This window comes from Nocardioides sp. Z43_10 (genome assembly GCF_059766615.1).
Window position 1 is genome coordinate 338,194 of the sequence record NZ_JCBAJY010000004.1, and the last position, 55,417, is coordinate 393,610.

The window sequence follows — 55,417 nt, forward strand, 5'->3', positions numbered from 1 at the left end:
TGGCGGCGCTCACGGCGCTGTGCGTGGTGATCGCCTTGGGTGCGCCTCGGGCGCTGCGGCACCCGGCCAGCGGCGCCGGCTGCTGCCTGGTGCTCTGCGCGGCGGTGCTCGTCCCTGCGCCCACCCCGGGTTGGCCCCCGCCGGGCTGGGTGCTGGCCGCCTGCGACGTCGGGCAGGGCGACGCGCTCGTGCTGCGCGCCGGACCGGGCTCGGGTGTCCTGGTGGACGCCGGACCCGATCCGGGTGCCGTCGACGCCTGCCTGCGCCGCCTCGAGGTCGAGCGGCTCCCGCTGGTCGTGCTCACCCACTTCCACGCCGACCACGTGGACGGACTCGCCGGCGCGCTCGAGGGCCGTGAGGTGGGCGTGGTGGAGGTGACCGCGCGCGCCGACCCGCCCGAGGGTGCGCGCCAGGTGGCCGCCGAGGTCGGGCAGGTGGCGGCCACCACCCGGACCGCGACGTACGGCGCGACGACGGTGGTCGGCGACGTCACCGTGCAGGTGCTCTGGCCGCCCGCTGGCCTGGACCCGGCCGGGGCCGGCGACGGATCCAGCGCCAACGACGCCAGCGTCGTGCTGCTCGCCGAGGTCGGTGGGGTGCGGATCCTGCTCACCGGCGACCTCGAGCCGCCCGGCCAGGCGCAGCTCGCCCGGGTGCTGGAGGGTCTCGAGGTCGACGTGCTCAAGGTCCCCCACCACGGCAGCAGGCACCAGGACCTCGACCTGCTGCTCGGGGTGCGCCCCCGGGTGGCGCTGGTCAGCGTCGGCGCGGACAACGACTACGGTCACCCCTCCGCGCAGACGATGGCGCCGCTGGCCGGCGAGGGCACCCGCGTGCTGCGCACCGACGTGGACGGGGACATCCTGGTGCTCGCCGACGGCGACCAGGTGCGCACCAGCACCCGCGAGTGAGGCGCACGACCCGTCCGCGGTCGGAGGATCGGGTCGCGGACGGCGCTGTCGGCGGCCTGTGGCAGGCTGGCGCCACCATGGCAGGTCCACGCGCAGCAGACGTCCTCGGTCGGGTCACCCTCGTCACCGGCAAGGAGGAGTTCCTCAACGAGCGCACGGTCGCCCAGGTGCGCGCCGCGGTGCGGGCCTACGACCCGGAGGCCGAGCTGGCCGAGTCGGCCGCCGGCGACCTGACGCTGGCCACGCTGGGTGAGATGTCGGCGCCCTCGCTGTTCTCCAGCACCCGCTGCGTGGTCGTGCGCAACCTGGAGAACCTGCCCGAGGAGTCGGTCGCGGGACTGCTGTCCTATGCGGCCTCGCCGGTGGAGGACGTGGCGCTGGTGCTGGTGCACGGCGGGGGCCAGAAGGGCTCCGGCGTGCTCGCCAAGCTGCGCAAGCTCAAGAGCGTCACGGAGTCCAAGTCCGTGGAGCTCAAGACCTCGGAGTTCCCCCGCTTCGTCACCAGCGAGATGCGCGGGCACGGCTCGAGCATCGACGAGGAGGGCGCGGGCTTCCTGGTCCAGGCGGTCGGGCAGGACCTGCGCTCGCTCTCCGCGGCCGCGCACCAGCTCGCCAACGACTTCCCCGGCGAGCCGATCAACATGGAGAAGGTCAAGCGCTACTTCGGCGGACGCGCGGAGGCCAAGTCCTTCGCCGTCGCCGACGCCGCCTTCGCCGGGCGCCGGGGCGCCGCGCTGGAGGAGCTGCGCTGGGCGATGGACGGCGGCACCGCCTCGGTGCTGGTGACCTCCGCCTTCGCCACCGGTGCCCGCGGGTTGGCCCGTTTCATCTCCGCCCCGCGCGGCATGCGCGAGGCCGACCTGGCCCGCGAGGTGGGCGTGCCGCCGTGGAAGCTGCGCACGCTGCGCGAGCAGTCACGCGGCTGGGCCCCGGACGGCGTCGCTCAGGCGATCCGCGCGGTGGCCCGCGCCGACGCCGAGGTGAAGGGCGCCGCGGGGGACCCGGCGTACACCCTCGAGCGGCTGGTGCTCACCATCGCCGACCTGCGCGAGGCGCGCTGAGCGCTCCGGGGCGCGGGTGTCCAGCCGTGTGGCGGTGGCGAACGTCGTGAGCGCCACCGGGTAGGTCACCTCAGGCAGCCAGGCCGGGTCCAGGTACCCCTCGAGGGCCGAGCGGACTGCCGGCCACACCAGGTTGCCGCCCGCCAGGCACGACTGGAACAGCCCGCCCGAGGCGCGGGTGTTGACCTCGAGCAGGAACGGCCGACCGTGCGCGTCCAGGCGGAACTGCGCGTTCGACAGGTACGACAGCGCGTGCTCCTCGACCAGCAGTCGGGTGTAGCGCTCCAGCTCCGGGTGCGCGTCGAGCAGCACGCGGCGCGTGGTGGGGCTCTTGAAGCGGGGGATCGTGCGCCCCACCTTGCCGTCGTGCGAGAGCGTGTCGACGGAGTACTCCCCGCCGGGGAGCACCGGCATCACCATCAGCGGGGGGAACGTGTCGCACTGCTGGACGAGACCGCGCATCTGCGCCAGCGGCATCCGGCGCCGCGGCGCGGCGTACAGGTCCGCCAGCGACGGCGCCTCGGTGGAGATGATCCAGAACCCGGCCGCCCCCACCCCGGTGACCGGCTTGACGCAGATCTCCGCGTGCCCGTTGCCGACCAGGGTGGCGTAGGCGGTCTCGAACTGCGCCGCGGTGGTGGCGACGTGGTGCTCGGGCACGGGTACGCCGAGCCGCGCGGCCGCCGCGTAGGCGGCGGCCTTGTCCGCGAAGAGGCCGATCGCCTCCGGCGGGGAGGTCAGCACCCGCACCCCGAGTGCCTCGAAGTCACCGCGCCGGGCGGCGACCGCCTCGGCCTGCCAGGTGGGCCAGAGCACGTCGATCGCGTGCCGCGCGCAGAAGGCCAGGGCGGCCTCGACGTAGTCGTCCCCGAGGCCCTCCGGCTCCGGATGGGCCTCGGCGGCCGCCGCCAGCACCGGCGAGTCGGGGTCGCGGTGCGTGGCCACGACGTGCACGGGGCGGCGGTCGGGGTTCTCCTCGAGCATCCGGATCTGGTGGTGGTAGGTGGCGTAGGTGCGGTTGATCCAGATGCGCAGCGGGGGCACGGGTGACACGGCTTTCACGGGGGTGGGTGTGGGACGGGTGAGGAGCAGGAAGCGAAACGCACGAAAGGCGCCGACCCCTCACGGGGTGGCGCCTCAGCGTGTGGACCTACGTCAGAGCGACGCGGCCTTCTTGGAGATCGCCGACTTGCGGTTGGCGGCCTGGTTCTTGTGGATGACGCCCTTGGAGGCGGCCTTGTCGAGCTTGCGCGTCGCGGCGCGGGCTGCCTCGAGGGCGGCGTCCTTGTCGCCCGCCTCGGAGAGCTCGCGGAACTTGCGGATCGCGGACTTCAGGCCGGTCTTCACCGACTTGTTGCGCTCGTGCGCCGCCTCGTTCTGCTTGTTGCGCTTGATCTGGGACTTGATGTTCGCCACTACGCTGCGCCTCTATTGGTCGAAGGGATTCGGTCGTGCAAGTTCGATTGCGCTCGGCGCGACTGCCTGCGGGCAGGCTCCAGACACGCGACGTGAAACTCTAGCAGCGGCCGCGCGGGCCCCCAAATCACAGCCAGCCCCGGCGTTCGCCCAGCCAGCCCCACGCCACCTCCGCGCACCAGCTCTGGTGCGTGCGCAGCCACGGCGAGGACGGCGGTGCGGGGGCGTCGCGCTGGCGCAGGAAGTAGCCGGCGAGCAGCGCGAGCACCACGTCGACGTGCTCGCGGGGGAGGTCGCGGGTCAGCCGGCGCTCGCGCAGCACCGCCTCCACGTCGATCCCGTCCCCGCGCGCGCCCAGCAGCAGGAAGACGGTGTCCAGCCACGGCGCGCCCAGGACCGGCCAGTTCCAGTCGCAGACCCAGACCTCGCCGGCCGCCCCCAGCAGGAGGTTGTCGTCGCGGATGTCGGTGTGCACCAGGGTGTCGCCGGCGCAGACCTCTGCGTAGCGCCCGGCCAGCGCCGCGGCCTCCTCGAGGTGCGGCAGCTCGGGCAGCGCGCGCCGGACGTGGTCCCAGGCGGCGAGGAAGTCGGCGAACGCGGCGGCGAAGGTGTCCCGCCGGGGACCCGGCGGTGCGGGAGTCAGCGTGGTGGCCAGCGCCTCGAGGGTGTCCAAGCAGCGGTCCAGGTCGGCCACCCGCCAGGGCCGCTGCGGTGAGGCGGCCTCGACGTGCTCGATGCCCAGCACCACCCAGGCGTCGTCCTCATGGGTCCACAGCAGCCGGGGCGCGGGGACGTCCGCGGGGAGGGCGCCGAGCTGGCGCGCCTCGTCGCGGTACGACGCGGCGACCGCGCGCTGGGCCTTGCACGAGGCCGCCTTGACGAAGATCCGGGACCCGTCGCGCCCGGTGAGGACCGAGGCGAAGCCGGGTGTGAACCCGCCGCCCTGGCTCGCCGCGTGCGCGACGGGGGAGCCGAGCCGGTCCTCGACCAGCGCGCGCACGTGCGGTGGCAGGAAGGGCCACTCGAGCCGGCGCGCGGTGCGGCCGTGGGGGATGGCGGCGATGGACATGGGCGCATCCTCGCAGAGCCGGCCGGGGCCGCCCGGGTCCGCCGGCGGCCCGGGCATTCGGGCCAGCCGCCGCTGCGTGGGAAGATGTGAGTCCCGACCCACCCGATCCGACGAGAGCAGTTCGTGGCTACTTCTTCGACCGCGCCCAAGCCGGGCAAGACCGATCCCGCGATCATCCGCAACTTCTGCATCATCGCGCACATCGACCACGGCAAGTCGACGCTCGCCGACCGGATGCTGCAGTACACCGGCGTCGTGGACGAGCGGGCCTCGCGGGCTCAGTACCTCGACCGGATGGACATCGAGCGCGAGCGCGGCATCACCATCAAGAGCCAGGCCGTGCGGATGCCGTGGACGGTGCCCGTCGACAACGAGCAGGGCGCCGAGCCGGGGGACTACGTCCTCAACATGATCGACACCCCGGGCCACGTCGACTTCACCTACGAGGTCTCCCGCTCGCTCGAGGCGTGCGAGACGGCGGTCCTGCTGGTCGACGCGGCGCAGGGGATCGAGGCGCAGACGCTGGCCAACCTGTACCTGGCGATGAACGCGGACCTGCACATCATCCCGGTGCTCAACAAGATCGACCTGCCCAGCGCCAACCCGGAGAAGTACGCCGCGGAGCTGGCCGGCCTGATCGGCTGCGACCCCTCCGACGTGCTGCAGACCTCGGCCAAGACCGGGCTGGGCGTGCGCGAGCTGCTCAACGAGATCGTGAAGCAGACCCCGGCCCCCGTCGGCGACGCCGACGCCGCGCCGCGGGCGCTGATCTTCGACTCCGTCTACGACACCTACCGCGGCGTGGTCACCTACGTCCGGGTGGTCGACGGCAAGCTGACCCACCGCGACCGGATCAAGATGATGTCGACCGGCGCCGTGCACGAGATGCTCGAGGTGGGCGTGATCAGCCCGGAGCCGGTCAAGACCGGGGAGATCGGGGTCGGCGAGGTCGGCTACCTGATCACCGGGGTCAAGGACGTGCGCCAGTCCCGCGTCGGCGACACCGTGACCAGCCAGCACCACGGCGCCACCGAGGCGCTGGGCGGCTACAAGCACCCGAACCCGATGGTCTACTCCGGGCTCTACCCGATCGACGGCGACGACTACCCGACGCTGCGCGACGCGCTCGAGCGGCTCCAGCTCAACGACGCCGCGCTGACCTTCGAGCCGGAGACCTCCGGGGCCCTGGGCTTCGGCTTCCGCTGCGGCTTCCTCGGCCTGCTGCACATGGAGATCACCCGCGACCGCCTCGAGCGCGAGTTCGACCTCGACCTGATCTCGACCGCCCCCAACGTGGTCTACCAGGTGGTGATGGAGGACGGCTCCGAGCACACCGTCACCAACCCCAGCGAGTACCCCGAGGGCAAGATCGCCGAGGTCCGCGAGCCGGTCGTGCGGGCCACGATCCTCAGCCCCAGCGACTACATCGGCACGATCATGGAGCTGTGCCAGACCAAGCGGGGCAACCTGCAGGGGATGGACTACCTCTCCGAGGATCGCGTGGAGATGCGCTACACGCTGCCGATGGGCGAGATCGTCTTCGACTTCTTCGACCAGCTCAAGTCCCGGACCAAGGGCTACGCCTCGCTCGACTACGAACGCTCCGGCGAGCAGGCAGCCGACCTGGTGAAGGTCGACATCCTGCTCCAGGGCGAGCCGGTCGACGCGTTCTCCGCGATCGTGCACCGCGACGCGGCGTACGCCTACGGCGTGATGCTGGCCGGCAAGCTCAAGGACCTGATCCCGCGCCAGCAGTTCGAGGTGCCGATCCAGGCCGCCATCGGCGCTCGGGTGATCGCCCGCGAGACCATCCGCGCGATCCGCAAGGACGTGCTCGCCAAGTGCTACGGCGGCGACATCAGCCGCAAGCGCAAGCTGCTGGAGAAGCAGAAGGAGGGCAAGAAGCGGATGAAGATGGTCGGCCGGGTCGAGGTGCCCCAGGAGGCCTTCATCGCCGCGCTGTCCAACGCCCCGGCCGCGGACAAGAACAAGAAGTAGCCGCGCCCGGCTGCCCGGCTTCGCGCCGGGCGGTCGGATGCGAGGATCCGGGGGTGCCCTCACCCGCCGCGCCGCTCGAGCTGATCGAGGAGTGGGGCCTGCGCGCCGAGGGGGCGATCGAGCCGGATCCCCGCCCGGGCGGGCACCGAGGACGCCTGCTGCGGGTGCGCACCCGCGGCGGGGCGCCGGCGGTGCTGAAGATCGCGGAGCCGGTTCCCGAGACCGAGCACGAGTCGCTGGCGTTGCAGCACTGGCACGGACGCGGAGCCGTCCGCCTGCTGCGTGCCGACCCGCGCCGCCGCGCGCTGCTGCTGGAGCGGGTGCGCGAGGAGGACCTCGCCGAGCACTGGGACGTGGAGGCGTGCGAGATCGTGGCGGGGCTCTACCGGTCCCTGCACGTGCCGGCCGTGCCGCAGCTGAGGTCGCTGGCCGAGCTGGCCGGCGGCTGGGCGGGCGAGCTGGCGGCGCTGCCCCGAACGGCGCCGCTGCCGCGGCGCCTCGTCGAGCAGGCCGCCTCGCTCGCGGCGTCGTTCGCCCGCGACCCCGGCACCGCCGGCACCACCGTGCACGGCGACCTGCACTACGCGAAGGTGCTCGCGGCAGACCGGGAGCCGTGGCTGGCGATCGCGCCGCGGCCGCTGAGCGGTGATCCGCACTTCGAGCCCGCCCCGATGCTCTGGCACCGGTGGGAGGAGATGCTCGCCAGCGGCGACGTCCGCGACGCCGTGCGCCGCCGGTTCCACACGCTCATCGACGCCGCCGGTCTCGACGAGGGCCGGGCCCGCGACTGGGTGGTGGTGCGGGCGGTGCGGCGCGCGGTGCGCGACCCCGGGGCCGACCTCACTCGCTGGGTGACGCTGGCGAAGGCGGTGCAGGACTGAGGGCCTCGGCCTCGGCGAGGAGCTCGCGCAGCGCCGTGGCGTGCCGACGGTAGGCGGCGAGGCCGGCCCGGGTGGCGCGGTACGTCGTGGTGGCACCGCGCCCGCGCCCGCTCTTGCTGATCCGCACGTAGCCGGCCTTCTCCAGCGCCGCCATCTGCTTGGACAGGTCGGAGTCGCTGACGCCCAGCTGCTCGCGCAGGAACGTGAAGCTCACCGTGGACGCGCTGGCCAGCATCGCCATCGCCGCGAGTCGCTTCGGGGCGTGGATGATCGGATCGAGGTCGCCGATCATCCCAGTCGCTCGCGGGTCCGGCGGGCGGCCTCGGCGTAGAGCCGCTCGTAGAGGGCGAGCCCGGCGGTGACCAGGACCCAGGTGGCGGCCACGGCCGCCCAACCGCCCGCCAGCGCCCAGGCCAGGGCGACCAGCGCGACGACCACCACCACGCCGACCGCGTAGCGCGCGAAGGCCCCACGGAACTCCGCCGGCGGCTGGCGCAGCGAGGGCATCGCGCCGTGGCGGCGCGAGTACCAGCGCAGGAACGCCAGCTCGACGACCAGGAGCGCGCCCAGCCCGACCACGAACCGCGCGCTGACCAGGGGGGACGACACGTACAGGGCGACGAGGGCGGCCGCCCAGGTGCCGACGGCCGGCGGATACCAGGCGGGGGTGGGCGGGTAGACGACGTAGGGGGCGGCAGCGGCGCGCTCGACGGCGAGCAGCTGGGCGGCGAGGTCCTCATCACTTTCCATGCCGGAAAACTATCGGATCGCTTTCCGGTTTGGCAAGTGATGGTCTGCACCGGGGTGGCACTCCGCGCCGGTCCGGGAGAGCATGTCCGGGTGCAGAGCTCCGGACAGGTCATCTCGGTCAACCTCGGGCAGCCCGAAGGAGGGCAGTGGACCGGACGCGTCGGGCGCACCTCGATCCGCAAGCGCCCCGCCGCGGGGCCGGTGCGGATCGGCTGGCGGGGCCTGGCCGGCGACACGATCAGCGACACCAGGTACCACGGCTTCGCCGAGAACGCCGTCTACGCCTTCGCCCGCGAGGACCTCGACAGCTGGGGCCGCGAGCTGGGCCGCGTGCTGCCGGACGGGATGTTCGGGGAGAACCTGACCACCACCGGCATCGACGTCAACGAGGCGCTGATCGGGGAGCGCTGGCGGGTCGGCACGGCGCTGCTGGAGGTGGCCAAGGTGCGCACCCCGTGCAAGGTGTTCGCCGGCTGGCTCGACGTCTCCGGCCTCGACGCGACCGGCTGGGTGCGCCGGTTCACCCGCGAGGGGCGGCCCGGGCCCTACCTGCGCGTCCTCGAGGAGGGCGTGGTGGAGGCCGGCGACGCGATCACCGTGGAGCACCGGCCCGACCACGCGATCACCGTCGCGCTGATGTTCCGGGCGCTGACCACCGAGCGCGAGCTGCTGCCGGAGCTGCTGGCCATCGACGACTTGGCGCCATCGGTGCTCGCGAAGGTGTCGAAGGCGGCTCGGACCCCATGATCGTGCGTCGTTGGCGAGGGGCCGTGCGGTCCGCGGACGCCGAGGCCTACCTGGCCCACCAGAGCAGCACCGGTGTGCGCGACTACCGCACCACCCCGGGCAACCGCGGCGTCCTGGTGCTGCGCCGCGCGCTGGGCGACCTCGTCGAGGTGGTCGCGATCTCGTTCTGGGAGTCGATGGACGACGTCCGGCGCTTCGCCGGGGACACGCCCCACGTGGCCGTCTTCTACCCCGGTGACGACGACCTGCTGGTCGAGAAGGACGAGCACGTGGACCACTACGAGGTGGCCGAGGCCGACCTCGACCCCTCCCTGCTCACGGCCGGGACGGACTGAGGACCTCTCGAGCGGCCCCTGCCGCTCAGCGCGTCAGCGCGCGCCCCACGCCGTGCGCGGCCACCTGCAGGGCGGTCACCAGCCGGGACTGGTCGCGGGTCAGCGAGGAGACCACGAGCCCGAGCGCGGCCACCACCTGTCGGCCCTGCCAGACCGGGACCGCGGCCGAGCAGGCGCCCAGGCTCATCTCCTCGTTCGTGGTCGCGTAGCCCTCCGCGACGATGCGATCGAGCTGGCGGCGCAGCACGCCGGGCTGGGTGACGGTGTACGGCGTGACGCGCGCCAGCTGCGCGAGCGAGCGGGCCTGGGCCTCCGCGGGCGCATGGGCCAGCAGCACCTTGCCGACGCCGGTGCTGTGCAGCGGCAGCCGGGAGCCGACCGCGCTCACCACCGGCACGGAGGTGTTGCCGCGCAGCCGGTCCAGGTAGAGCACCTCGAGCCCGTCGCGCACGGCGAGGTGCACGGTCGCGAGCGTGGCGGCGTACAGGTCGTGCAGGAACGGGGAGGCGCTCTCGCGCAGGTCGGCCTGCAGTGGGGCGAGCAGGCCGAGGTCCCACAGCCGGCGCCCCACCACGTACTCGCCGCTCGGCAGCCGGGCCAGCGCCCCCCAGGCGACCAGCTCGCCGATCAGCCGGTGCGCGGTCGGCACCGGCACCTCGGCGCGTGCGGCGAGCTCGGTCAGCGTCTGCCGCCGGTGTCCGTCGTCGAAGGCGCCCAGCAGCGCCAGCGCGCGACTGGTGACGCTGGTGCCGGGGCGCGAGAGGTTGCCGGGCATGGACCCATCCTCACCCGAGGAGGCCGCGACGCCGCCCAGGCGCGGCGTCGTGCGGCCCCTCAGGCCTCGGTGTCGGCGTGGGCCGGGACGGTGGCCAGCGCCAGCACCGCCAGGAGCGCGGCGACGGCGAAGGCGTAGAAGCCCCACGGGTAGGCGATCCCGGCGGTCACCATGGCCCCGCCCAGGAACGGTCCGACGATCGCGCCGACGCGCCCCACGCCGGCGGACATGCCCAGCGCGGTGCCCCGGATGTTCGGTGGGTACAGGTGGCCGACGAACGCGTAGACGAGCACCTGGGCGCTGAAGGCGAAGATCCCGGCGAGCATCACCGCGGCGTAGACCAGCAGCGAGCTGTCCATCCGCACCGACAGCAGCGCCAGGAAGATCGCGGAGAGCCCGAACCAGGCCAGCACCGTCGGCTTGTTGCCGCGCTGGTCGGCGATCGCGCCGGCGACCACCAGGCCGATCACCGCGCCGACGTTGAGCACCAGCAGCAGGCCGGTGCCGGCCTCGATCGAGTAGCCGGCCTCGCCCATGATCTTGGGCAGCCAGGTGTTGAGGCCGTAGACCAGCAGCAGGCCCATGAACGAGGCGACCCACAGCCCGAGGCTGATCCGCAGGTAGCGTCCGCGCACCACGTCCGCGGTGCCCACCGAGGCGACGGCTCCACCCTCGCGGCGAGTCTGGGTCGCGGCCAGGAAGGTCTCGGACTCGGGCAGCTTGGCCCACATCAGCGGCACGGTGAGCAGCCCCGCCACACCGCCGACGACGAACATCGACTCCCAGCCGAACGCGTCCACCAGCCACAGCGCCAGCAGCGCGGTCAGCACCGCGCCGACGTGGTAGCCGGTCATCATCCGGGTCATCGCGGAGCCGCCCCGTCCGGGCGGGGCGTACTCGGACATGTAGGCGAGCGCGGTCGGCAGGCAGGCGCCGAGCCCGAGCCCGGCCAGGAAGCGCAGCACGATGAACACGGTGACGTTGGGGGCGAACGCCACGGCCAGGGTCAGCAGCGAGAAGCCCGCGATCGAGCCGATCAGGCTGGTGCGTCGGCCGAACCGGTCGGTGAGCGGGCCGATCGTCACCGCCCCGATGCCGACGCCGACCAAGCCGATCGTGGAGGCCAGCGTCAGCGAGGAGTCGGTGAAGTCGAGCGCTCCGGTCTTCGACAGGGTCGGGATGACGGCCCCGAGCACGACGAGGTCGAACCCGTCGAGGGCGACGGCGATCCAGCAGAGCAGGACCGGCCAGAACCCGGTGGACGCGGCGCGGCGGCCGGTCCTCGGGCCCGGGTGGGCGGAGGGGGGTGCGGATTCGGTGGGCATGGCTCTCCTCGCCGAGACGGGCGGTCGTCGGGCGCGACCGCTCCAGGGTGCGCTCCGTCACGGTCCAACCCGCCGGCGCCACGCGCGAGCATCGGCTTCCACTGTGCGGAAGCGCTCACCGACTCGGTGCTGGCTACCGGCAGGTAGAACTGGTGAGACGCGCGTGGATTCTGCTCCCATCGAGGGTCATTGTGATCTAGGTTACGGACATCGCAGTCTGTGGGCAGCCTCACACCGGTGGGGGCCCGCGGGAGGAGAGGGAACCCCGATGCCGATCACGAATGATGCGTCCTTCCTGGACACCATGCCGCGCAACGTCGCCGCCCAGTTCCTCGACCGGGTCGAGACCTCGGCCGCGCGCGAGGCCTACCGCTTCCCGCGGGGCGAGGAGTGGGTCTCGGTCACCTGGCGGGAGGTGGGGGACCGCGTCGCCGAGCTGGCCGCCGGCCTGATGGCCCTGGGCATCGAGCCCGAGCAGCGCGCCGGCATCTCCTCCAACACCCGCTACGAGTGGATCCTGGCCGACCTGGCGATCATGTCCGCCGGCGCGGCCACCACCACGGTGTACCCGACCACCAACGCCGACGACACGGCGTACATCCTCAGCGACTCCGAGAGCCGCGTGGTGTTCGCCGAGGACGACGAGCAGATCGCGAAGCTCACCGCGAACCGCGCCGAGCTGCCGCACGTCGCCAAGATCATCACCTTCGACGGCACCACCGACGGGGACTGGGTGATCTCGCTCGACGAGCTCGCCAAGCTCGGCCAGGGCTACCTCGCCGAGCACCCGGACGCGATCCGGGCGATGGCCGAGTCGATCCGCCCCGACCAGCTCGCGACGCTGATCTACACCTCCGGCACCACCGGACGCCCCAAGGGCGTGCGGCTGCGGCACTCCTCCTGGGTCTTCGAGGGCGAGGCGATCAAGGCGCAGGGCACGCTGTTCGAGGACGACCTGCAGTTCCTGTGGCTGCCGATGGCGCACAGCTTCGGCAAGGTGCTGCTCTCCACCCAGATGGCCTGCGGCTTCGCCACCGCCATCGACGGGCGCATCGACCGGATCATCGAGAACCTGGCCATCGTCAAGCCCACCTTCATGGGCGCGGCCCCGCGGATCTTCGAGAAGGCCCACGGCAAGATCATCACCATGCAGGCCGCCGAGGGCGGGGTGAAGGAGAAGCTGTTCACCCAGGCCTTCAAGGTCGGCCTCGAGGTGGACCGCCGCAACCGCGAGGGCAAGTCGATCCCGCTGGGCCTCAAGCTCCAGCACGGAGTGCTGGACAAGCTGGTCTTCGCCAAGGTCCGCGACCGCTTCGGTGGACGCGTCCGGTTCTTCATCTCCGGCGCCGCGGCCCTCAACCAGGAGGTCGCCGAGTGGTTCCACGCCGCGGGCATCGTGGTGCTGGAGGGCTACGGGCTGACCGAGACCTCGGCCGGCGCCTTCGTCAACCACCCGGAGAACTACCGCTTCGGCACGGTCGGCACCCCCTTCCCCGGCTCCGAGGTCAAGATCGCCGCCGACGGCGAGGTGCTGATCCGCGGCCCGCACGTGATGGAGGGCTACCACAATCTCCCCGAGCAGACCGCCGAGACGCTGCAGGACGGCTGGCTGCACACCGGTGACATCGGCGAGCTCGACGCGGAGGGCTTCCTCAAGATCACCGACCGCAAGAAGGACCTGTTCAAGACCTCGGGCGGCAAGTACATCGCCCCCTCCTCGATCGAGTCGCAGTTCAAGGCGATCTGCCCCTACGCCAGCCAGTTCCTGGTGCACGGCAACGACCGCAACTACTGCGTGGCGCTGGTGACGCTCGACCCCGAGGCGATGGCCGACTGGGGTGCGCGCAACGGGATGGAGGGCGCCTCCTACACCGACATCGTGCGCTCCGAGGCCGTGCAGAAGATGGTCGACGGGTACGTCGAGCAGCTCAACGCCCGCCTCAACCGCTGGGAGACGATCAAGAAGCACCTGGTGCTCGACCACGACCTCAGCATCGAGTCCGGTGAGCTCACCCCCTCGATGAAGGTCAAGCGCAAGGTCGTGGAGGCGAACAACCGAGAGGCCATCGAGCGCCTCTACGCCTCCTCCTGAGGAGGTTGACCGGCTGACGGCCGGTCCGACGCCGGTGGGAGGATGGGGGGCGTGCCCTCCACTCCTCCTCCCGGCGAGCCCGTGCCCGCGGACGGCTCGCTGCCGGACTCCGCTCTGGAGGGGGTGGGCGCACGTCCCTTCGGGTTCTACGTCCACGTGCCGTTCTGCCGGGTCCGGTGCGGCTACTGCGACTTCAACACCTACACCGTCTCCGAGCTGGGCCCGGTCTCCTCGGCGCCGGGCGCCTCGCGGGCGTCGTACGCCGACGGCGTGGTCGCGGAGGTACGCCGCGCGCGCCGCGTGCTGGGCGAGCGTGACGTCCCGGTCGAGACGGTCTTCCTCGGCGGCGGCACCCCGACGCTGATCGAGCCCGGTGACCTGGCCCGGGTGCTGCAGGCGATCCGTGACGAGTTCGGCCTCGTGGCGGGCGCCGAGATCACCACCGAGGCCAACCCCGACAGCGTCACCCCGGCGAGCCTGGCGGCGCTGCGGGAGGCGGGGTTCACCCGGCTCTCGTTCGGGATGCAGTCGGCGGTGCCGCACGTGCTGGCCACCCTGGACCGCACCCACGACCCGCTGCGGGTGCCGCGGGTGGTCGAGGAGGCCCGCCGGGCCGGCTTCGACGAGGTGAGCCTGGACCTCATCTACGGCACGCCGGGGGAGTCGCTGGCCGACTGGCGCACCTCGCTGGAGGCGGCGCTGGCGTGCGGCCCCGACCATGTGTCCGCCTACGCGCTGATCGTCGAGGACGGCACCGCGCTGGCGCGTCAGGTGCGCCGCGGCGAGATCCCGATGCCCGACGACGACGACCTCGCCGACAAGTACCTCCTCGCCGACGAGGTCCTCGCCGCCGACGGGCTGCACTGGTACGAGGTCTCGAACTGGGCGCGCCGCGAGCGCAGCCAGTGCCGGCACAACGTCCTCTACTGGACCGGCGCCGACTGGTGGGGCGCCGGCCCCGGCGCCCACTCCCACGTCGGTGGGGTGCGGTGGTGGAACGTGCGCCACCCGGCCGCCTACGCGGCGCGGCTGTCCGACGACGTCAGCCCCGCCCAGGCGCGCGAGGTCCTCGGCGCCGAGGACCGACGCGTCGAGCGGGTGCTGCTGGAGATCCGGCTGCGCGCTGGGCTGCCCCTCGAGGTGCTCGACGCGGCGGGCCGGGCGGCCGTGCCCGACCTGGTCGCCCGGGGGCTGGTGGTCCCCGAGGGGGACCGGCTGGTGCTGACCACCCGGGGCCGGCTGCTGGCCGACGCGGTGGTGCGCGACCTGCTGCCCTGAGCCGACCCCGGGCGGGGGCTCGGGGTTGCCCCGAACGCCCCCGGACTTCGGTGTGATCGCCCCTCGGCGCGGCGTCGGCACACTAAGGTCGGAGCATGAGCCCAGGCCCCGACTTCAGCAAGCACCCCTCCGACGAGCCCGAGCCGTCGCCCGAGCAGCCGCACAGCGCCCCGCCGCCGCCGTACGGGGCGCCCCAGCCCGGCTACGGCCAGCCCGGCTACGGCCAGCCTCCCTACGGCGCGCCGGGCTACGGGCCGGGGATGGGCGTCCCGGCGCCGTACGGCGTGCACCCGGTCAGCGGGATGCCCTACTCGGACAAGTCGAAGCTGGTCGCGGGGCTGCTGCAGATCCTGATCCCGCTGGGCATCGGCCGCTTCTACATCGGCGACAGCCGCACCGGCGTGGCCCAGCTGCTGGTCACGATCTTCACCTGCGGCGTGGGCTCGCTGTGGCCCTTCATCGACGGGATCATGATGCTGGTCGGCAACCCGCTCGACGCCGAGGGCCGTCCGCTGCGGGGCTGACCCCCGACGGGCCGGCGGCGCCCGTGACCCGTCCGGGTCAGGGCGCCGTCACGAAGTCGATGAGCTCCTCGACCCGGCCGAGCAGCTCGGGCTCGAGGTCGGCGAACGAGCCGACCTTGGACAGCACGTGCTTCCAGGCGCGCGCGATGTCGGCCTGGTCGCGGTGCGGCCAGCCCATGTGCTGGCAGATGCCCTTCTTCCACTCGATGCTGCGCGGGATCGTCGGCCACTGCTGCAGGCCGAGGCGGTCGGGCTTGACCGCCTGCCACACGTCGATGAAGGGGTGGCCGACGATCAGCACGTGCTTGCCGACCGGCGAGCGGGCGATGCCCTGCGCGATCCGGCTCTCCTTGGAGCCCTTGACCAGGTGGTCCACGAGCACGCCCACCTTGCGGTCCGGGCCGGGGCGGAAGTCGCGCAGGTGGTCGGCGAGGTCGTCCACGCCGCCCAGGTACTCCACCACCACGCCCTCGATGCGCAGGTCGTCGCCCCACACCTTCTCCACCAGCTCGGCGTCGTGGCGGCCCTCGACGAAGATCCGGCTCTGCCGGGCCACCCGGGCCGGGGCGTCGTGCACGGCGACCGAGCCGGACGCGGTGCGGGTCGGCTTCGCGGGAGCCTTGAGCCGGGTCGGGGGCGTGAGGATGACCGGCTTGCCCTCGAGCAGGAAGCCCGGCCCGAGCGGGAACGTGCGGCGCTTGCCGCGCCGGTCCTCCAGGGTCAGGGTGCGGATGTCGCGGTCGATCGCGACGACCTCGCCGCACCAGTCGGTGGTCACCTCCTCGACGACCAGGCCGAGCTCGGCCTCGGTCTCCACGGCGCGGCCGCGCTTGGGCGCGCGCCAGTCGGTGTTGAGGACGTTGGTTCCGTAGCGATCGCGGGAGGTCACCGGGCAACGCTAGGGCGCGCGAGCCTCATGGCCGGGCAGGGCACGCCGGTGAGACCCACTCCACGCGGCACGCCGGAAGCGGTTAGCGTCGTGGGCATGCCCAGCCGCCTCGACATCGTCACCTTCCGCGACGAGCCGCCCCCGCCCGGGCGGTCGCCGTGGGTCCCCGGATCGGGGCCCTCGGTCGGGGTGGAGCTGGCCGCGCCCGATCCGGCCTGGGCGCGGCGCTACGAGGAGCTCGCCTCGCGGATCCGGGCCGCGCTGGGCACCCGGGTCCTCGACCTGACCCACGTCGGCTCGACCGCGGTCCCGGGGCTGATCGCCAAGCCGGTCATCGACATCGACCTCACCCTCGCCGACCCCGACCGCGAGGCGGCCTATCTGCCCGCTCTGGAGGCGGCCGGGTTCGAGCTGCGCGTGCGTGAGCCGTGGTGGCACGGGCATCGGATGCTGCGCAGCGAGCGGCCCGCGGGGCAGGTCCACGTGTTCGGCCCGGACAGTCCCGAGCCGCTCCGGCACCGGATCTTCCGTGACTGGCTGCGCGCCGACGCCGGCGATCGGGAGCGCTACGCCCGCGCCAAGCGGGCGGCCGCGCAGACGGCGGACGCGCAGTCGCAGCTGGTGATGGACTACAACGCGGGCAAGGAGCCGGTGATCCTCGAGATCTACCAGCGCGCCTTCGTGGCGGCCGGCCTGCTCGAGGGCTGAGCTCGACGCGTGGCCGGCCCGGGCGCGCTCAGACCAGGGGCAGGTTGCGCTGGGCGCGCGGCAGGTGCGCATACCCGCGTCGTACGGCGTGGGCCAGGTCCTCGCGCGGGTAGGGCCACTCGGCGGCGGCGAGCGCCTCGTCGACGGGCACGCCGCGGGTGGACAGGTCGCGGATGGTCTCCGCCACCACGCCGATCGCGGCGCGCTGCTCCTCCACGAACTCCTTGTCCACCGGTGCGCCGTGGCCGGGGACGACGACCGTGGAGGCGGTGAGCAGGTTCAGGGTCAGGTCGAGCGCCAGCGGCCACTCCATCGGGTGGCAGTCCGCGCCGAAGCCCGGCACGCCGGACTCCTCGACGAGGTCGCCGGCGAGCAGCACGTCGACGTCGGGCACGCGCACCACCACGTCGCCGGCGGTGTGGCCCTTGCCGGGGTGGATCAGCTCGACCACGCGGCCGCCGCCGAGGTCGAGGGGCCAGACCGAGGAGAAGGTGTGGTCCGCGGCGACGATCTCGGTCGCCAGCACCTCCTCGCGGTGCGGGTCGTCCGGGTCGTCGCGGTAGGCCTGCTTGATCCGCTCGCCGGCGCTCACGGTGGCGGCCGCGGCGTCCTGGTGCGCGTGGATCGGCACCGCGCCGTACGCCGCGCGCATCGCCGCGTTGCCGAAGGTGTGGTCGAAGTGCTCGTGGGTGTTCACCACGGCCACCACGTCGCCGGCGCCCAGGGCCCGCAGGTCGGCGACGACCTCGCCCGCTGCCGCGCTCGAGGCGTGGGTGTCCACGACCAGGAGCCCGTGCTCGCCGCCGATCGCGGTGACGTTGACGTCGAACCATGCATAGCGCGCGACCCAGACCCGGTCGGCCACCTCGGTGAACCTCATCTCACCACCCTAGGCGCGCGCCGGCCGGTGGGTGGGGGAGGGGCTCTCAGCCGAGGCCGGAGCCGAGCTCGCGGCTGAGCAGGGCGCCGAGCTCGGCGCGACTGCGGGCCGGCCGCGGGAACCAGAGCCGGTAGGTGTGCGCACCGTCGACGTCGATCCAGTGCACCTCGACGCCGTCGCGGGTCAGGTCGGCGATGGCGGCGCCGGCCACGCTGCCCGCGCGCAGGCCGAGAGCCGTGGTCACGGTGTGGCGCAGCTCGGCGGGGTGGCCCTGGTTGGCGTGCTCGACCACGCGCCGCAGGTACCCGTCGTTCAGGTCGTGCTCGGTGCTGCGGAAGTGATCCAGGGAGACCCCGTGCGAGGACCGCGCGGTCCGCGCACTGACCGCATCCAGGTCCAGCTCGACCAGGAACGACGGCGGGCCGGGCGCGTGCCCGCGGCCCACCGGGCGCAGGCGCAGGGTCCCGGAGAGGGTGATCGAGGACAGCGTGCTGCCCGACTCCGCCGCGAGGGTGAGGCGGGCCGCGCGCCCGCAGCCGGCGGCCAGCGCCAGCGCGCTGTCGGCCGGGCAGGTGAACGTCGGCACCCCGGAGGTGTCGCGGACCGCGAGGTCGACGATGTCGTCGAGGTGGCTGAGTCCCTCGACCTCCAGGGAGGCGGCGGCGGGGCACGAGAGCACCGAGCGGGCCTGTCCGGCCAGCGTGCTCGGGTCATGGGGCTGCTGGGTGGTGGTCATCGGTCTCCTCATTGACTTAGGGGAGCCTAACCTCACTTGCACCGGAACACCAGTGCTGTCTCGCGGGCTTGTAGTCTTGGCACTCAGTAGGGATGAGTGCCAACGCGCTCAGCATCGTCGGACCGAAGGGAGGCGTGACATGGTCGAGGACCGCAGACTCGCCGTCCTGCGTGCCATCGTCGAGGACTACGTGGCGACCGAGGAGCCGGTGGGGTCCAAGGCCCTGGTGGAGCGACACGGGCTCGGTGTCTCGCCGGCGACGGTGCGCAACGACATGGCCGTGCTGGAGGAGGAGGGGTTCATCACCCAGCCGCACACCAGCGCAGGCCGGGTGCCGACCGACAAGGGCTACCGGCTGTTCGTGGACCGGCTCACCACCCTCAAGCCGATGAGCGCCGCCGAGCGGCGCGCGATCGCGACGTTCCTCGACGGCGCCGTCGACCTCGACGACGTCGTCCAGCGCAGCGTGCGGCTGCTGGCCCAGCTCACCCGGCAGGTCGCCGTCGTGCAGTACCCCACCCTCTCGCGCAGCACCGTGCGTCACGTCGAGCTCGTCGCGCTGACGCCCTGCCGGCTGCTGGCGGTGCTGATCCTCAGCACCGGCCGGGTCGAGCAGCGCCTCGTCGAGCTGACCGAGCCGATCGGTGAGGAGCAGCTCGCCGCGCTGCGCACCCGCGTCAACCGGGCGGCCACCGGGGAGCAGATCTCCCAGGCCACCGCCGCGCTCGACGCGCTCGCCGACGAGGTGCCCCACGACGACAACGCGGTGACCGCGCAGGTGGTGGCCACGCTGGTCGAGGCGATGTCCGACCACCGCTCCGACGAGCGGGTCGCGGTCGGGGGAGCCGCCAACCTCGCCCGCTTCGGCGAGGGCTTCGACACCGCGATCCGTCCCATGCTCGAGGTCCTCGAGGAGCACGTGGTGCTGCTCAAGCTCCTCGGCGAGGCGACCAGCGGCGGGGCCGTCACCGTGCGGATCGGCCACGAGGGCCCTTACCAGGAGCTCGCCAGCACCAGCGTCGTCGCCACCGGGTACGGGCCCGGGGAGCAGGCCCTGGCCACCCTGGGCATCGTCGGACCGACCCGGATGGACTACCCGGGCACGATGGCCTCGGTGCGGGCCGTGGCCCGCTACGTCTCGCGGATCCTCGACGAGGCCTGACCGCTCCAGCAGCCGCCACCAGCCAGCAACCAGCAGCAGAACAGGAACCCCACCTTGAGTCAGGACCTCTACGAGCTCCTCGGCGTCGACCGCGACGCGGACCCCGACGCCATCAAGAAGGCCTACCGGCGCCTTGCCCGGCAGCTTCACCCGGACGTGAACCCGGACCCGGAGACCCAGGAGCGCTTCAAGGAGGTCTCGCGCGCCTACGAGGTGCTCTCCGACCCGCAGAAGCGGGCGGCCTACGACCGCGGTGGCGATCCCTTCGGCGGCGGGGACGGCGGCTTCGGCCAGGGGGCGGGCTTCTCCTTCACCGACATCATGGACGCCTTCTTCGGGGGCAACGCTCCCGGCGGCCAGGGCGGCGGCCGCGGTCCGCGCCCGCGCGTGCGGCGGGGGCAGGACGCGCTCATCCGGCTCGAGATCGACCTGGCCGAGGCGGCGTTCGGCGTCACCCACGAGCTCAAGGTCGACACAGCCGTGGTCTGCACCACCTGTCACGGCGACGGAGCCGCCCCGGGCAGCGAGCCGGTGACCTGCGAGACCTGCCGTGGCGCGGGCGAGGTCGCCCAGGTCCAGCGCTCCTTCCTCGGCGAGATCCGCACGCTGCGCCCCTGCCCGGCCTGCCGCGGCTTCGGCTCGATCATCCCCGAGCCCTGCCGCGACTGCTCCGGCGACGGACGGATCCGCTCGCGCCGCAACCTGACCGTGAAGATCCCGGCCGGCGTCGACACCGGGACCCGGGTGCAGCTGCCCGAGCAGGGCGAGGTCGGTCCCGGCGGCGGCCCGGCCGGGGACCTCTACGTGGAGATCCACGTCCGGCCGCACGAGGTGTTCACCCGCGAGGGCAGCGACCTGCACTGCACCGTGTCGCTGCCGGTGACCGCGGCCGCGCTCGGCACCACGCTGACGCTGCCCACGCTCGAGGCCGACGTGCTCGCCGAGGGCCAGGACAAGCAGACCGACCTGGAGACCGAGTTCGAGCTCGAGATCCGTCCCGGCACCCAGTCCGGCACCGAGCAGGTGCTGCGCGGGCGCGGCGTCCCCGGTCTGCGCGGGCTGGGTCGTGGCGACCTCGTGGTCACCGTCGTGGTCGAGACGCCGACGCGCCTGGACGAGCGCCAGAAGGAGCTGCTCTTCGAGCTCGCCGCGCTGCGCGGCGAGGAGGCGCCCAGCGGCAACGTCGGGCCGGGGCAGCACCGCACGCTGAAGGACCGGCTGCGCAACGCCTTCCAGGGCCGCTGAGCAGGAGATGACGCTTCCGGTCCACCACCTGCCCGAGCTGGCGGCCTCGGGGGTCCCCGAGGCCGGCCGGCTGGTCGAGGTCACCGGTGACGAGGCCCACCACGCGGTCGCCGTACGGCGGCTGCGGGTGGGGGAGCAGGTCGTGCTCACCGACGGCGCCGGCACCGCCGTCACCGGCGAGGTCGTCGGCACCGGCAAGCGGCTGTTCACCGTGACCGTGCTGGCCGCCGAGGTCTCGCCCCGGCCGGCCCCGGAGCTGGTGGTGGTCCAGGCCCTCCCGAAAGGGGAGCGCGGCGAGCTGGCGGTGGAGATGCTGACCGAGATCGGCGCGGACGTCGTGGTGCCCTGGGCCGCCTCGCGCAGCGTGGCGGTGTGGCGCGGCGAGCGGGCGGCCAAGTCCCTGGCCAAGTGGCGCGCCACCTCCCGGGAGGCGGCCAAGCAGGCGCGGCGCAGCTGGTTCCCGCAGGTCCGCGAGCTGGCCTCGACCGCGGAGGTCGTCGACCTGATCGGCTCCGCCGACCTGGCCGCCGTGCTGCACGAGGAGGCGGTCGAGCCGATCGCCGGCCTGGCGCTGCCCACCCGCGGCCGCGTCGTGCTGGTGGTGGGGCCCGAGGGTGGCGTCGCCGAGGACGAGATCGCGGCCTTCGGGGCCGCGGGCGCCCGTCCGGTCCGGCTGGGCCACGAGGTCCTGCGCACCTCCACCGCCGGGGTGGCCGCCTGCGCGGCCCTGCTCGCCGGCTCCCCGCGCTGGGCCTGACCCGCGGGCGGCTCGGCGCTACCTGACGACGACCGTCTTGGTGTCCCGAGTGGGGCCGGCGCCCTCCCCGGAGGGCTCGTCGGTGAGGGCGACGAAGGTGTACCGGCCCGGAGCCAGCCCGGACACGTCGATCTCGGCCTGCCAGGGGTAGAGCCGGTCCATCCAGCCGGCCGCGGTCGCGAAGCCGGATCGCACGACCTGCGAACGGCGCCGCAGCTCCCACGGCACGGTGGCCTCGAACGAGCTGGCCAGGCCCCGGGCGGTGAACGAGCCCCGGACCCGCTGGCCGTGGCGTGGCCAGGTGACGTTGGCCAGCGCCAGCACGTCCAGCGCAGGAGCGGCGGCGAAGCCGCGCCGGCGCTGCAGGCCGAGGACCGGCACCTGCTCGGTCCCCAGCAGGAACCTCACCCGGGCGCGTGAGCGCCCGGCGCCCTGGAGGGTGCGGACCAGCTGCTGTACGGCGAGCCGCGCCTGGCGGCGGGTCATCGCCTCCGGACGCTGCGTCCAGCTCCGGTCGCTGAGCCGCACCGAGTAGCGCCCGGTCCGCCCGGTGCCCTCGAGGCTGACGCTCTCGAGCGCGCCCGCGGGGAACAGCGAGCGGTAGTCGGGGTCCAGCGCCTCGCCCGTCGTGGTCAGTGCGGCGGCGGCCCCGACCGGGTCGGCGGCGGCGACCCGGCGCAGCTCGCGGTACAGCCGGGGGCCGCCGGGGGCGTCCCCGACGAAGTACACCGGGACGGTGACGGTCTCGGGCCTCGTGCCGGGGGCGCGCCGGCGGGCCGCCCCGGGCGCCTGTCCGCGCGCGCCGGGACGCGCGGAGCGGCTGACCCGTGGCTGGGCCCGGTCGTCGGGGGAGGTCTCGGGGGAGGCATCCGGGGAGCCGGCCGAGGCGCCGCTCGGCGGCGGGGACACCGGGCGCGCCGGCGTGCCGGTCGCCGAGGGACCGCGGTCGGCCCGGGGCTCGGAGTCCTCGCCGCACCCGCTCAGCAGGGAGAGCGCGAGGGCGCCGGCCACGAGGGCGGCGGTCGCGGTGGCGGCAGGGCGGGCGGGGTGTCTCATCGACGTCCTTTGATCTGGTGCGGGAGAGCGGGTGCGGGGAGAGCGGGTGCGGTGCTGGCTGGTGCGGTGCTGGCGGGGCCGCTGCCGGTGGGGGACCGGACCGGCGGCACTCACTCCACGACGATCGTGCGGGTGTCCTCGGTGGGGCCGAAGCCCTCTTCGCCGCCGCTGGGGTCGTTGGTCATCGCCGCGAACGTGTAGCGCCCCGGCGCCAACGCGGAGACGTCGATCTCGGCTCGCCAGGGGTAGAGCCGGTCCATCCACCCCTCCGCGGTCGTGAAGCCACTGTCGACGACCGTGCTGCCCTGACGGATCTCCCAGGGGACGGTCGCCTCGACGGAGCTGGCGACGCCCTCGGCGGTGAACGACCCGGAGACCCGCTGGCCCTCGGCGGGCTCGGTGACACTGGCCAGCGCGAGCACCTCGAGCGGGTCCCCCTGGGTGAGCGGCTCCGCGGCGCTCACCCCGAGGACGGTGGCGCTGGGCCGCCCGTCGAGGAGGAGCTGCACGGGCGCGCGCACCTGCAGGGCGCCCTGGACGGTGTAGAGCAGCTGCTCGACGGCCAGCGACGCCTCCTGCTGGGACATGCCCGAGGGCCGCTCGCCCAGGGCGACGTCCGGGCCCGCGGCGAGGTCGACGGTGACGACGTCCGGCTCCTGGCCCTCGGCGGTGACCGCGCGCACGGAGGCGCCGGCCGGCCACAGGGTGCGGTAGTCGGGGTCGTCGGCCGTGCCGGCGATCGTCAGCGTCGCGGCGGCCAGGCCGAGGTCGGGCTCGGTCGTCTGCTGGAACTCCCGGAACAGCCGCGGGCCCTGGGGCGCGTCCGCGGCGAAGTAGACCGGCACCACGGCCGACCCGGCCGACGGCGTCTGGCTGGGGCTGCCCGCGGGCGTCCCGGTCGGCGTCTCGGGTGACTCGGGTGACTCGGGCGCCGCGGCGCTGGTGGCCGGCCGGCTGGCGTCCGCCGAGGCCGGGGCGTCGTCCCCGCCGCCCAGCTGCCCGCCGAACACCGCGACGGCGACGATCACCGCGGCGGTCGCACCGGCGGCGCCGCCGACGGCGTAGAGCCAGGGACGTCGACTGCTCATGGGGGTCACCTTCGTTCGGTTGCGGATGGAGTCGAGGCGGTGAGCGGGCTCGATGTCCGAGACCGCTCCGGAGAGCAGCTCGCCGAGCGCCGCGTCCTGCGGGGACGGGTCGAGGGGACGGTCGTCGGGCCCGGGCGGGCGGTGGCTCATCGGTGCTCCTCCAGCAACGGACGCAGGGCGGCGGCGCCGCGCGAGGCATGGCTCTTGACCGCGCCGCGGCTGATCCCCAGGGTCGCCGCGATCTCGGCCTCGGACAGGTCGAGGTAGTAGCGCAGCGCCAGCACCTCGCGCTGGCGCTGGGGCAGGGCACGCATCGCGTCCAGCACGGCGGTACGGCGTGCGGCGGCCAGCGCGCCCGCGTCCGCGCCCGGCGCGTACCCCGCCGGTGCCGCGGCCTCACGCCGTACGTGGCGATCGACCACGGCGCCGTGGCGCAGCACCGACCGGGAGCGGTTGACGACGCTCTGACGCAGGTAGGCCAGCGCCTTGTCGGGGTCGCGCAGCCTCGACCAGCGGGCGTGCACCGCGACGAACGCGTCCTGGACGACCTCCTCGGCGGTGGCCGGCTCGCGCACCAGCAGCACCGAGAGCCGGACCAACTGGCGCCAGTGCACGGCGTAGAGCTGCTCCAGTGCGGTGTCGGCGTCCCCCCACGCCGGGCCCTGGCCCGGGGAGTCCGGTCGCGGGGTCACCGCGAGGCTCCGTGACGTGAGGGGCGCATGGGTCATCACGGTAGTGGGACGCGCCGGGCCCGGACGCGGTTGACACGCCCCTAAGGTGTGAGACATGACTGCCTCCCCCGACTGCCTGTTCTGCGGCATCGTCGCCGGCGCGGTGCCCGCGACGATCGTGCACGAGAGCGAGACCACCCTCGCCTTCCGCGACATCAACGCCCAGGCGCCCACCCACGTGCTGGTCGTGCCGCGCAGCCACCACGCCGACGCTGCGGCGCTGGCCGCCGCCGAGCCGACCGTGCTCGCCGACCTGCACCGGGCGGCGGCCGAGATCGCCGAGGCCGAGGGGCTCGAGGGCGGCTACCGCAGCGTCTTCAACACCGGTGCGGCCGCCGGCCAGACGGTCTTCCACGCGCATCTGCACGTGCTGGGCGGTCGCCCGCTCGCCTGGCCTCCCGGCTGAGCGCGCCGGTGGCGGCAAAGTCGCGGGCCTCCGGCTCGGCGGACCACGTAGCATGGACGGGGCGCCACGACCAGGTGCGCCCGACCGCCTACAGGAAGGCCGCCCGCCCGGGCATCCATGACTGACACGCAGCGCGACAAGCCGGACAGCACGACCAACGTGGTCCGTCACACCGTGACCGTCCCCGCCAGCATCAACATGGTGAGCCTGCTCGGGCCCGGCGACGAGCACCTGGGCCTGGTCGAGAAGGCCTTCGCCGCCGACATCCACGTGCGCGGCAACCAGATCACCCTGGAGGGCGAGCCCGGCGAGGTCGCGCTCGCCGAGCGGCTCCTCGACGAGGTGGTGACGATCATCCGCACCGGTCAGGGGATCACCCCCGAGACCGTCGAGCGAGCGATCGACATGCTGCGCGCCGAGACCACCGAGCGGCCCGCCGACGTGCTGAGCCTCAACATCCTCTCCAACCGCGGGCGCACGATCCGGCCCAAGACGCTGAACCAGAAGCGCTACGTCGACTCCATCGACAAGCACACCATCACCTTCGGCATCGGCCCGGCCGGCACCGGCAAGACCTACCTGGCGATGGCCAAGGCGGTCCAGGCGCTGCAGGCCAAGCAGGTCACCCGGATCATCCTGACCCGCCCGGCGGTCGAGGCCGGCGAGCGGCTCGGGTTCCTGCCCGGCACCCTCAGCGAGAAGATCGACCCCTACCTGCGCCCGCTCTACGACGCGCTGCACGACATGATCGACCCCGAGACGATCCCCAAGCTGCTCGCCGCCGGCACCATCGAGGTGGCGCCGCTGGCGTACATGCGCGGGCGCACCCTCAACGACGCGTTCATCATCCTCGACGAGGCGCAGAACACCTCGCCCGAGCAGATGAAGATGTTCCTCACCCGGCTGGGCTTCGGCTCCAAGATCGTGGTCACCGGCGACGTCACCCAGGTGGACCTGCCGGGCGGCGTGAAGTCCGGGCTGCGCGTCATCGAGGGCATCCTCGGCGACGTCGACGACATCGTCTTCAACCGGCTCACCAGCTCCGACGTCGTACGCCACCGCCTGGTCGGGCGGATCGTGGCGGCCTACGACGAGGCCGACGCCCGCGGCGAGCTGAAGGAGGGCCGGCGGTGAGCATCGAGATCCTCGACGAGTCGGGTCACGGCCTGGACGTCGCCCACCTCTCCGCGCTCGCGCGCTTCGTGATGGACCGGATGCGGGTGCACCCGATGGCCGAGCTGTGCATCAAGGCGGTCGACGAGCCCACCATCGCCCAGCTCAACGCGCAGTGGATGGAGAAGGAGGGGCCCACCGACGTGCTCGCCTTCCCGATGGACGAGCTGCGCCCCGGCCTGGTCAACGAGGAGCCCGAGGAGGGGGTGCTGGGCGACCTGGTGCTGTGCCCCGACGTCGCCGCGCGCCAGGGCGAGACGGCCGGGCACGGCACGCTCGCCGAGCTCGAGCTGCTCACCGTGCACGGGATCCTGCACCTCCTCGGCTACGACCACGCCGAGCCGGAGGAGCACAAGGAGATGTTCGGGCTGCAGGACGAGCTGCTCGCCGCGTGGCGCGCCCGATCCTGACGAGCCGCCGATGATCCCCTCCGACGTCTGGCTGGTGCTCTCGGCGTCCGCGCTGGTGCTTCTCGCCGGGCTGTTCTCCGCGGCCGACGCCGCGGTGGGCGCCTTCTCCCACGCCCGCGCCGAGCAGCTCGTGGCCGAGGGGCGCCCGGGCGCCAAGCGGCTGCTGACGCTGCTCGACGACCCGCCGCGCTACCTCAACACCGCGCTGCTGCTGCGGCTGCTGTGCGAGACCTCCGCGATCGTGCTGGTCGCGCTGCAGGTCCACGACGCCTTCGACGGGGCCTGGTGGCCGGCCGTGCTGGTCGCCACCGGTTCGATGCTGGTCGTCTCGTTCGTGGTGATCGGCGTCGCGCCGCGCACCCTGGGACGCCAGCACGCGGAGCGGATCGCGCTGCTCTCGGCGCTGCCGCTGAGCGTGGTCACCACGGTGCTGGGGCCGCTGCCGCGCCTGCTGATCCTGCTCGGCAACGCGATCACCCCCGGCAAGGGGTTCCGCGAGGGCCCGTTCTCCACCGAGACCGAGCTGCGCGAGCTGGTCGACCTCGCCGAGGCCTCCGCGGTGATCGAGTCCGGCGAGCGCAAGATGATCCACTCCGTCTTCGAGCTCGGGGACACCTCCGCGCGCGAGGTGATGGTGCCGCGCACCGACGTGGTCTACATCGAGCGCTACAAGAACCTGCGCCAGACGATGAGCCTGTTCCTGCGCAGCGGGTTCTCCCGGCTGCCGGTGGTGGGGGAGAACCTCGACGAGATCGTCGGCTTCGCCTATCTCAAGGACGTCGCGCAGCGGGAGTTCGAGGAGCCGGGCATCGACATCGCCGAGCGGATCGAGACCCGGATGCGCCCGGCGCACTTCGTGCCGGACTCCAAGCCGGTCGACGAGCTGCTCTCGGAGATGCAGGCGCGCCGCCAGCACATCGCCGTGGTCGTGGACGAGTACGGCGGGACCGCGGGGCTGATCACGATCGAGGACATCCTCGAGGAGATCGTCGGCGAGATCACCGACGAGTACGACGAGGCCGGGATCGAGGTGGAGACGCTGCCCTCGGGCCTGACCCGGGTCTCCTCGCGCTACCCGATCGGCGACCTCGACGAGCTCTTCGGCATCGACGTGGAGGACGAGGACGTCGACAGCGTGGGCGGCCTGATGGCCAAGCACCTGGGCCGGGTGCCGATCCCGGGGTCCAGCGTCGTGGTGCACGGGCTGCGCTTCGAGGCCGAGGCGCCGACCGGGCGCCGCAACCGGATCTCGACGGTGCTGATCAGCCCGGTGGCCGAGGAGCCGGAGACCGCCGAGGAGCGGTCCGCGACGCTCGAGCACTACCCTGACGCGCATGCCTGAGACCCCGCCGCAGCCGCTCGCCGCCGAGGACCAGAAGCTGGTCACCCTGGCCCGGACCACCCGCGCCCGGGTGCGGGCGGCGGAGGGCGCCGCGGTCCGCGACGCCGACGGGCGCACCTACGCCGCGGCCACCGTGGACCTGCCCTCGCTGCAGCTGTCGGCGCTGCAGGTGTGCGTCGCGATGGCCGTCGCCTCCGGTGCCCGTGGCCTGGAGGCGGCCGTGCTGCTGGGCGAGGCGACCGAGCCGACCTCGCCCGACCTCGCCGCGCTCGCCGACCTGGCCGGCCCCGGGATCCCGCTCCACCTCGGGGACCCCCGCGGCGCCCTGGCGGCGACGTACCGCTCCTGAGGGGCGCCCTCAGCGCGGCCCCCGGCAGCGGAATCGGCCCGCGATGAGGTGATGCGCGGACGACCCGGGCTCGCTACTGTGCCAGAGGTGAGCTCCGCAATCGGGTGGGAGAGCCACCGTGCCGCGGTCGCACGACTCCTGGAGTCGTACGACGCGCTGCCGCCGGGCGCACCCGTCCGGCTCGCCAAGCGGACCTCCAACCTGTTCCGGCCCCGGGCCGCGGCCGACACCGGCCTGGACGTGAGCGGGCTCGGCGCGGTGATCGAGGTCGACGCCGAGGCTCGGGTCGCGCAGGTGCAGGGGATGTGCACCTACGAGGACCTGACCGCGCTCACCCTGCGGCACGGCCTGATCCCGCTCGTCGTGCCGCAGCTGCGCACGATCACCCTCGGCGGGGCGGTCACCGGGCTGGGCATCGAGTCCACCAGCTTCCGCAACGGGCTGCCGCACGAGTCGGTGCGGGAGATGGACGTGCTCACCGGCGCCGGCGAGGTCGTCACCGCGCGCGCCGACGGTGAGCACGCCGACCTCTTCGACGCCTTCCCCAACTCCTACGGCTCGCTCGGCTACGCCGTCCGGCTGGCCATCGAGCTGGAGCCCGTCGCCTCCTACGTCGCGCTGCGCCACGTCCGCTTCGACGACGCCAAGCGGCTCGCCGAGGCGCTCGAGGAGATCGTCGCCACCCGCGCCTGGCACGCGCAGCCGGTGGACGCCCTCGACGGCACCGCCTTCTCGCCCGAGGAGCTCTACCTGACCCTGGCGACCTGGACCCACGACCCCGGTCCGGACCCCACGGCGCCCAGCGACTACACCGGCCAGCAGATCTACTACCGCTCGATCCGCGAGCGCGAGCGGGACCTGCTCACGATCCACGACTACCTCTGGCGCTGGGACACCGACTGGTTCTGGTGCTCGGGGGCGTTCGGGCTGCACGACCCCCGGGTGCGCCGGGTCTGGCCCCGGCGCTGGCGCCGCTCGGAGGTCTACCACCGGCTGGTCGGGCTGGACCGTCGGCTGGGGGTCGTGGACCGGCTGGACCGGCGCGCGGGCCGGCCCCGGCGCGAGCGGGTGGTCCAGGACGTCGAGGTCCCGCTGGACCGGCTGGCGGAGTTCCTGGAGTGGTTCGACGCCGAGGTCTCGATGCGCCCGGTCTGGCTGTGCCCGCTGCGGCTGCGCGAGCCCGGCGGGCCCGGCACCGCCCACAGCTGGTCGTCGTACCCGCTCGAGCCTGCGAGGACCTACGTCAACGTCGGGTTCTGGGGCACCGTCCCGGTCGGCGAGGACGCCCCGCAGGCACCTTTGAACCGGGCCATCGAGGCCCGCGTGCACGAGCTCGGCGGGCACAAGTCGCTCTACTCCGAGGCGTTCTACGACCCCGCCACCTTCGACCGGCTCTACCACGGTGAGCGGCTGGCTGCGGTGAAGGGCCGCTACGACCCCGACGACCGGCTGACGACCCTCTTCGACAAGGCGGTGAGAAGCAGATGAGCACATCCGAGGACCTGAGCATCGGCGAGGCATTCGGCACCCTGATGCCCGAGAGCCTGAATGTCCGCTTCACCGCCTACGACGGCAGCAGCGCCGGCCCGGCCGACGCGCCGGTGGCCATGCACCTGCGCAACGAGCGCGGCCTGTCCTACCTGCTCACCGCCCCCGGGGACCTCGGCCTGACCCGTGCCTACGTGAGCGGGGACCTCGAGCTGCGCGGCGTGCATCCGGGGGATCCCTACGAGGCGCTGCAACGGCTGCTGAGCACCGAGCGCCTGCGCCGGCCGACACCGGCCGAGGCGCTGCGGGTGCTGCGCGGGCTGGGGCTGCAGCACCTGCGCCCGCTGCCGCCCCCGCCCCAGGAGCACCTGCCCCGCTGGCGTCGCGTGGTCGAGGGAGTGCGCCACCCGCGCGCCCGCGACGCGGACGCGATCGGCCACCACTACGACGTCTCCAACCGGTTCTACGAGCTGGTGCTCGGGCCGTCGATGACCTACACCTGCGCGCTGTACCCGACCGCGGACGTCACCCTGGAGGACGCCCAGCGCGAGAAGCACGACCTGGTCGCACGCAAGCTCGACCTGCGCCCCGGCCAGCGGCTGCTCGACGTGGGCTGCGGCTGGGGCGGGATGGTCCTGCACGCCGCCCGCGAGTACGGCGTCCGGGCGCTGGGCGTGACGCTGTCGCGGCAGCAGGCCACCTGGGCGAAGGAGGCCATCGACCGGGCCGGGCTCGCCGACCTGGCCGAGGTGCGCCACCTGGACTACCGCGAGGTGGTGGAGTCGGGGTTCGACGCGGTCAGCTCGATCGGGCTGACCGAGCACATCGGGGTGCGCAACTACCCGGCCTACTTCGCCTTCCTGCGCGACCGGCTGCGCCCGCAGGGGCGGCTGCTCAACCACTGCATCACCCGCGCGCACAACCGGCCCCAGCCGACCGGCGCGTTCATCGACCGCTACATCTTCCCCGACGGGGAGCTGACCGGCTCCGGGCGGATCATCACCGAGGCTCAGAACGCCGGGCTCGAGGTGCAGCACGCGGAGAACCTGCGCGAGCACTACGCGCTCACGCTGGCCGGCTGGTCGCGCAACCTCGTGGAGCACTGGGACGAGTGCGTCGCGGAGGTGGGCGAGGGCACGGCACGGGCCTGGGGCGTCTACCTGACCGGCTCGAGGATCGGCTTCGAGCGCAACCAGATCCAGCTGCACCAGGTGCTCGCCACCCGCACCGACGAACAGGGCCGCTCCGGCTTCGGCCTGCGTCCGACCTGGTAGCGGCCGGGCCGGGTTGGGCCCGGGGGTGCGCCACGCCCTAACCTTGGCCGGTGAGCACCCGAGCCCTGACGTACGACGCACAGGTGCTGCGGCGCGAGCAGCTCTCCGAGCACCTGGTCCGCCTCGTCCTGGGCGGACCCGGGCTGGCGGCCTTCCGCAGCACCCAGACCCCCGACGAGTGGGTCGGGCTGATCGTGCCCGGTCAGTTCCAGAGCCGCTACTACACGGTGCGCAGCTGGGACGGGGCCGAGATGGTCCTCGACGTGGTCGTCCATGACACCGGCCTGGTCACCGAGTGGGCGCGCGGCGAGTGCGTGGGCGAGACGGTGACGGTGACCGAGGCCAGAGGCTCGTTCGCGATGCCCGAGAACGCGCGCTGGCTGCTGCTGGTCGGCGACCTCACCGCCCTGCCGGCGATGGCCCGGATCAGCGAGAGCGTGCGCGCCGACGTGGACCTGCGGATCTGGGCCGAGGTGCCCGACGACCTGGCCGGTTACCTGCCCGCCGGGCTCGACGTGACCTGGCTCAGGCCGCCCGCCGAGGCCGAGAGCGCGCTGGCCGCGGTCGTCGAGGGGATCGACTGGCCCGCGGGCGAGGGATACTTCTGGATGGCCGGGGAGTCCGCCCAGATGCGGGCGATCCGCAAGCACCTGATGCGGGTGCGGCGGCTGCCGTCCACGGCGTACGACGTGATGGGCTACTGGCGCGGCGGGGGACACCAGCGCCAGCCCCGGGCGGTGGACCCGGGCCCGATCCACCGGGCCGGCAAGGCCGCCGGCAAGAGCGACGCAGAGATCTGGGCGGACTACGACGCCGCCCGTGACGGAGAGGCACGACCATGACCGAGCCCGAGAACGCGCACAAGAGCGGGTTCGCCTCGTTCGTGGGCAGACCGAACGCGGGGAAGTCCACGCTGACCAACGCGCTGGTGGGCAGCAAGGTGGTGATCACCAGCTCCAAGCCGCAGACCACCCGCACCGTCGTGCGCGGCATCGTGCACCGCCCGGACGCGCAGCTGATCCTGGTGGACACCCCCGGGCTGCACCGGCCGCGCACGCTGCTCGGCGAGCGGCTCAACGACCTGGTCAAGACCACGCTGGCCGAGGTCGACGTGGTGGCGGTCTGCTTCCCGGCCAACGAGAGGATCGGCCCCGGCGACCGGTTCATCGTCAACGAGATGGGCAAGATCAAGCGCACGATCAAGGTCGCGATCGCGACCAAGACCGACCTGGCCACCCCCGAGCAGATCGCCAACCACCTGCTCGACATCCAGCGCCTCGGCGCCGAGACCGGCACCGAGTGGGCCGAGATCGTGCCCGTCTCCGCGGTCGCCGGCGACCAGGTGCGGCTGCTGGAGGACCTGCTGGTCGGCCTGCTGCCCGAGGGGCCCCAGCTCTACCCGGACGGCGATCTCAGCGACGCCCCGGAGGAGGCGATCGTGGCGGAGCTGATCCGCGAGGCCTCCCTGGAGGGGGTGCGCGACGAGCTGCCGCACTCGATCGCGGTGGTGGTCGAGGAGATGGGCCTGCGCGAGGGCCGTCCCGACGACAAGCCGCTGCTGGACATCCACGCCAACCTCTTCGTGGAGCGCGACTCCCAGAAGGGGATCATGATCGGCCACAAGGGGGCCCGGCTGCGCGAGGTGGGCACCGCCGCGCGGCACCAGATCGAGGCGCTGCTCGGCACCCCGGTCTACCTCGACCTGCGCGTCAAGATCGCCAAGGACTGGCAGCGCGACCCCCGTCAGCTGCGCCGACTGGGCTTCTAGCCCGGCGGCGCCGCGACCTCGCGAGCGGGGCGTCGTGCCTCAGTCCGGGGCCCAGCACACGGCGTAGTGCTGGCCGGCCTTCCACTGGGCGGCGGTCGGCCACTCGTAGCCCCAGCGGTAGCTGAGCGGGTCGTCGGCCACGTCGCCGGCGGCCTCCTCGCAGGCGGCCTGCCCGGCGGCACGCGCCTTCGCGCCGCCGGGGTAGGCGCGCCCGGGCAGGTCGATGGTGGCGATCGCGCGCCAGGAGTGCCGCGCCGTGCAGACCACGCGCTCGAAGCCTGCGGTGCCCGGCTCGGCGGTGCCGCAGATCCCCCAGCGGGCGCGTCCCGCGGGGCGCGTGAGCACGCCCTTCAGCCGTCCGGTGAGCGGGGCCAGCCGGCGCTCGCCGGCCACCGCGATCACGTCGCAGCGGTACCAGTCCTGGCCGGCGTCGGACTGCGCCACGGTGGGGGCGAACCAGACCGCGCGCAGCACGCTGAGCCGCAGCTGCTCGGTCGAGCCGCCGAGGAAGCCCTTGACCCGGCGCGGGCAGACGGCGGCGGCCTGGTGACGCACCCGCGCGGCGTCGACGGCGAGCAGGTGCCCGTCCACCACGGTGTCGAGGCGGCCCACATAGACCGTCTGCGCGGTGTGCCGCTGCTTGCACGACGACGGGGCGGTGCTCGAGGTCGGCGAGATCGCCTCCTCGTAGTCCAGCTGCGTGCAGGCGCCGCGCGCCGGCACCGGGGCCGGCTGCGCGGGCGTCGGCGTCGCGCTCGGCGTCGACGAGGGACGCGACTGCGGGGCGTCGTCGTCACCGGTGCAGCCGGTGAGCAGCGCGGCGGCCAGCGCCAGCGCGGGGACGGCCGCGGACCAGCGGGACAGCGGCCGGGCGCGGCCGCTCACTTGCTGGTCCTCGCCCAGCAGATCGAGCGGCGGTTCCCGGCCTCCCACTCGCCCTTGCCGAACCAGGTGAAGCCGAAGTCGTAGTCCGAGGCGTAGTTGACGTAGGCCAGGACGGACTCCGAGCAGAAGTCGCGGGTGCGCACCTGCACGATCCGGTCGCCAGGGTAGGGCTCGTCGTCGTCCCCGGGCTTGACGGTGCTCACGGCGCGCCAGTCGTGCGGCTCGGAGCAGGGCACCTTGACCGAGCCGGCCACCGTGGGCCCCTCGGCGCACACCATCCACTTGTCGTCGGGGTCCTGGCCGCGCAGCAGCGCCTTGGCGGTCTCCGGCAGCTCGACGTACTCCTTGCTCTGCTCGCCCCCGCCGACGATGTCGCAGCGGTACCAGCGCGCGCCGTCCTCCCAGGCCTGCTCGGAGGGGCGGAACCAGGCCCAGCTGACGACCGAGCGCATCACCGTGCTCTCCTCGGTGCCGAGGAACTTCGTGAAGGCGGCGCTGCAGGTGCGGTAGGCGAAGCGGCCGAGCTCCTCGTCGGCGTAGTCGGCCTCGTCGTACTCCTCGGGCAGGGTGCCGACCGCGTAGGTCTCCGCGGTGTGCGGCTCGGTGCACGGGATGCTGCGGGTGGCGTTGCTGGCCTGGGCGACGTCGTCGGGGGTCAGCATCCGGCAGGCACCCAGCTCGGGTGCCTCGACGGCGTCGACCTGCTCGGGGTCGACGTCGCCCCCCTGGTCGCTGCTGGAGCAGCCGGCCAGGAGGAGCGCGGCGGTCGCCGCGAGTGCGGTCAGCGAGTGCCGAGGGCGGGCGCCGGGGCGCCGAGCGAGCGACAGGATCGCGGCCCTCCCAGATCGTCGTGCGTGCAGTCGGTGGTGTGGACGACTCCGCCGGAGCCGCGTGTGGCGATCCTACCGTTCGCGATCAGTCCAGTGTCAGCGCCGCGAGGGTGCCGCCCAGCTCGTAGCCGGCCTCGCGCTCCGCGCTGCCCACCTCGCCGAGCACCTCGAGCACCTCCGCGCCCTGGCGCCAGGGCAGGGCGCCGACGATGGAGAGCACCGAGCGCACCGCCCCGGTGGTGTCGTAGCGCCCGTGCACCCAGAGCCCGAACGGCTTCCTCGCAGCCGCCCCACCCGCCGCGCCGGAGTCGCCGGACCCGTCGTCGCTGAGGGCTCCGCCGGCCTCGAGGAAGATGGTGTCGAAGAAGTGCTTCAGCGCGCCGGACATGTAGCCGAAGTTGGCGGTGGTGCCGAGCAGCACGGCGTCCGCGGCCAGCACGTCCGCGGCGCGGGCGACCAGCGCCTCGCGGACCACGACCTCCACGCCCTCCAGGGCGTCGTCGCGGGTGCCCGCGAGCACCGCGTCGCTCAGCGCCCGCACCCCCGGGGTGGGGGAGTGGTGGACGACCAGCAGGCGCGGCACCGGCTCAGCCCCGCCGGCGGGCGCGGACCGCCTCGTCCACGCGGCGGGCCAGGCGCAGCGCGTCCTCGGAGCCGGTCAGCTCCTCCACCGACAGCGGCAGCGGGACCCGCCAGTTGGCCCGCTGCACGGTGCCCGGCACGTTGGGCCGGCGCTCCTCGAGCACCGCGTCCTCCAGGGCCACCGAGAGCAGCAGGCTCGGCGCGCGGCCCAGCTGGTCGTAGGCCGCGTCCACCGCCTCGGCGACGCTCGCCTGCTCGTCGAGGCCGTGGCGGCGCAGCCGGCCGAGCAGCTCGCGCCGGCCCGAGTGCACGTCCTCGTGGGTCATCGTGCTGCTCGCCAGGGCGTCCTCGGCGTCCGAGCCGGTCCACAGCCCGGCGACCGTCGGCAGGTCGTGGGTGGTCACCGCCCCCAGCGCGCACACCGGCCAGTCCTGCGGCTCCTGGTCCTCGAACCAGAGCACCTTGTAGGAGAGGATGTTGCGCTCGGTGAGGGTCTCGCGCACGCCCGGCTCGACGACCCCGAGGTCCTCGCCGACCACGATCGCCTGGGCGCGGTGCGACTCCAGCGCGACGATGTCGAGCAGGTCCTCGGCGGGGTAGCGGACGTAGCCGCCCTCTCGGGCCCCGTGTCCCTGCGGGATCCACCAGAGCCGGAAGAGCCCCATCACGTGGTCGATGCGCAGGCCGCCGGCTCCGGCGATCGTGCCGCGGACCGCGTCGATGAACGGCTGGTACTGCGCGGCCTGGAGCTGCCAGGGGACCAGCGGCGGGGAGCCCCAGTCCTGGCCGGTCGAGTTGAGCATGTCCGGCGGAGCGCCCACGGTCATCGCGTCGGCCAGCACGTCCTGCCAGGCCCAGGCGTCCGAGCCGGCGCCGGAGACCCCGATCGGCAGGTCCTGGATCACCGTGGTGGCGCCGGTGGCGTGGCGCAGCTGCACGTCGAGCTGCCACTGCAGCCACGCCTGGAAGTCGATCTCGTCGGCGTGCGCGCAGCGGAAGGCACCGACCTCGGCGCTGTCGGGTCGGCGCAGCCCCTCGGGCCAGGTCCGCCAGTCCGGGCCGTGCTCGGCGACGAGCACCACCCAGGTGGCGAAGGTGAGCAGCCCCTCGCCCTGCTGCTCGCGCCACGTCGTCAGCTCCGGGTCCGCCGGCGCCGCGTCGTACGCCGCACGCAGCGCCTCGCCCTTGAGTGCCCAGACGGCGTCGCGGTCGATCAGCTCGCCGGCGTTGAGCAGGCGGCGCCGCTCCTCGTAGGCGGCCGCCAGCGCGGCGTCGTAGCCGGGCACGTCCTCCACGCGCAGGTAGATCGGGTTGCGGAAGCGACGGGTGGCCGGCAGGTAGGGGCTGGCCTCCTGCGGCGAGACCGGCGCGACCGCGTGCAGCGGGTTGATCAGCAGGAAGCCGCCACCCAGGCTCTCGGTCCAGCTGCGCAGCCGCCCCAGGTCGGCGAGGTCCCCGATGCCCCAGCTGTCGTGCGAGCGGGCGCCGTAGAGCTGCACCGCCCAGCCCCACTCCTGGTGCGCGGGAAGCCAGCAGCGTCCCGGGGAGACGATCAGCCGGCGACCGACGGCGTGCGCGTCCTCGGCGCCGGTGATCCGGTGGTAGCCCAGCGGGAAGTCCTCGGGCAGGGTGTCGCCCACCGTGCGGACGCTGCCGTCCTCGCAGGTGACCTCGACGGTGCCCAGGCCGGTGGCGCGCCCCGGCCGGGTGACCAGCGGGATGCGGTGTCGGTGGCCCTCGGGGGGTAGGCCGAGCGCGCCGCGCAGCAGCTCGACGGTCTCGTCCGGCAGGCGCTGGGGACGCCCGTCGGCGTCGATCCAGTCCTGCTGGATGCCCCAGGGGTCGGTCGGGCTGCTCATCGGATCCATGGGGGCGACATTGCCCGGGACCGACCCGACCTATGCGTTAAGGTGGTCTTCGTCATGATCATGCGACGCCTTCTCCTTCGCTGCCGCAGCGAGGTCTGACCAGCCGGACCTCCTCGCTGCGGAGTGTGTGTGCCTGCCGGCGCCCCCCGAAAACCCTGACCGTGGTCCTACCGGTCAGCCACCAGCGAGGACACCCATGAACCACCTGAGCAACGCCAGCAACCAGCAGCAGCCCAGCGGGATGCCGGTGGCACGCTACCGCCCGTTCGTGCCGGTCGACGTACCGGACCGGACCTGGCCGGCGAAGAAGATCACCCGTGCCCCGCGCTGGCTCTCCACCGATCTGCGCGACGGCAACCAGGCGCTGATCGACCCGATGACGCCGGCGCGCAAGCTGAAGATGTTCGACCTGCTCGTGAAGATGGGCTACAAGGAGATCGAGGTCGGCTTCCCCAGCGCCAGCCAGACGGACTTCGACTTCGTCCGTCAGCTGGTCGAGCAGGACCGGATCCCCGACGACGTGCGGATCTCGGTGCTGACCCAGGCCCGTGAGGACCTCATCGAGCGCACCGTCGCGTCGCTGGTCGGCGCCGAGCGGGCCACGCTGCACCTCTACAACGCGACCGCCCCGCTGTTTCGCCGCGTCGTCTTCGGGGTCACCGAGGCCGAGTGCCGCACCATCGCCACGCGCGGCACCGAGCTGGTGCTGAAGTACGCCGAGCAGAGCCTGGGCGCCGCGTTCTCCGAGTTCGGCTACCAGTACTCGCCGGAGATCTTCACCCAGTCCGAGACCGACTTCGCCCTCGAGGTCTGCGAGGCCGTCTCCGACGTCTGGCAGCCCGAGGCGGGCCGCGAGATCATCCTCAACCTGCCGGCGACCGTCGAGATGTCGACGCCGAACACCTACGCCGACCAGATCGAGTACTTCTCGCGCGGGCTGACCCGCCGCGAGCACAGCGCGATCAGCCTGCACCCGCACAACGACCGCGGCACGGCCGTCGCGGCCACCGAGCTGGGCCTGATGGCCGGCGCCGACCGGGTCGAGGGGTGCCTGTTCGGGCACGGCGAGCGGACCGGCAACGTCTGCCTGGTGACGCTGGGGATGAACCTGTTCAGCCAGGGCATCGACCCGCAGATCGACTTCAGCGACATCGACGAGGTGCGCCGCACGGTCGAGTACTGCACCCAGCTGCCGGTGCACCCGCGTCACCCCTACGCCGGCGACCTGGTCTACACCGCGTTCTCCGGCTCCCACCAGGACGCGATCAAGAAGGGCCTGGAGGACCTCGAGCGCCAGGCGGCGCAGGCCGGCAAGCCGGTCTCCGAGATCGCCTGGGAGGCCCCCTACCTGCCGATCGACCCCAAGGACGTGGGCCGCTCCTACGAGGCGGTGATCCGGGTCAACAGCCAGTCCGGCAAGGGCGGCGTCGCCTACATCCTCAAGGCCGAGCACAAGCTGGACCTGCCGCGCCGCGCGCAGATCGAGTTCAGCCGGGTGATCCAGGAGCACACCGACTCCGAGGGCGGCGAGATGCCGCCCGAGGCGATCTGGGACGTGTTCCGTGCCGAGTACCTGGAGCGCACCGCCCCGCTGCAGCTCAACTCCGTGCACACCTCCTCGGCCGCCGGTGAGAAGGACGCGCTCGAGGTCAACGTCTACGTGGACGGCGAGGCGCGCCTGCTCTCCGGCACCGGCAACGGCCCGATTGCCGCGTTCGTCCAGGCCCTCAACGGGCTCGTCGCCGACGAGCACGCCGCCGGCAACCCCGCCTACGAGCACCGCGGCGACGTCCGGGTCCTGGACTACCACGAGCACGCGCTGTCGGCGGGCGGGGACGCCCTCGCCGCGGCGTACGTCGAGTGCGCCGTCGGTGAGAAGGTGCTGTGGGGCGTGGGCATCGACGCCAACATCGTCACCGCGTCGCTGAAGGCGGTCATCTCCGCGGTCAACCGCGCCTGAGGGCCGGCCGGGCCCTCGCCGGGCCCGGCCGGGCTCAGCCGGCGTGGGACGTGGTGAGCGGCAGGGTCACGGTGAACGTGGTGCCCGCCAGGTGCGCGGACTCCACGTCGATGACCCCGCCGTGCGCCTCCACGATGGAGGCGATGATCGACAGCCCCAGCCCGGTGCCCTGGATGGCCCGCGCCTGGGCGGTGGAGGAGCGGAAGAACTTCTGGAACAGGCCCGCCTGCTCCTCCACCGGGATGCCGATGCCGCTGTCGGAGACGACCAGGACCGCGCGGGCCCCGTCGCGCTCCACGCGACAGCGGATCAGGCCCTCGTCCTCGGTGAACTTCACGGCGTTGTTGAGCAGGTTGAACGCGACCCGCTCGAGGTGGGCCGGGTCCCCGTCCACGGGTACCTCGTGCTCGGCCATCTCGAAGACGACCTCCAGCTTGCGCCCGGCCAGCAGCGGGTCCAGCGCCACCCGGGCACGGTGCACCACCTCGGCCAGGTCGACCCGCTCGCGCTGCCAGGTCGCCGTACCGGACTCCAGGCCGGACAGCATCAGCAGGTCGTTGGCCAGCGCGATCAGCCTGGTGCCGTTGCGCTCGATGGCGGCGAGGAAGGGGACCTGCTCGGGGAGGGCGTCCACGATCGAGCCGTCCTGCAGCATCTCGGTGTAGCCGACGATGCTGGTCACCGGGGTGCGGAGCTCGTGGCTGACGGTGGAGACGATGTCGTTCTTGGCGTTGTCGAGCTGACGCAGCCGCTCCACGGCGTGGCGCTCCTTCTCGAGCGCGGTCACCAGCATCTCCTGGCCGCGTCGCTTCTCGGTGACGTCGCGGGCCACGCACAGGAAGCCGATGCCCTGCTCGGAGGCGTCCTTGACGATGCTCAGCGTCATCGAGACGGTGATCTCGCGCCCGGTGCTCGTGGTCCACGCACAGTCCCCGAGCTGGGGCGTCCCGGTGTGGCGCAGCTCGGCGACCAGGGGCGCGAAGGCGACGGTGCCGTCGGCCTCGCGCGGCCACGACCTGGTGTGCGAGGCGGCCAGGATCTCGGTGAAGCGCCGTCCCACCATCTCCTGGGCCGGATAGCCCAGCAGGTGCCGGGCGCCGGTGTTGAACACGGTGATCAGGCCGTGGTTGTCCACCCCGATCAGCGCCGTGGTGTTGTCGGCCTGGATCAGGTGGGTCATCAGGCTGGTGCTGCTGCGCTCCTCGGTGACGTCCAGACCGGTCATCACCAGGTAGAGCGGCGCCCCGTCGTCGTCGTGGACGCAGTCGTTGCTCCACACCACCCGACGCCGCCCGCCGTCGGCGCAGTGGGTGTCGGTCTCCTGGGCGCGCGGGAACTCGCGCACGTCCAGCGGGGAGAAGAGGCCCTGCACGTGCGCGCGCTCGGCGGGCGGCACGATGCACTCCCAGACCGGGCGGCCCTCGAGCTGCTCGGAGGTGAAGCCGGTGAGCCGGGTGGCGGCGGGGTTGCTGCGCAGCACCGTGCCCTGCAGGTCGACGAGCAGGATCATGCAGGCCGTGGTCTCCACGGTGGCGCGGATCAGCTCGCGCTCGGCGCGCAGGTGCTCGCGGGCCTGGTGCTCGGGGGTGAGGTCGACGATCTGAGCGGAGAACGCCGGCTCGCCCGCGGAGTCGCCCAGGGAGGAGACCGCGATCTCCAGCAGGGTGTCGCGGCGACCGGGCAGTCGCACCTCGCCGCGCCAGCAGCACTCGGCGCCGACCCCGGCGAGGATCTCGGAGGTCGTGGCCGAGGTCTCCACCACCCGGCCGAGCGGTCGTCCGATCAGCGCGTCACGTTCCGTGCCGAGCATCTGGGTCGCCACCGCGTTGATGTCGGTGATCTCCAGCCCTCGCGGGGTCTGGCGCAGCAGCGCCATGCCCACCATCGAGTCGGTGAAGCTGCGGCGGAAGAGCCGCTCCCGGGCGGAGACCTCGGCCAGCAGCTCGCGACGCTGCTCGACGGTGAGCGCCAGCGGGAGCGCCATCAGGGCGGCACAGACCAGGTAGGCCTGGACGAGGGCGTTGATCGTCTGCGCCGGTAGGGCGACGTCGCCCAGGCCGTGGGCGAAGGGTCCGCTGCGCTGGGCCGCGGTGAGCGTGACGATGACGCACAGCGCCACCAGCTGCAGGCTCGTCACCCGGGCCCCCATCCGCAGGCCCGCCCAGATCAGCAGCGGCAGCGGCAGGAAGGCCAGGGACAGCGTCTGGGCGGGGGAGAACGCCACCGTCAGCACGACGGCCAGCGCGAGGCACTGCACCAGCAGCTCCTGGCGCCGGTACGGCGCAGCCGAGCGCCGCCAGGTCAGCACCAGGGGGACGATCACCAGGTCCGCCGCAGCGTTGGCGGCGGCCACGGTGAGGAACGCGCGCGCGTACGGGTCCGAGCCGGTCAGCGCGGCGATCCCGGCGAAGCCCAGGCCGCTGACCCCGGCCCCGGCCAGCACCGCGCCCACCAGGCGCACGAAGTCCTCGAGCGTGCGCAGCTGCGGCCCCGGGCCACGGCGCAGGCACAGCCCCGCGGTGACGGCGGCGCACGCGTTGACCAGGCCGAAGGCAGCGGCCAGGCCCAGCGGCACCCCGCCCAGGTGGTTCCCGGCCGCGGAGCAGACGGCGACGAGCACACCCAGCCCGGGCCACCACGAGCGCGGGCCGAGTGCGACCAGGGCCATCGCGATGCCGGCCGCCGGCCACCAGTGCGCGACGTAGGTGTCGCCGGGGGTGAACGCGACCGCGAGCACCGCCGTCACGACGATGCCCGCGGCGGAAGCCAGCACGCCCAGCTGGGCAGGCCGGACGCGTCCCGAGGAGCTCATGGGGTCAGTCTCGTGTACTCAGACGCGTCGCGGGGCGACTTCAGTGACGACCCGGACACGATTCGTCGCGGGGCAGCACCAGACGTTCGGCGACCAGGTCCGAGCCGGGGCGCAGCGGACGCCGTTGCCCGGTGGGCACGAAGCCCCGCGACAGGTACGCCGACCATGCCGTCGCGTTGCTGTGCACGACGTCGAGCTCGCTGCCGCGCCCCTCGGCGCGGGCGCCGGCGACGATCTCGTCGAGCACCAGCCCGCCCAGGCCCGTGCCGCGGTGGGCGGGGTCGACCCACATCGCGACCACCTGCACCGGCTCCGGCGCCTCGCCGATCCCGGCGCCCAGGGCCGCCGGCACGCCGTCGACCAGCGCCACCACCGCGCGCCCGCTGGTGCGCTGGCGCCACTCGGCCTCGGTGAACGCGCGCTCGCGCGCCAGCGTCGAGCCGAACGCGTCGGGGGAGTCCTCCAGCGCGCGCAGGCGGATGGCACGCCACAGCCGCCAGTCCTCGGGGCCCACCCGGCGCAGTTCCACATCGCTCATCGGTCGAGGATCGCAGGCGCGCGGCCCGCTCAGCCACTACATTGCCGTCATGGTCGTGGTCTCCGAACGCATCGGGCAGTTCTTCGTGGGCAGCGGCGGGGAGCGTGACCGGCTGGAGTACACCGAGTACGGCGCGGGCGGGTCCTGGGTCGTGCTGCTGCCCGGGCAGCTGATGCCGCGCCGGATGCACCAGCCGCTGGCGCGCAGCCTCGCCGCGGCCGGGCTGCACGTGGTCACCCTGGACCTGCTCGGGCACGGCCGCTCGGACCGCCCGGCGGACCCGCTGGTCTACTCCACCACCGCCTTCGCCGAGCAGGTGGTGTCCCTGCTCGACCACCTCGGCGCCGAGGAGGCGGTGATCGGCGGCACGTCGCTGGGGGCGAACGTCGCCCTCGAGGTGGCCGTCGCGGCCCCGGAGCGGGTGCGCGGCCTGATCGCGGAGATGCCGGTCCTCGACAACGCGCTGGAGGCGGGCCTGCTCACCGCGGTGCCGCTGCTGTTCGCCTCCCGGTTCCTGCCGCTCTCGGTGAGCGCCGTACGGCGGGTGACCCGGCAGATCCCGCGCGGCCTGGTGCCGTTCTGGCTCGGCGTGGGGCTCGACATCTGCGACCAGCGACCGGCGCCGATGGCCGCCCTCGTGCACGGCGTCTGTTTCGGCCGGATCGCGCCCTCCTCCCGGCAGCGCCGGGCGCTGCGGATGCCGGCCATGGTGGTGGGACACCCCTCCGACCCGCTGCACCCGGCCGCCGACGCGGCGATGCTGGCCAACGAGATGCCCCACGCGACGTTCGTGCGGGCCACCAGCGTGCTGGAGTGGCGGGTGCGCCCACGCCGCCTCGACGAGGAGGCGACCCGCTTCGCGCTCGCCTGCTGGCCCCAGTCGAGCGCCACGTCGCGCCGACGCCGCGCCGGCGCCTGAGCACGGCACAATGGGGGGGTGCCCCTCTACCGCGACGAAGCGATCGTCCTGCGCACCCACAAGCTGGGTGAGGCCGACCGCATCCTGACGCTGCTGACCCGCAACCGCGGGCGGGTGCGGGCGGTGGCCAAGGGCGTGCGTCGCACCACGTCGCGCTGGGGCTCGCGCCTGGAGCCGTTCACCCACGTCGACCTCCAGCTCGCCGAGGGCCGCAACCTCGACACCGTCACCCAGGCCGAGACCCTGAACCCCTTCTCGGCCGGACTGGGTCTCGACTACGACCGCTACACCGCGGGCACGGCCATGCTCGAGACCGCCGACCGGCTGGTGGTGGAGGAGGGCCAGCCGGCCGTGCAGCAGTTCCTGCTGCTGGTCGGAGGGCTGCGAGCGCTGACCGCCGGCGAGCGGGGCTCCCACCAGGTGCTGGACTCCTACCTGCTGCGCTCGCTGTCGGTGGCCGGGTACGCGCCGTCCTTCGACCACTGCGTGCGCTGCGGGGTGGCCGGGCCGCACCGGTGGTTCAACCCGTCCGCCGGGGGTGTGCTGTGCGCGGCCTGCCGGCTGCCCGGGTCCGCGTCGCCGCCCGCGGAGACGATCCGGGTGCTGGGCGCCCTGCTGGCCGGGGAGTGGGACGTGGTGGAGGCCGCGGAGCCGCGGCACCTGCGCGAGGCCAGCGGCCTGGTCTCGGCCTACGTCGCGTGGCACCTCGAGCGTGGGCTGCGCTCGCTGGAGTACGTCGAGCGCTGAGCGCCGCTACTCGGGCGGCGGGGGCTGCCCGGGGATGGCGTCGTTCTCGATCCACTCCGAGATCGTGTTGTTGAAGCGGGTCAGGCCGCGCAGGAACTCGGCGCGGTCCTCGGTGGACCAGTCGGCCAGGATCGTGGTGAGCATCTGGCGGCGGTGCCCGCGGGCACTGTCCACCGCGAGTCGCCCCTCGTCGGTCAGCGTCACGATGCTGGCCCGGCGGTCCTGCGGGTCGACGGCCTTCTCCGCGAGCCCGAGGCGGACCACGGCCTGCACCTGGCGGGTGATCGTGGACGGGTCGAGGCTGAACGCGGAGGCGATCCGGCCCAGGCGCTGGGGGCCCTCATCGGCGAGCAGGCAGAGGATCCCGTAGGTGGACCGGTCCAGCTCGTAGGCCCCCGAGGACGTCACCACGTGGATGGCGAACGTGCGCCGGAAGAGCATGAAGAGCTGGTGCTCGATCTCTTGGTCGATGCTGGCCACGGCGCATCCTCCTCTGAGGCGCACCGCCGAGGGGTGCGGCCCCGGGGACAGCATAGGTGGCGCGCGGCCAGGTCCTAGTCTTTCGCCTGTGAAGCGCGCCGTTCGTCCTCCGACCCCCCATCCCTCCGGTGAGCGTCCCCCGTCGGTGCCCCCCGAGCTGGTGCCCCGGCACGTGGCCATCGTGATGGACGGCAACGGCCGGTGGGCCAAGGAGCGCGGCCTGCCGCGCACCGCGGGGCACGAGCAGGGCGAGAGCTCGCTGTTCGACGTGGTCGAGGGCGCCATCGAGATCGGCGTCAAGGCGGTGTCGGCCTACGCGTTCTCCACCGAGAACTGGTCACGCTCGCCCGACGAGGTCCGCTTCCTGATGGGCTTCAACCGCGACGTGATCCGCCGGCGCCGCGACGAGATGCACGAGCTCGGGGTGCGGGTGCGGTGGGCCGGGCGCGCGCCGCGGCTGTGGAAGTCGGTGGTGCGCGAGCTGCAGGTGGCCGAGGAGCTCACCCGCGACAACGACGTGCTGACGCTGACCATGTGCGTCAACTACGGAGGCCGCGCGGAGGTCGCCGACGCGGCACGCTCCATCGCCCGCGAGGTGGCCGCGGGACGGATCAACCCGGAGAAGGTGGACGAGCGGATGTTCGCCCGCCATCTCTACGTCCCCGAGCAGTCCGACGCCGACCTGGTCTGGCGGACCTCGGGGGAGCAGCGGCTCTCGAACTTCATGCTCTGGCAGGCCGCCTACTCCGAGCTCGTGTTCAGCGACGTGCTGTGGCCCGACGTCGACCGGCGCCACCTCTGGGCCGCGATCGACACCTACGCCCGCCGCGACCGGCGCTACGGCGGAGCCCAGCCGAACCGCTGAGAATCCGGGTCCGGCCGTGGCCGGTCAGCCGCGGCAGGTCGGGCAGGTGCCGAAGATCTCCAGGGTGTGGCTCACCGCGGAGAAGCCGTGCTGGGCGGCCACCGAGGCGGCCCAGCGCTCGACGGTCGGGCCCTCCACCTCCACGGTGGCGCCGCAGGCGCGGCACACCAGGTGGTGGTGGTGGCTCTCCGAGCAGCGCCGGTAGGAGGCCTCCCCGTCCGCGGCACGCAGCATGTCCACCTCGCCGTGGTCGGCGAGTCGCTGCAGCGTGCGGTACACGGTGGCCAGGCCGACCTGCTCGCCGCGGCGCCCGAGCAGGTCGTGGATCTCCTGGGCCGAGCGGAAGTCGGAGCACGCCTCGAGCGCCTCGATGACGGCGAGCCGCTGGCGGGTGGGCCGTACGGCGGGCCGCGGCGGGTTCGGCGAGGGCTCAGTGCTCGTCATAGTGGCCTCCCTGGGGTGCGTGGCGGTGCCCGTCGTGCAGGTAGTCGACGTGGTCCCCGTGCTCGACGGCCTGGTGGCCGCAGCCCGGCCCGTGCGCGTGGGGATGCTCCTCAGCCGGTCGCACGGCCTCGTCCCCGAGGATGGGGAACGGCACCCGTAGGCGTCGGCGCCGACGCAGCCAGACGCCCAGCGGCCAGGTGAGCGCGAACCCGGCCAGCGAGAGCAGCACGATCGTCGGGCCGGTGGCCACGCTGGCGTCGTGCTCGACCCCGAGCCACGCCGCGAACAGCAGCCCGCCGACGGCGGCGCCCGCCCCGAGCGCGGTGGCCAGCGCGAGCGTGGTCCGGAAGGAGCGCATCAGCTGCTGGGAGGTCGCGACCGGCACCACCATCAGCGCGGAGACCAGCAGCAGGCCGACGGTGCGCATCGCGACGGTCACGGTGACCGCGCCGAGCACGGCGACCAGCAGGTTGTAGGCGCGCACGTTCAGCCCGGCGACCCGGGCGAACTCCTGGTCCTGGGCCACCGCGAACAGCTGGGGCAGCAGCCCCACGCCGAGCGCGGCCACCACCAGCGAGAGCGCCACGGTGAACCAGACGTCGCCGTCGCTGAGCGAGGTCAGCGAGCCGAACAGGAACTGGTTGAGCCGCGAGGCGCTCTCCCCGCCCAGTCCGGCGAGCAGGACGCCGCCGGCGATGCCGCCGTAGAACAGCAGGGCCAGGGCGACGTCGCCGTTGGCCGGTCCGCGCTCGCGGATGATCTCGATCAGCGCCGCGCCCAGGATGGCGACGACCACCGCGGTCCAGGTCGGGGACGTGCCGGTGACCAGGCCGAGGGCGACGCCGGTGACCGCGACGTGTCCCAGCCCGTCGCCCATCAGGGCCAGTCGGCGCTGGACCAGGTAGATGCCCACGATCGGTGCGGCGAAGCCGGTGAAGAGCGCGGCGACCAGCGCGCGTTGCATGAACGCCAGTGAGAGCAGGTCGGTCATCAGAGGTGGTCCTCGGGATCGGCCGGATCGAGCGGCGAGCCGACGTGGGGGGTGTGGTCGGGGCGCGCGGCCCCGGCGTGGTGGTGCCCGTGCTCGGCCATCAGGTCCTCGGCGCTCAGCGGCGGGCCGTCGTAGGAGACCCGGCCGTCGCGCATCACCACGGCGCGGTGCACCAGCGGCGCCAGCGGGCCGAGCTCGTGGGCGACCAGCACGATCGTCGCGCCGCGCCCGGAGAGCAGCTCGAGGGCGCGGGCCAGGGCCTGCTGGTTGGGCAGGTCGACGCCCGCGGTGGGCTCGTCGAGGAAGAACAGCTCCGGCTCGCCGGCGAGCGCACGGGCGATCAGCACCCGCTGCTGCTGGCCGCCGGAGAGGGTGGAGACGCCGTCGCGGGCGCGGTCGGCGAGACCGACGACCTCGAGCGCGTCGCTCACCGCCCGGCGGTCGGCGGCACTCATCGGCCGCAGCAGACGGCGCCGGGTGAGGCGCCCGGAGGCGACCACCTCGGCGACCGAGGTCGGCACCCCGCTGGCGGCGCCGGGGCGCTGCGGGACGAAGCCGATGCGCTGCCAGTCCCGGAACGAGCGGATCGGGGTGCCGAAGAGCCGCAGCTCGCCCCCGGCCAGCGGACGCAGCCCGGTCATCGCCCGGACCAGGGTCGACTTCCCGGACCCGTTGGCCCCCATCAGGGCCACGAACTCGCCCGGTCGCACCGCCAGGTCGATCCCGCGCAGGATCGGTCGCCCGGCGATCTCGACACAGCCGTTGCGGACCTCGACGGCAGTCTGGGGCGGGGAGTCGTGTCTCAACAGCCGTTCGCCTTCTGCAGGGCGCGCAGGTTCGCGCGCATGAGGGAGAGGTAGTCCTCCCCGGAGGTCTGGTCCGAGAGACCCTCGAGCGGGTCGAGCACGTCCGCGCGCACGCCCACGTCGGCGGCCAGCGTCTCGGCGGTCTTGGGGCTGACCAGGCTCTCGGAGAAGACCGTGGTCAGGCCCTCGTCACGGATCAGCTCCTGCAGGCGGGCCAGGTCCGCCGGGGACGGCTCGGCGTCGGGGGAGAGGCCGGCGATCGGCTCCAGGTGCAGCCCGTAGCGGCTCAGGTAGCCGAACGCGTCGTGGTTGACCACGACCAGGTCGCGCTCGCACGACGCCAGCCCCTTCTCGTACTCGGCGTCGAGCCTCTCGAGGTCGGTGCGCAGGGCCGTCGCGTTGGCGGCGTAGTCGTCGGCATGGTCGGGGTCGAGCTCGCTCAGCTCGTCCGCCACGGCGTCGCCGAGCTCGGCCATCCGCAGCGGGTCCAGCCAGAAGTGCGGGTCCTCGTCACCGTGGTCGTGGCCCTCCTCGTCGTGCCCCTCGTCGTGCCCCTCGTCGTGCCCCTCGTCCTCGTGGGCCTCGTCGCTGTGCTCGGCGTACGGCTGCAGGTCGACCGCCGAGCCCGCCTCGAGCACGGCGCCCTCGGCGTTCTCCTCGACGGCGGCGTCCACGGCCGGCTGGAAGTCCTCGAGATAGACCACCAGGTCGGAGCCGGCGAGCCGGGCGGTGTCCTTGATGGCGAGCTCCAGGTCGTGCGGCTCGCCGCCGGGGCGGGTCAGGTTGGTGACCTCGGCGTGCTCGCCGCCCACCCGCGAGGCGACGTACTCCAGCGGGTAGAACGCGGCCGCCACCTCCAGCGTGTCGCCGGAGGTCCCGGCCGAGTCCGAGCCGGTCCCGCAGCCCGCCAGCAGCAGGGCGGTGGCGGCGACGGCGACGCTCGGGCGGAGAAGGCGGTGCATGAGAACGATTCTCAGCAAAGTGAGAATCATTGTCAATCTGTCGAGGCGTGTCCTCGGTCTCGTCGGGGCGGTGGCTACGGTGGGCCGATGCTGGTCGTGAACAGGTTCCGGGTCGCCGCCGAGCGGGCCGAGGCCTTCCGCAGCGACGTCGAGGGCGCCCACGCGCTGCTGGCGCGATGCCCGGGCTACCTCGGTGGCACCGTCGGGCGCAACGTCGACGACCCGGCGCTGTGGGTGCTCACCACCCGCTGGGAGCACGTCGGGGCCTACCGGCGCGCGCTGTCGGCCTACGACGTGAAGGTGGGCGCCGTCGGGCTGCTCGCGCAGGCCCTCGACGAGCCGTCGGCCTACGAGGTGGTCGTCCCCGGAGGCGACCTGAACACCGCGCGCACCCGCTCGCTAGGCTGAGCGCTTGCGGTCGGCAGCCAGCCGGCCGGTCCCGATCCCAGGAGCAGTCCCGTGGCCAAGCCGCCCGCATCCATCGTCGATCACGTCGTCTCCCTCGCCAAGCGCAGAGGCTTCGTCTACCCCTGTGGCGAGATCTACGGCGGCACCCGCTCGGCCTGGGACTACGGGCCGCTCGGCGTCGAGCTCAAGGACAACATCAAGCGCCAGTGGTGGAAGTCGATGGTCCAGGCGCGCGAGGACGTCGTCGGCCTCGACTCCAGCGTGATCCTGCCGCGCCAGACCTGGGAGGCCAGCGGTCACGTCGACACCTTCAACGACCCGCTGACCGAGTGCCAGTCCTGCCACAAGCGCTTCCGCGCCGACCACCTGCAGGAGGCGTACGCGGAGAAGAAGGGCATCGAGAACCCCGACGACGTCGACCTCAAGGACGTCGCCTGCAGCAACTGCGGCACCCGCGGCGCGTGGACCGAGCCCCGCCAGTTCTCCGGCATGCTCAAGACCCACCTCGGCGTCACCGAGGACGAGAGCGGGCTGCACTACCTGCGCCCGGAGACCGCTCAGGGCATCTTCCTCAACTTCGCCAACGTGGTCACCTCGAGCCGGCGCAAGCCGCCGTTCGGCATCGCCCAGATCGGCAAGAGCTTCCGCAACGAGATCACGCCGGGCAACTTCATCTTCCGCACCCGCGAGTTCGAGCAGATGGAGATGGAGTTCTTCGTCAAGCCCGGCGAGGACGAGGAGTGGCACCAGTACTGGATCGACGAGCGGACCCGCTGGTACACCGACCTCGGCATCAACCCCGACAACCTGCGCCACTACGAGCACGCCAAGGAGAAGCTGAGCCACTACTCCAAGCGGACCGTCGACATCGAGTACCGCTTCCGCTTCGCCGGCTCGGAGTGGGGCGAGCTCGAGGGCATCGCCAACCGCACCGACTTCGACCTGAAGACGCACTCGCAGCACTCCGGCCAGGACCTGTCCTACTTCGACCAGGCCAGCAACGAGCGCTACGTGCCCTACGTCATCGAGCCGGCGGCCGGCCTCTCGCGCAGCCTGATGACCTTCCTGGTCGACGCCTGGACCGAGGACGAGGCCCCCAACACCAAGGGCGGCGTCGACACCCGCACCGTGCTGCGCCTCGACCCGCGTCTGGCGCCGGTCAAGGTCGCGGTGCTCCCGCTGTCGCGCAACGCCGACCTCTCCCCGAAGGCCAAGGCGCTGGCCGCCGAGCTGCGCCAGAACTGGAACGTCGAGTTCGACGACTCCGGGGCGATCGGCCGTCGCTACCGTCGCCAGGACGAGATCGGCACGCCGTACTGCGTGACGGTGGACTTCGAGACCCTCGACGACAACGCGGTGACGGTGCGCGAGCGTGACTCGATGAGCCAGGAGCGGATCAGCCTCGACGGCATCTCGCGCTACTTCGGCGAGCGCCTGCTCGGCTGCTGAGCCGCCGCGTGGGGGCGGCGTCGGCGGCAGCGCCGTGATGCACAATGACGCCATGACGTCGCCCCTCGCCCGCGCAGCCTCCCCCTCGCGGGCGGTCCGGCTCGCCGCCGCCGGGCTCTGTGCCCTGCTCGTCCTGACCGCGTGCTCGGGCGAGGACGGCGACGACGCCGCCTCGGACGCCACCACCTCGGCCGCCGCCTACCCCGAGGTGCCGGCCGGCGTCGAGCTCACCGACCCCGGCTCCGAGCTGAGCCTGGGCGAGGAGGCGGTGGTGGCCTGGGAGCCGCGCGCCGACACCACCGGCGTGCTCTCGCTGACGCCGCAGAGCTTCGAGCGGGCCACGATGCGGGCGTTCTCCGGCTGGCGCCTCGACGAGGCCAGCCGCGCCTCCACTCCCTACTACGTGCACGTCTCGGTGGAGAACGTCGGCGAGAGCGACCTGGGCCGGGTGCCGGTGCCGCTCTACGTGGTGGACGGCACCGACACGCTGATCCAGCAGTCCACCTTCGGCAGCTCCTTCGCCCCGTGCCCGAGCACCGCGCTGCCCGCGAAGTTCCCGACCGGGGCCAAGGCCGAGCTCTGCCTGGTGTACCTGGCGCCCGCGCGCGGCGTGCTCGAGGCCGCCAGCTTCCGCCCCACCCAGGCCTTCGACCCGATCACCTGGACCGGCGAGGTCACCGACGCCGAGCCGGCCCGCAAGGACCGCAAGGACCGCAAGCGCCAGAAGAAGCGGGGCAAGGCCCGGAAGGGCTGATTTGGGCGGTGCTGGGCGGCCGGGAAGAATGGCCGCCATGCATGCCCTGCCCTCCTCGCTCACGCTCGGGTCCCTGCGCGTGGACCTGCCCGTGGTGCTGGCGCCGATGGCGGGGATCACCAACGCCGCCTACCGGCGGCTGTGCGCCGAGCAGGGCGCAGGCCTCTACGTGTGCGAGATGATCACCAGCCGCGGCCTGGTCGAGGGCGACGCCGTGACCCGCTCGATGCTGGTCTTCGACGAGCTGGAGACGGTGCGCTCGGTGCAGCTCTACGGCACCGACCCCGCCTACGTGGGCAAGGCCGCCGAGATCCTCTGCGCCGAGTACGGCGTCGCGCACATCGACCTCAACTTCGGCTGCCCGGTGCCCAAGGTGACCCGCAAGGGCGGTGGCGGGGCGCTGCCCTACAAGCGCGGCCTGCTCGGCGAGATCCTCCAGGCGGCCGTGCGCGCCGCCACGCCGTACGACGTGCCGGTGACGATGAAGACCCGCAAGGGCATCGACGACGAGCACCTGACCTACCTCGACGCCGGCCGGATCGCGCAGGAGAGCGGCGTCGCCGCGATCGCGCTGCACGGGCGCACGGTGGAGCAGGCCTACTCCGGCGAGGCCGACTGGGACGCGATCGCCCGGCTCGTCGAGCACGTCGACATCCCGGTGCTCGGCAACGGCGACATCTGGGAGGCCGCCGACGCCGTCCGGATGGTCGAGCAGACCGGCGCCGCCGGGGTGGTCGTGGGTCGCGGCTGCCTGGGGCGGCCCTGGCTCTTCCGGGACCTGGCCGCCGCCTTCTCCGGCGAGCAGGTGGCCACCCTGCCCACCCTCGGCGAGGTGAGCACGATGATGCGCCGCCACGCCGAGCTGCTGAGCCGGCACATGGGGGAGGAGCGCGGCTGCAAGGAGTTCCGCAAGCACGTCTCGTGGTACCTCAAGGGCTTCCCGGCCGGCGGTCCGCTGCGCCACGCGCTCGCCCTGATCGACAGCCTCGCCACCCTCGACCGGCTGCTCGCCGAGCTGGACCCCACCGCCCCCTATCCGGTGGCCGAGCTCGGCTCGCCGCGCGGGCGTCAGGGCTCCCCGCGCAAGCGTGTGGTGCTGCCCGAGGGGTGGCTCGACGACACCGACGGCAGCGGCTGGGCGACGCGCGAGGAGGCCGGCGAGACCTCGGGCGGGTGACTGGGAACACCGCACCTGAGAGTGGCCTGAATTCTGCTTGGGCTTGCCAGGTGTGTTTGACTCGCAAGACGTGCCCAGGTCGGACCATCTCCGTCCGGGGCGTCTCCGCCAGCAACAGCTAAGGATCAGCGCCGTGGCAAACAGCCACAAGCGGGACACCGATGCCCGCCGTAAGCCCACTGCAGTTCTTGTGGCCGCGCCCATCGCGGTACTCGCCACCCTCTCCGCCGTCAGTCTCGGCGTGCTCGGCAGCAACCCTGCCTCCAGCGACGACACCTACCGAGCGGACAGCTCCCTCATCGACGTGACCGACCGTGAGGTGGTCTCCCGGGCCTCCGGTCGCACCGCTCTGCTCCCGGCCGACGCGGCCGCCGTCGCCGAGGTGCGCGAGCAGCGCGCCGAGGCCCGCAAGGCCCGCCGCGCCGCGGCCGCCGCCAAGGCGAAGGCCGAGGCCCGCGCCCAGGCCCGAGCCGAGGCCCGGGCGGCCCGCGAGGCCGCCGAGACCCGCCGGGCCGTGTCCCGCGCCGACACCCGGATGTGGACCACCGAGGACCTCAACCTCTGGGACGGACCCGGCGCCGGGTCCCGCCAGGCCGGCGTCGTCGACGCCGGCGAGAAGGTCCTGGTCACCGAGCGCGCCGAGTCCGGCCGCGAGGAGATCGTCGTCAAGGGCACCGCCTACTGGGTGAGCGCCGGCTACCTCTCCGAGGAGAAGCCCGTCGAGGGCATCGGCGGCGAGTGCACCAACGGCACCTCGGTCGCCTCCGGCGTGAGCCCCAACGTCTCCGCGGTGCACCAGGCCGTCTGCGCGGCGTTCCCCGAGATCACCACCTACGGCACCTTCCGCGGCGACGGCGAGCACTCCCAGGGGCTGGCCGTGGACATCATGGTCAGCGGCGACCGCGGCTGGGAGGTCGCGGAGTTCATCCGCGCCAACTACGCCGAGCTCGGCGTCTCCTACCTGATCTACGCCCAGAAGATCTGGTCGGTCGAGCGCTCCGGCGAGGGCTGGCGCTCGATGTCCGACCGCGGCTCGAGCACCGCGAACCACTACGACCACGTGCACGTCACGACGAACTGAGGACTGCGGCCGCGGCCGCGGCTTTCACGAGTTAACTCGTGAAACCCCCGCTTCCCACATGAAGGAACACGTGGGAAGTGGGGTTTTCGTGTGGGGAGTACGCCGGCCGTGCCCCGGCTTGTCCTCCCCGGCAGCCCGCCGGCGGGCGGGGCCTCGTCGGAGGGTCGGTGCCCGGCGCTAGGGTCGCAGGCGATGGATGACCTGGACCCCGACCTGTACGACGCCGCCTCCCGCGAGCGGATCGTCGACGAGCCGCCCAAGCGGGTCGACGCGCCGATCCGCACCGCCTTCGAGCGCGATCGCGCCCGCGTCGTGCACGCCGCGGCGAGCCGCCGGCTGGCCGCCAAGACGCAGGTCGTCGGGCCGCAGTCCGACGACTTCGTGCGCAACCGCCTCACCCACAGCCTCGAGGTCGCCCAGGTGGGCCGCGACCTGGCTCGCGCGCTGGGCTGCCACCCCGACATCGTGGAGACCGCGGCGCTGGCCCACGACCTGGGCCACCCGCCGTTCGGCCACAACGGCGAGCAGGTGCTCGCCGAGCTCAGCACCGACTGCGGCGGGTTCGAGGGCAACGCCCAGACGCTACGGCTGCTCACCCGGCTCGAGGCCAAGACGTTCACCGGCGACGACCCCGGCGCCCGCTCGGTGGGGCTCAACCTGACCCGGGCCACCCTCGACGCCTGCACCAAGTACCCCTGGCCGCGCAGCGCCGCCGAGCCCCCGCGCGGCGTGCACGCCGACGGCTCGCCGCGCTTCGTGGTGAAGTTCGGCGTCTACGACGACGACCGCCCGGTGTTCGACTGGATGCGCGCCGGGGTCGAGGGCAGCGCGCGCTGCCTGGAGGCCCAGGTGATGGACCTCGCCGACGACGTCGCCTACTCCGTGCACGACGTGGAGGACGGCGTGGTCGCGGGACGCATCGACCTCACCCTGGTCGAGGCCGAGCGCCACGAGGTCTTCCAGACGGTGCGCGACTGGTACGTGCCGAGCGCCGACGACGCCACGCTGGACGCGGTCCTGGCCGGGCTGCAGACCCAGGGCAGCTGGCCCCGCACGCCGTACGACGGCAGCCGGCGCAGCCTGGCCGCGCTGAAGAACCTCACCAGCGACCTGGTCGGCCGCTTCTGCGGCAGCGTCCAGGCGGCCACCTGGGCCGCCGGCGACGGCCCGTTCGTGCGCTACCGCGCCGACCTGGTGGTGCCGGAGGTGACCCGCCTGGAGATCGCCGTCCTCAAGGGGATCGCCGCCCACTACGTGATGCGCGCCGACGACCGGGTCGCGCTGATGGAGCGCCAGCGACAGCTGATGGCCGAGCTGGTGGAGGCCGTCTGGCGCGACGCCCCGGTCACCCTGGAGGGGCCCTTCGCCGGCGACTGGGCGGAGGCGGTCGACGACGCCCAGCGTCGCCGGGTGGTCATCGACCAGGTGGCGTCGCTGACCGACGCGAGCGCCGTGGCGTGGCACCGCCGCCTGTGTGGCACGGGCGTGGTCGCGGGCCCGTAGTCTCACCCGGGTGAGCGAACCCCTGGTCTGGCTGCCCTTCGAACCCGCCCTGCTCGGCGACGTGCCCGCGGGCCTGCGCTACGAGGTCGTCGACCCCTCCGAGCACGTGCCCGACTCGGTGGGCGACGTCGAGTTCTACGTCACGCCGTACCGGATGAGCAGCGACGTGGGCGACGTCCTCCCGCGGATGAGCAGCCTGCGGGTGGTGCAGACCCTCTCCGCGGGCGTCGACAACGTCCGGGCCCGGGTCCCCGCCGGGGTCACCCTGTGCAACGGGCGCGGCATCCACGACACCTCCACCGCCGAGCTGACCCTGACCCTGATCCTGGCCTCCCTGCGTGGCGTGCCGGACTTCGTGCGGGCCCAGGACCGGGCCTCGTGGGAGCCCCGGTGGAGTGAGTCGCTGGCCGACAAGAGCGTGCTGATCGTGGGCTACGGCGCGATCGGGCAGGCCATCGAGGCCCGGGTGCGCGCCTTCGAGGCCGACGTGGTGCGCGTGGCGCGCACCGCCCGCGCGGGCGTGCACGCCTTCGAGGAGCTGCCGGACCTGCTGCCGGCGGCCGACGTGGTGGTGTTGATCGTGCCGCTGACCGAGCAGACCCGGGGGCTCGTCGACGCCGACTTCCTCTCCCGGCTGCGCGACGGGGCGCTGCTGGTCAACATGGCCCGCGGCGCCGTGGTGGACACCGACGCGCTCGTCGCGGAGCTGCACACCGGTCGGATCAGCGCGGC

56 protein-coding genes and 1 pseudogene (2 of these 57 running past the window's edge) are annotated in these 55,417 nt (G+C 73.3%); 33 read left to right on the top strand and 24 right to left on the bottom strand.

The features are described 5' to 3' along the window. Both AC6EI4_RS09895 and holA read left to right on the top strand, forming a co-directional pair. Positions 1-911, top strand: the 3' portion of a protein-coding gene (locus AC6EI4_RS09895; RefSeq protein ID WP_498451339.1) for a DNA internalization-related competence protein ComEC/Rec2. It extends 1,414 nt beyond the left edge of the window; 911 of the gene's 2,325 nt are visible here — the last part of the coding sequence; its start codon lies beyond the left edge, outside the window; its stop codon occupies positions 909-911. Between the two features lie 77 nt (positions 912-988). After that, positions 989-1,972 carry a DNA polymerase III subunit delta gene (holA, locus tag AC6EI4_RS09900; protein WP_498422573.1) on the top strand — a complete coding sequence of 328 codons (984 nt, stop codon included), beginning with the start codon at positions 989-991 and terminating at the stop codon, positions 1,970-1,972. A gap of 90 nt (positions 1,973-2,062) precedes the next feature. Here holA and AC6EI4_RS09905 read toward each other — a convergent pair. The 3 genes and pseudogenes from AC6EI4_RS09905 to AC6EI4_RS09915 all read right to left on the bottom strand — a co-directional run. Next, positions 2,063-2,956, bottom strand: a pseudogene (locus AC6EI4_RS09905) (ATP-grasp domain-containing protein); the annotation flags it as partial. 171 nt (positions 2,957-3,127) lie between these two features. Then, the gene (gene rpsT, locus AC6EI4_RS09910; RefSeq protein WP_498422575.1) at positions 3,128-3,388 is read right to left on the bottom strand and encodes a 30S ribosomal protein S20; all 261 of its coding nucleotides are present in this window, start codon (positions 3,386-3,388) and stop codon (positions 3,128-3,130) included. Positions 3,389-3,515: 127 nt separating this feature from the next. Continuing rightward, on the bottom strand, positions 3,516-4,457 hold the full coding sequence (locus AC6EI4_RS09915) for a phosphotransferase family protein (RefSeq protein WP_498451340.1): 942 nt from the start codon (positions 4,455-4,457) through the stop codon (positions 3,516-3,518). Between the two features lie 123 nt (positions 4,458-4,580). Between AC6EI4_RS09915 and lepA the strand changes: the two genes are divergently transcribed. After that, positions 4,581-6,455 (top strand): translation elongation factor 4, encoded by a 1,875-nt coding sequence (lepA, locus tag AC6EI4_RS09920; RefSeq protein ID WP_498422579.1) that lies wholly within the window; start codon positions 4,581-4,583, stop codon positions 6,453-6,455. A gap of 53 nt (positions 6,456-6,508) precedes the next feature. Next, positions 6,509-7,336, top strand: coding sequence for an aminoglycoside phosphotransferase family protein (locus tag AC6EI4_RS09925; RefSeq protein WP_498451341.1), 828 nt, complete (start codon positions 6,509-6,511; stop codon positions 7,334-7,336). Here AC6EI4_RS09925 and AC6EI4_RS09930 read toward each other — a convergent pair. Together AC6EI4_RS09930 and AC6EI4_RS09935 are read right to left on the bottom strand one after the other, a co-directional pair. Continuing rightward, positions 7,296-7,628, bottom strand: coding sequence for a transcriptional regulator (locus AC6EI4_RS09930; protein ID WP_498422582.1), 333 nt, complete (start codon positions 7,626-7,628; stop codon positions 7,296-7,298). The two genes, AC6EI4_RS09925 and AC6EI4_RS09930, sit on opposite strands and share 41 nt — an antisense overlap. Continuing rightward, complete coding sequence (locus AC6EI4_RS09935; protein ID WP_498451342.1) at positions 7,625-8,086, bottom strand: hypothetical protein; 462 nt, start codon at positions 8,084-8,086, stop codon at positions 7,625-7,627. The genes AC6EI4_RS09930 and AC6EI4_RS09935 overlap by 4 nt, the downstream gene beginning before the upstream one ends. 90 nt (positions 8,087-8,176) lie before the next feature. Here AC6EI4_RS09935 and AC6EI4_RS09940 point away from each other — a divergent pair, with 90 nt between their 5' ends. Continuing rightward, positions 8,177-8,833: an MOSC domain-containing protein gene (locus AC6EI4_RS09940; RefSeq protein WP_498451343.1), complete on the top strand. Its 657-nt coding sequence runs from the start codon at positions 8,177-8,179 to the stop codon at positions 8,831-8,833. After that, positions 8,830-9,168, top strand: a complete 339-nt coding sequence (locus tag AC6EI4_RS09945; protein ID WP_498422588.1) for a hypothetical protein — start codon at positions 8,830-8,832, stop codon at positions 9,166-9,168. The genes AC6EI4_RS09940 and AC6EI4_RS09945 overlap by 4 nt, the downstream gene beginning before the upstream one ends. A gap of 25 nt (positions 9,169-9,193) precedes the next feature. Here AC6EI4_RS09945 and AC6EI4_RS09950 read toward each other — a convergent pair whose 3' ends face one another. Further along, the gene (locus AC6EI4_RS09950; protein ID WP_498451344.1) at positions 9,194-9,943 is read right to left on the bottom strand and encodes an IclR family transcriptional regulator; all 750 of its coding nucleotides are present in this window, start codon (positions 9,941-9,943) and stop codon (positions 9,194-9,196) included. A gap of 59 nt (positions 9,944-10,002) precedes the next feature. Then, positions 10,003-11,268, bottom strand: a complete 1,266-nt coding sequence (locus AC6EI4_RS09955) for an MFS transporter (protein WP_498451345.1) — start codon at positions 11,266-11,268, stop codon at positions 10,003-10,005. A 268-nt stretch (positions 11,269-11,536) separates the two neighbouring features. On the opposite strand from AC6EI4_RS09955, the gene AC6EI4_RS09960 reads away from it, so the two are divergent. The 3 genes from AC6EI4_RS09960 to AC6EI4_RS09970 all read left to right on the top strand — a co-directional run bounded on the left by AC6EI4_RS09960 (position 11,537) and on the right by AC6EI4_RS09970 (position 15,162). Further along, complete coding sequence (locus AC6EI4_RS09960) at positions 11,537-13,360, top strand: AMP-dependent synthetase/ligase (RefSeq protein ID WP_498422593.1); 1,824 nt, start codon at positions 11,537-11,539, stop codon at positions 13,358-13,360. 51 nt (positions 13,361-13,411) lie between these two features. After that, the gene (hemW, locus tag AC6EI4_RS09965; protein WP_498451346.1) at positions 13,412-14,638 is read left to right on the top strand and encodes a radical SAM family heme chaperone HemW; all 1,227 of its coding nucleotides are present in this window, start codon (positions 13,412-13,414) and stop codon (positions 14,636-14,638) included. A gap of 95 nt (positions 14,639-14,733) precedes the next feature. After that, positions 14,734-15,162 carry a TM2 domain-containing protein gene (locus AC6EI4_RS09970; RefSeq protein WP_498451347.1) on the top strand — a complete coding sequence of 143 codons (429 nt, stop codon included), beginning with the start codon at positions 14,734-14,736 and terminating at the stop codon, positions 15,160-15,162. A gap of 37 nt (positions 15,163-15,199) precedes the next feature. On the opposite strand, the gene AC6EI4_RS09975 is transcribed toward AC6EI4_RS09970, so the two are convergent. Next, the gene (locus tag AC6EI4_RS09975; protein WP_498422599.1) at positions 15,200-16,051 is read right to left on the bottom strand and encodes a DUF3097 domain-containing protein; all 852 of its coding nucleotides are present in this window, start codon (positions 16,049-16,051) and stop codon (positions 15,200-15,202) included. 96 nt (positions 16,052-16,147) lie between these two features. On the opposite strand from AC6EI4_RS09975, the gene AC6EI4_RS09980 reads away from it, so the two are divergent. Next, positions 16,148-16,759, top strand: a complete 612-nt coding sequence (locus AC6EI4_RS09980) for a GrpB family protein (RefSeq protein ID WP_498451348.1) — start codon at positions 16,148-16,150, stop codon at positions 16,757-16,759. A gap of 28 nt (positions 16,760-16,787) precedes the next feature. Here the strand turns inward: AC6EI4_RS09980 and AC6EI4_RS09985 are convergent, their stop codons facing one another. Both AC6EI4_RS09985 and AC6EI4_RS09990 read right to left on the bottom strand, forming a co-directional pair. Continuing rightward, positions 16,788-17,639, bottom strand: a complete 852-nt coding sequence (locus AC6EI4_RS09985) for an MBL fold metallo-hydrolase (RefSeq protein WP_498451349.1) — start codon at positions 17,637-17,639, stop codon at positions 16,788-16,790. A gap of 46 nt (positions 17,640-17,685) precedes the next feature. Continuing rightward, entirely contained in the window at positions 17,686-18,375 is a 690-nt protein-coding gene (locus tag AC6EI4_RS09990; protein WP_498451350.1) for a DUF2470 domain-containing protein, read from the bottom strand. A gap of 139 nt (positions 18,376-18,514) precedes the next feature. Between AC6EI4_RS09990 and hrcA the strand changes: the two genes are divergently transcribed. Genes hrcA through AC6EI4_RS10005 form a run of 3 tightly spaced genes read left to right on the top strand, consistent with a single transcriptional unit; the run spans position 18,515 to position 21,539 of the window. Next, complete coding sequence (gene hrcA / locus AC6EI4_RS09995; protein ID WP_498422603.1) at positions 18,515-19,537, top strand: heat-inducible transcriptional repressor HrcA; 1,023 nt, start codon at positions 18,515-18,517, stop codon at positions 19,535-19,537. 54 nt (positions 19,538-19,591) lie between these two features. Next, the gene (dnaJ, locus tag AC6EI4_RS10000) at positions 19,592-20,782 is read left to right on the top strand and encodes a molecular chaperone DnaJ (RefSeq protein ID WP_498422604.1); all 1,191 of its coding nucleotides are present in this window, start codon (positions 19,592-19,594) and stop codon (positions 20,780-20,782) included. 7 nt (positions 20,783-20,789) lie between these two features. Continuing rightward, positions 20,790-21,539: a 16S rRNA (uracil(1498)-N(3))-methyltransferase gene (locus AC6EI4_RS10005; RefSeq protein WP_498451351.1), complete on the top strand. Its 750-nt coding sequence runs from the start codon at positions 20,790-20,792 to the stop codon at positions 21,537-21,539. A gap of 18 nt (positions 21,540-21,557) precedes the next feature. Here AC6EI4_RS10005 and AC6EI4_RS10010 read toward each other — a convergent pair whose 3' ends face one another. From AC6EI4_RS10010 to AC6EI4_RS10020, 3 genes are all read right to left on the bottom strand, one after another. Continuing rightward, complete coding sequence (locus AC6EI4_RS10010) at positions 21,558-22,595, bottom strand: Gmad2 immunoglobulin-like domain-containing protein (RefSeq protein ID WP_498451352.1); 1,038 nt, start codon at positions 22,593-22,595, stop codon at positions 21,558-21,560. Between the two features lie 110 nt (positions 22,596-22,705). Then, positions 22,706-23,833: a Gmad2 immunoglobulin-like domain-containing protein gene (locus AC6EI4_RS10015; RefSeq protein WP_498451353.1), complete on the bottom strand. Its 1,128-nt coding sequence runs from the start codon at positions 23,831-23,833 to the stop codon at positions 22,706-22,708. Next, positions 23,830-24,375 (bottom strand): SigE family RNA polymerase sigma factor, encoded by a 546-nt coding sequence (locus AC6EI4_RS10020; RefSeq protein ID WP_498422610.1) that lies wholly within the window; start codon positions 24,373-24,375, stop codon positions 23,830-23,832. The genes AC6EI4_RS10015 and AC6EI4_RS10020 overlap by 4 nt, the downstream gene beginning before the upstream one ends. Positions 24,376-24,469: 94 nt before the next feature. Here AC6EI4_RS10020 and AC6EI4_RS10025 point away from each other — a divergent pair, with 94 nt between their 5' ends. From AC6EI4_RS10025 to era, 9 genes are all read left to right on the top strand, one after another. Next, positions 24,470-24,820 carry an HIT domain-containing protein gene (locus AC6EI4_RS10025; protein ID WP_498422613.1) on the top strand — a complete coding sequence of 117 codons (351 nt, stop codon included), beginning with the start codon at positions 24,470-24,472 and terminating at the stop codon, positions 24,818-24,820. A gap of 117 nt (positions 24,821-24,937) precedes the next feature. Continuing rightward, positions 24,938-25,954 (top strand): PhoH family protein, encoded by a 1,017-nt coding sequence (locus AC6EI4_RS10030; protein WP_498422615.1) that lies wholly within the window; start codon positions 24,938-24,940, stop codon positions 25,952-25,954. Beyond that, positions 25,951-26,403: an rRNA maturation RNase YbeY gene (ybeY, locus tag AC6EI4_RS10035; RefSeq protein ID WP_498422616.1), complete on the top strand. Its 453-nt coding sequence runs from the start codon at positions 25,951-25,953 to the stop codon at positions 26,401-26,403. The genes AC6EI4_RS10030 and ybeY overlap by 4 nt, the downstream gene beginning before the upstream one ends. Before the next feature lie 10 nt (positions 26,404-26,413). Further along, complete coding sequence (locus AC6EI4_RS10040; protein WP_498422617.1) at positions 26,414-27,745, top strand: hemolysin family protein; 1,332 nt, start codon at positions 26,414-26,416, stop codon at positions 27,743-27,745. Beyond that, complete coding sequence (locus tag AC6EI4_RS10045) at positions 27,738-28,094, top strand: cytidine deaminase-like protein (RefSeq protein ID WP_498422618.1); 357 nt, start codon at positions 27,738-27,740, stop codon at positions 28,092-28,094. Before AC6EI4_RS10040 ends, AC6EI4_RS10045 begins: the two co-directional genes overlap by 8 nt. Before the next feature lie 87 nt (positions 28,095-28,181). Then, positions 28,182-29,582 (top strand): FAD-binding oxidoreductase, encoded by a 1,401-nt coding sequence (locus tag AC6EI4_RS10050; protein WP_498451354.1) that lies wholly within the window; start codon positions 28,182-28,184, stop codon positions 29,580-29,582. Continuing rightward, complete coding sequence (locus AC6EI4_RS10055) at positions 29,579-30,856, top strand: class I SAM-dependent methyltransferase (RefSeq protein WP_498451355.1); 1,278 nt, start codon at positions 29,579-29,581, stop codon at positions 30,854-30,856. The genes AC6EI4_RS10050 and AC6EI4_RS10055 overlap by 4 nt, the downstream gene beginning before the upstream one ends. A gap of 50 nt (positions 30,857-30,906) precedes the next feature. Next, complete coding sequence (locus tag AC6EI4_RS10060) at positions 30,907-31,698, top strand: siderophore-interacting protein (protein WP_498451356.1); 792 nt, start codon at positions 30,907-30,909, stop codon at positions 31,696-31,698. Further along, the gene (gene era / locus AC6EI4_RS10065) at positions 31,695-32,624 is read left to right on the top strand and encodes a GTPase Era (protein ID WP_498422623.1); all 930 of its coding nucleotides are present in this window, start codon (positions 31,695-31,697) and stop codon (positions 32,622-32,624) included. The genes AC6EI4_RS10060 and era overlap by 4 nt, the downstream gene beginning before the upstream one ends. Positions 32,625-32,663: 39 nt before the next feature. Here era and AC6EI4_RS10070 read toward each other — a convergent pair whose 3' ends face one another. Genes AC6EI4_RS10070 through malQ form a run of 4 tightly spaced genes read right to left on the bottom strand, consistent with a single transcriptional unit; the run spans position 32,664 to position 36,780 of the window. Then, a complete protein-coding gene (locus AC6EI4_RS10070; RefSeq protein ID WP_498451357.1) occupies positions 32,664-33,509 on the bottom strand; it encodes a septum formation family protein in 846 nt (281 codons plus the stop codon). Further along, on the bottom strand, positions 33,506-34,369 hold the full coding sequence (locus AC6EI4_RS10075; RefSeq protein WP_498451389.1) for a septum formation family protein: 864 nt from the start codon (positions 34,367-34,369) through the stop codon (positions 33,506-33,508). Before AC6EI4_RS10075 ends, AC6EI4_RS10070 begins: the two co-directional genes overlap by 4 nt. A 55-nt stretch (positions 34,370-34,424) precedes the next feature. Continuing rightward, positions 34,425-34,922, bottom strand: coding sequence for a flavodoxin family protein (locus AC6EI4_RS10080; RefSeq protein ID WP_498422626.1), 498 nt, complete (start codon positions 34,920-34,922; stop codon positions 34,425-34,427). Positions 34,923-34,926: 4 nt separating this feature from the next. Next, positions 34,927-36,780: a 4-alpha-glucanotransferase gene (malQ, locus tag AC6EI4_RS10085; RefSeq protein WP_498451358.1), complete on the bottom strand. Its 1,854-nt coding sequence runs from the start codon at positions 36,778-36,780 to the stop codon at positions 34,927-34,929. Positions 36,781-36,985: 205 nt separating this feature from the next. Here malQ and leuA point away from each other — a divergent pair, with 205 nt between their 5' ends. Beyond that, a complete protein-coding gene (gene leuA / locus AC6EI4_RS10090) occupies positions 36,986-38,749 on the top strand; it encodes a 2-isopropylmalate synthase (RefSeq protein WP_498451359.1) in 1,764 nt (587 codons plus the stop codon). Between the two features lie 34 nt (positions 38,750-38,783). Here the strand turns inward: leuA and AC6EI4_RS10095 are convergent, their stop codons facing one another. Then, on the bottom strand, positions 38,784-41,561 hold the full coding sequence (locus AC6EI4_RS10095) for a PAS domain S-box protein (protein ID WP_498451360.1): 2,778 nt from the start codon (positions 41,559-41,561) through the stop codon (positions 38,784-38,786). A 40-nt stretch (positions 41,562-41,601) separates the two neighbouring features. Then, entirely contained in the window at positions 41,602-42,099 is a 498-nt protein-coding gene (locus AC6EI4_RS10100; RefSeq protein WP_498451361.1) for a GNAT family N-acetyltransferase, read from the bottom strand. Between the two features lie 49 nt (positions 42,100-42,148). On the opposite strand from AC6EI4_RS10100, the gene AC6EI4_RS10105 reads away from it, so the two are divergent. Both AC6EI4_RS10105 and recO read left to right on the top strand, forming a co-directional pair. Then, a complete protein-coding gene (locus AC6EI4_RS10105) occupies positions 42,149-43,018 on the top strand; it encodes an alpha/beta fold hydrolase (protein ID WP_498451362.1) in 870 nt (289 codons plus the stop codon). Between the two features lie 18 nt (positions 43,019-43,036). Further along, complete coding sequence (recO, locus tag AC6EI4_RS10110; RefSeq protein ID WP_498422637.1) at positions 43,037-43,765, top strand: DNA repair protein RecO; 729 nt, start codon at positions 43,037-43,039, stop codon at positions 43,763-43,765. Positions 43,766-43,771: 6 nt separating this feature from the next. Here recO and AC6EI4_RS10115 read toward each other — a convergent pair whose 3' ends face one another. Then, entirely contained in the window at positions 43,772-44,245 is a 474-nt protein-coding gene (locus AC6EI4_RS10115; RefSeq protein WP_498422639.1) for a MarR family winged helix-turn-helix transcriptional regulator, read from the bottom strand. Positions 44,246-44,333: 88 nt separating this feature from the next. Here AC6EI4_RS10115 and AC6EI4_RS10120 point away from each other — a divergent pair, with 88 nt between their 5' ends. Continuing rightward, positions 44,334-45,110: an isoprenyl transferase gene (locus AC6EI4_RS10120; protein WP_498422641.1), complete on the top strand. Its 777-nt coding sequence runs from the start codon at positions 44,334-44,336 to the stop codon at positions 45,108-45,110. A 24-nt stretch (positions 45,111-45,134) separates the two neighbouring features. Here AC6EI4_RS10120 and AC6EI4_RS10125 read toward each other — a convergent pair whose 3' ends face one another. The 4 genes from AC6EI4_RS10125 to AC6EI4_RS10140 are packed head-to-tail and all read right to left on the bottom strand — an operon-like array spanning position 45,135 to position 48,313. After that, positions 45,135-45,554, bottom strand: coding sequence for a Fur family transcriptional regulator (locus AC6EI4_RS10125; protein ID WP_498422643.1), 420 nt, complete (start codon positions 45,552-45,554; stop codon positions 45,135-45,137). After that, positions 45,541-46,545: a metal ABC transporter permease gene (locus AC6EI4_RS10130; protein ID WP_498451363.1), complete on the bottom strand. Its 1,005-nt coding sequence runs from the start codon at positions 46,543-46,545 to the stop codon at positions 45,541-45,543. Before AC6EI4_RS10130 ends, AC6EI4_RS10125 begins: the two co-directional genes overlap by 14 nt. Next, positions 46,545-47,351 carry a metal ABC transporter ATP-binding protein gene (locus tag AC6EI4_RS10135; RefSeq protein ID WP_498422647.1) on the bottom strand — a complete coding sequence of 269 codons (807 nt, stop codon included), beginning with the start codon at positions 47,349-47,351 and terminating at the stop codon, positions 46,545-46,547. Before AC6EI4_RS10135 ends, AC6EI4_RS10130 begins: the two co-directional genes overlap by 1 nt. Continuing rightward, complete coding sequence (locus tag AC6EI4_RS10140) at positions 47,348-48,313, bottom strand: metal ABC transporter substrate-binding protein (protein ID WP_498451364.1); 966 nt, start codon at positions 48,311-48,313, stop codon at positions 47,348-47,350. The genes AC6EI4_RS10135 and AC6EI4_RS10140 overlap by 4 nt, the downstream gene beginning before the upstream one ends. A gap of 87 nt (positions 48,314-48,400) precedes the next feature. On the opposite strand from AC6EI4_RS10140, the gene AC6EI4_RS10145 reads away from it, so the two are divergent. The 7 genes from AC6EI4_RS10145 to AC6EI4_RS10175 form a co-directional block, all read left to right on the top strand. Then, entirely contained in the window at positions 48,401-48,721 is a 321-nt protein-coding gene (locus AC6EI4_RS10145; protein ID WP_498422650.1) for an antibiotic biosynthesis monooxygenase family protein, read from the top strand. A gap of 51 nt (positions 48,722-48,772) precedes the next feature. Next, the gene (locus tag AC6EI4_RS10150; protein ID WP_498422651.1) at positions 48,773-50,170 is read left to right on the top strand and encodes a glycine--tRNA ligase; all 1,398 of its coding nucleotides are present in this window, start codon (positions 48,773-48,775) and stop codon (positions 50,168-50,170) included. 52 nt (positions 50,171-50,222) lie between these two features. Then, positions 50,223-50,924, top strand: coding sequence for a hypothetical protein (locus AC6EI4_RS10155; RefSeq protein WP_498451365.1), 702 nt, complete (start codon positions 50,223-50,225; stop codon positions 50,922-50,924). A 37-nt stretch (positions 50,925-50,961) separates the two neighbouring features. Next, on the top strand, positions 50,962-52,101 hold the full coding sequence (gene dusB, locus AC6EI4_RS10160) for a tRNA dihydrouridine synthase DusB (RefSeq protein ID WP_498422655.1): 1,140 nt from the start codon (positions 50,962-50,964) through the stop codon (positions 52,099-52,101). A 190-nt stretch (positions 52,102-52,291) separates the two neighbouring features. Continuing rightward, positions 52,292-53,182, top strand: a complete 891-nt coding sequence (locus AC6EI4_RS10165; RefSeq protein WP_498451366.1) for a VldE C-terminal domain-containing protein — start codon at positions 52,292-52,294, stop codon at positions 53,180-53,182. A gap of 192 nt (positions 53,183-53,374) precedes the next feature. Next, positions 53,375-54,685 carry a deoxyguanosinetriphosphate triphosphohydrolase gene (locus tag AC6EI4_RS10170; RefSeq protein ID WP_498422660.1) on the top strand — a complete coding sequence of 437 codons (1,311 nt, stop codon included), beginning with the start codon at positions 53,375-53,377 and terminating at the stop codon, positions 54,683-54,685. Positions 54,686-54,695: 10 nt separating this feature from the next. Further along, positions 54,696-55,417: the 5' portion of a 2-hydroxyacid dehydrogenase gene (locus tag AC6EI4_RS10175; protein WP_498451367.1), read on the top strand. 193 nt of this gene lie beyond the right edge of the window; the window shows 722 of its 915 coding nt (coding positions 1-722); the start codon lies at positions 54,696-54,698; the stop codon falls past the right edge of the window.

Coding starts and splice junctions, on each gene's coding strand:
- holA (WP_498422573.1), top strand. CDS start 989: ATGGCAGGTCCACGCGCAGCAGACGTCCTCGGTCGGGTCACCCTCGTC.
- AC6EI4_RS09915 (WP_498451340.1), bottom strand. CDS start 4,457: ATGTCCATCGCCGCCATCCCCCACGGCCGCACCGCGCGCCGGCTCGAG.
- AC6EI4_RS09930 (WP_498422582.1), bottom strand. CDS start 7,628: ATGATCGGCGACCTCGATCCGATCATCCACGCCCCGAAGCGACTCGCG.
- AC6EI4_RS09935 (WP_498451342.1), bottom strand. CDS start 8,086: ATGGAAAGTGATGAGGACCTCGCCGCCCAGCTGCTCGCCGTCGAGCGC.
- AC6EI4_RS09945 (WP_498422588.1), top strand. CDS start 8,830: ATGATCGTGCGTCGTTGGCGAGGGGCCGTGCGGTCCGCGGACGCCGAG.
- AC6EI4_RS09950 (WP_498451344.1), bottom strand. CDS start 9,943: ATGCCCGGCAACCTCTCGCGCCCCGGCACCAGCGTCACCAGTCGCGCG.
- AC6EI4_RS09955 (WP_498451345.1), bottom strand. CDS start 11,268: ATGCCCACCGAATCCGCACCCCCCTCCGCCCACCCGGGCCCGAGGACC.
- AC6EI4_RS09960 (WP_498422593.1), top strand. CDS start 11,537: ATGCCGATCACGAATGATGCGTCCTTCCTGGACACCATGCCGCGCAAC.
- AC6EI4_RS09970 (WP_498451347.1), top strand. CDS start 14,734: ATGAGCCCAGGCCCCGACTTCAGCAAGCACCCCTCCGACGAGCCCGAG.
- AC6EI4_RS09980 (WP_498451348.1), top strand. CDS start 16,148: ATGCCCAGCCGCCTCGACATCGTCACCTTCCGCGACGAGCCGCCCCCG.
- AC6EI4_RS09985 (WP_498451349.1), bottom strand. CDS start 17,639: ATGAGGTTCACCGAGGTGGCCGACCGGGTCTGGGTCGCGCGCTATGCA.
- AC6EI4_RS09990 (WP_498451350.1), bottom strand. CDS start 18,375: ATGACCACCACCCAGCAGCCCCATGACCCGAGCACGCTGGCCGGACAG.
- hrcA (WP_498422603.1), top strand. CDS start 18,515: ATGGTCGAGGACCGCAGACTCGCCGTCCTGCGTGCCATCGTCGAGGAC.
- AC6EI4_RS10005 (WP_498451351.1), top strand. CDS start 20,790: ATGACGCTTCCGGTCCACCACCTGCCCGAGCTGGCGGCCTCGGGGGTC.
- AC6EI4_RS10010 (WP_498451352.1), bottom strand. CDS start 22,595: ATGAGACACCCCGCCCGCCCTGCCGCCACCGCGACCGCCGCCCTCGTG.
- AC6EI4_RS10015 (WP_498451353.1), bottom strand. CDS start 23,833: ATGAGCCACCGCCCGCCCGGGCCCGACGACCGTCCCCTCGACCCGTCC.
- AC6EI4_RS10025 (WP_498422613.1), top strand. CDS start 24,470: ATGACTGCCTCCCCCGACTGCCTGTTCTGCGGCATCGTCGCCGGCGCG.
- AC6EI4_RS10030 (WP_498422615.1), top strand. CDS start 24,938: ATGACTGACACGCAGCGCGACAAGCCGGACAGCACGACCAACGTGGTC.
- AC6EI4_RS10040 (WP_498422617.1), top strand. CDS start 26,414: ATGATCCCCTCCGACGTCTGGCTGGTGCTCTCGGCGTCCGCGCTGGTG.
- AC6EI4_RS10045 (WP_498422618.1), top strand. CDS start 27,738: ATGCCTGAGACCCCGCCGCAGCCGCTCGCCGCCGAGGACCAGAAGCTG.
- AC6EI4_RS10055 (WP_498451355.1), top strand. CDS start 29,579: ATGAGCACATCCGAGGACCTGAGCATCGGCGAGGCATTCGGCACCCTG.
- era (WP_498422623.1), top strand. CDS start 31,695: ATGACCGAGCCCGAGAACGCGCACAAGAGCGGGTTCGCCTCGTTCGTG.
- malQ (WP_498451358.1), bottom strand. CDS start 36,780: ATGAGCAGCCCGACCGACCCCTGGGGCATCCAGCAGGACTGGATCGAC.
- leuA (WP_498451359.1), top strand. CDS start 36,986: ATGAACCACCTGAGCAACGCCAGCAACCAGCAGCAGCCCAGCGGGATG.
- AC6EI4_RS10095 (WP_498451360.1), bottom strand. CDS start 41,561: ATGAGCTCCTCGGGACGCGTCCGGCCTGCCCAGCTGGGCGTGCTGGCT.
- AC6EI4_RS10100 (WP_498451361.1), bottom strand. CDS start 42,099: ATGAGCGATGTGGAACTGCGCCGGGTGGGCCCCGAGGACTGGCGGCTG.
- AC6EI4_RS10105 (WP_498451362.1), top strand. CDS start 42,149: ATGGTCGTGGTCTCCGAACGCATCGGGCAGTTCTTCGTGGGCAGCGGC.
- AC6EI4_RS10125 (WP_498422643.1), bottom strand. CDS start 45,554: ATGACGAGCACTGAGCCCTCGCCGAACCCGCCGCGGCCCGCCGTACGG.
- AC6EI4_RS10130 (WP_498451363.1), bottom strand. CDS start 46,545: ATGACCGACCTGCTCTCACTGGCGTTCATGCAACGCGCGCTGGTCGCC.
- AC6EI4_RS10140 (WP_498451364.1), bottom strand. CDS start 48,313: ATGCACCGCCTTCTCCGCCCGAGCGTCGCCGTCGCCGCCACCGCCCTG.
- AC6EI4_RS10145 (WP_498422650.1), top strand. CDS start 48,401: ATGCTGGTCGTGAACAGGTTCCGGGTCGCCGCCGAGCGGGCCGAGGCC.
- AC6EI4_RS10155 (WP_498451365.1), top strand. CDS start 50,223: ATGACGTCGCCCCTCGCCCGCGCAGCCTCCCCCTCGCGGGCGGTCCGG.
- dusB (WP_498422655.1), top strand. CDS start 50,962: ATGCATGCCCTGCCCTCCTCGCTCACGCTCGGGTCCCTGCGCGTGGAC.
- AC6EI4_RS10170 (WP_498422660.1), top strand. CDS start 53,375: ATGGATGACCTGGACCCCGACCTGTACGACGCCGCCTCCCGCGAGCGG.